This window comes from Catalinimonas alkaloidigena, assembly GCF_029504655.1.
GTDB lineage: Bacteria > Bacteroidota > Bacteroidia > Cytophagales > Cyclobacteriaceae > Catalinimonas > Catalinimonas alkaloidigena.
This window is the reverse complement of the sequence record NZ_JAQFIL010000003.1, coordinates 1-57,671: the sequence shown is the minus strand read 5'-3', so window position 1 is coordinate 57,671 and position 57,671 is coordinate 1. Positions and strand designations below refer to the sequence as shown.

General features: G+C 39.1%; 52 protein-coding genes (1 of these 52 running past the window's edge). 28 read left to right on the top strand and 24 right to left on the bottom strand.

Features of this window, described 5'->3' with window-relative positions; genetic code table 11:
- Positions 1 to 169 carry the start of a c-type cytochrome gene (locus OKW21_RS31940; protein ID WP_277488089.1) on the bottom strand. Its footprint begins 359 nt before the window's first position, so only the first 169 of its 528 coding nucleotides appear in the window; the start codon lies at positions 167 to 169; its stop codon lies beyond the left edge, outside the window.
- Positions 170 to 322: 153 nt separating this feature from the next.
- Between OKW21_RS31940 and OKW21_RS31935 the strand changes: the two genes are divergently transcribed.
- A complete protein-coding gene (locus tag OKW21_RS31935; RefSeq protein ID WP_277488087.1) occupies positions 323 to 934 on the top strand; it encodes a Crp/Fnr family transcriptional regulator in 612 nt (203 codons plus the stop codon).
- A gap of 87 nt (positions 935 to 1,021) precedes the next feature.
- On the opposite strand, the gene OKW21_RS31930 is transcribed toward OKW21_RS31935, so the two are convergent.
- Positions 1,022 to 2,428: an amidohydrolase family protein gene (locus OKW21_RS31930; protein ID WP_277488085.1), complete on the bottom strand. Its 1,407-nt coding sequence runs from the start codon at positions 2,426 to 2,428 to the stop codon at positions 1,022 to 1,024.
- Positions 2,429 to 2,596: 168 nt separating this feature from the next.
- On the opposite strand from OKW21_RS31930, the gene OKW21_RS31925 reads away from it, so the two are divergent.
- Both OKW21_RS31925 and OKW21_RS31920 read left to right on the top strand, forming a co-directional pair.
- Positions 2,597 to 3,082 (top strand): RNA polymerase sigma factor, encoded by a 486-nt coding sequence (locus tag OKW21_RS31925; RefSeq protein WP_277488082.1) that lies wholly within the window; start codon positions 2,597 to 2,599, stop codon positions 3,080 to 3,082.
- Entirely contained in the window at positions 3,054 to 3,614 is a 561-nt protein-coding gene (locus OKW21_RS31920) for a hypothetical protein (protein ID WP_277488080.1), read from the top strand. Before OKW21_RS31925 ends, OKW21_RS31920 begins: the two co-directional genes overlap by 29 nt.
- Before the next feature lie 197 nt (positions 3,615 to 3,811).
- On the opposite strand, the gene OKW21_RS31915 is transcribed toward OKW21_RS31920, so the two are convergent.
- The 4 genes from OKW21_RS31915 to OKW21_RS31900 all read right to left on the bottom strand — a co-directional run bounded on the left by OKW21_RS31915 (position 3,812) and on the right by OKW21_RS31900 (position 7,827).
- The gene (locus tag OKW21_RS31915; protein ID WP_277488076.1) at positions 3,812 to 4,261 is read right to left on the bottom strand and encodes a hypothetical protein; all 450 of its coding nucleotides are present in this window, start codon (positions 4,259 to 4,261) and stop codon (positions 3,812 to 3,814) included.
- Complete coding sequence (locus tag OKW21_RS31910; protein WP_277488075.1) at positions 4,233 to 5,708, bottom strand: type IV secretory system conjugative DNA transfer family protein; 1,476 nt, start codon at positions 5,706 to 5,708, stop codon at positions 4,233 to 4,235. The genes OKW21_RS31915 and OKW21_RS31910 overlap by 29 nt, the downstream gene beginning before the upstream one ends.
- Before the next feature lie 440 nt (positions 5,709 to 6,148).
- Positions 6,149 to 7,420, bottom strand: coding sequence for a DUF5712 family protein (locus OKW21_RS31905; protein ID WP_277488072.1), 1,272 nt, complete (start codon positions 7,418 to 7,420; stop codon positions 6,149 to 6,151).
- An 8-nt stretch (positions 7,421 to 7,428) separates the two neighbouring features.
- Positions 7,429 to 7,827, bottom strand: a complete 399-nt coding sequence (locus OKW21_RS31900; RefSeq protein WP_277488067.1) for a hypothetical protein — start codon at positions 7,825 to 7,827, stop codon at positions 7,429 to 7,431.
- A 745-nt stretch (positions 7,828 to 8,572) separates the two neighbouring features.
- Between OKW21_RS31900 and OKW21_RS31895 the strand changes: the two genes are divergently transcribed.
- Together OKW21_RS31895 and OKW21_RS31890 are read left to right on the top strand one after the other, a co-directional pair.
- A complete protein-coding gene (locus OKW21_RS31895; protein WP_277488065.1) occupies positions 8,573 to 9,241 on the top strand; it encodes a ParA family protein in 669 nt (222 codons plus the stop codon).
- Between the two features lie 4 nt (positions 9,242 to 9,245).
- On the top strand, positions 9,246 to 9,761 hold the full coding sequence (locus OKW21_RS31890; protein ID WP_277488064.1) for a hypothetical protein: 516 nt from the start codon (positions 9,246 to 9,248) through the stop codon (positions 9,759 to 9,761).
- A gap of 144 nt (positions 9,762 to 9,905) precedes the next feature.
- Here OKW21_RS31890 and OKW21_RS31885 read toward each other — a convergent pair whose 3' ends face one another.
- The 5 genes from OKW21_RS31885 to OKW21_RS31865 form a co-directional block, all read right to left on the bottom strand.
- Positions 9,906 to 10,727, bottom strand: a complete 822-nt coding sequence (locus tag OKW21_RS31885; protein ID WP_277488062.1) for a DUF6166 domain-containing protein — start codon at positions 10,725 to 10,727, stop codon at positions 9,906 to 9,908.
- Positions 10,708 to 11,148: a hypothetical protein gene (locus OKW21_RS31880; RefSeq protein ID WP_277488060.1), complete on the bottom strand. Its 441-nt coding sequence runs from the start codon at positions 11,146 to 11,148 to the stop codon at positions 10,708 to 10,710. Before OKW21_RS31880 ends, OKW21_RS31885 begins: the two co-directional genes overlap by 20 nt.
- Before the next feature lie 88 nt (positions 11,149 to 11,236).
- Complete coding sequence (locus tag OKW21_RS31875; RefSeq protein ID WP_277488058.1) at positions 11,237 to 12,097, bottom strand: DUF932 domain-containing protein; 861 nt, start codon at positions 12,095 to 12,097, stop codon at positions 11,237 to 11,239.
- 87 nt (positions 12,098 to 12,184) lie between these two features.
- Positions 12,185 to 12,766, bottom strand: a complete 582-nt coding sequence (locus OKW21_RS31870; RefSeq protein WP_277488056.1) for a hypothetical protein — start codon at positions 12,764 to 12,766, stop codon at positions 12,185 to 12,187.
- Positions 12,767 to 13,506: 740 nt separating this feature from the next.
- Positions 13,507 to 15,228: a toprim domain-containing protein gene (locus OKW21_RS31865; RefSeq protein WP_277488054.1), complete on the bottom strand. Its 1,722-nt coding sequence runs from the start codon at positions 15,226 to 15,228 to the stop codon at positions 13,507 to 13,509.
- Between the two features lie 358 nt (positions 15,229 to 15,586).
- On the opposite strand from OKW21_RS31865, the gene OKW21_RS31860 reads away from it, so the two are divergent.
- The 12 genes from OKW21_RS31860 to OKW21_RS31805 all read left to right on the top strand — a co-directional run bounded on the left by OKW21_RS31860 (position 15,587) and on the right by OKW21_RS31805 (position 26,739).
- A complete protein-coding gene (locus tag OKW21_RS31860) occupies positions 15,587 to 15,961 on the top strand; it encodes a hypothetical protein (RefSeq protein WP_277488052.1) in 375 nt (124 codons plus the stop codon).
- Between the two features lie 8 nt (positions 15,962 to 15,969).
- A complete protein-coding gene (locus OKW21_RS31855) occupies positions 15,970 to 16,302 on the top strand; it encodes a hypothetical protein (protein WP_277488051.1) in 333 nt (110 codons plus the stop codon).
- Entirely contained in the window at positions 16,262 to 18,718 is a 2,457-nt protein-coding gene (locus OKW21_RS31850) for a VirB4 family type IV secretion system protein (protein WP_277488049.1), read from the top strand. Before OKW21_RS31855 ends, OKW21_RS31850 begins: the two co-directional genes overlap by 41 nt.
- A complete protein-coding gene (locus tag OKW21_RS31845) occupies positions 18,718 to 19,965 on the top strand; it encodes a hypothetical protein (RefSeq protein ID WP_277488047.1) in 1,248 nt (415 codons plus the stop codon). Before OKW21_RS31850 ends, OKW21_RS31845 begins: the two co-directional genes overlap by 1 nt.
- 2 nt (positions 19,966 to 19,967) lie before the next feature.
- Entirely contained in the window at positions 19,968 to 20,582 is a 615-nt protein-coding gene (locus OKW21_RS31840) for a hypothetical protein (protein WP_277488045.1), read from the top strand.
- Between the two features lie 91 nt (positions 20,583 to 20,673).
- Positions 20,674 to 21,522, top strand: a complete 849-nt coding sequence (locus tag OKW21_RS31835; RefSeq protein WP_277488043.1) for a DUF4138 domain-containing protein — start codon at positions 20,674 to 20,676, stop codon at positions 21,520 to 21,522.
- A gap of 1 nt (position 21,523) precedes the next feature.
- A complete protein-coding gene (gene traM, locus OKW21_RS31830; protein WP_277488041.1) occupies positions 21,524 to 22,519 on the top strand; it encodes a conjugative transposon protein TraM in 996 nt (331 codons plus the stop codon).
- A 13-nt stretch (positions 22,520 to 22,532) separates the two neighbouring features.
- Entirely contained in the window at positions 22,533 to 23,141 is a 609-nt protein-coding gene (locus tag OKW21_RS31825; RefSeq protein ID WP_277488040.1) for a hypothetical protein, read from the top strand.
- A gap of 12 nt (positions 23,142 to 23,153) precedes the next feature.
- On the top strand, positions 23,154 to 23,987 hold the full coding sequence (locus tag OKW21_RS31820; RefSeq protein WP_277488038.1) for a hypothetical protein: 834 nt from the start codon (positions 23,154 to 23,156) through the stop codon (positions 23,985 to 23,987).
- A gap of 26 nt (positions 23,988 to 24,013) precedes the next feature.
- Entirely contained in the window at positions 24,014 to 25,261 is a 1,248-nt protein-coding gene (locus tag OKW21_RS31815) for a hypothetical protein (protein ID WP_277488036.1), read from the top strand.
- Between the two features lie 97 nt (positions 25,262 to 25,358).
- The gene (locus tag OKW21_RS31810; RefSeq protein WP_277488035.1) at positions 25,359 to 26,114 is read left to right on the top strand and encodes a hypothetical protein; all 756 of its coding nucleotides are present in this window, start codon (positions 25,359 to 25,361) and stop codon (positions 26,112 to 26,114) included.
- 4 nt (positions 26,115 to 26,118) lie between these two features.
- Positions 26,119 to 26,739, top strand: coding sequence for a hypothetical protein (locus OKW21_RS31805; protein WP_277488033.1), 621 nt, complete (start codon positions 26,119 to 26,121; stop codon positions 26,737 to 26,739).
- 55 nt (positions 26,740 to 26,794) lie between these two features.
- Here OKW21_RS31805 and OKW21_RS31800 read toward each other — a convergent pair whose 3' ends face one another.
- A complete protein-coding gene (locus tag OKW21_RS31800) occupies positions 26,795 to 28,126 on the bottom strand; it encodes an ATP-binding protein (RefSeq protein ID WP_277488031.1) in 1,332 nt (443 codons plus the stop codon).
- A gap of 201 nt (positions 28,127 to 28,327) precedes the next feature.
- Between OKW21_RS31800 and OKW21_RS31795 the strand changes: the two genes are divergently transcribed.
- From OKW21_RS31795 to OKW21_RS31780, 4 genes are all read left to right on the top strand, one after another.
- Entirely contained in the window at positions 28,328 to 29,329 is a 1,002-nt protein-coding gene (locus tag OKW21_RS31795; protein WP_277488029.1) for a helicase associated domain-containing protein, read from the top strand.
- A gap of 207 nt (positions 29,330 to 29,536) precedes the next feature.
- A complete protein-coding gene (locus OKW21_RS31790; protein ID WP_277488027.1) occupies positions 29,537 to 30,619 on the top strand; it encodes an amidohydrolase family protein in 1,083 nt (360 codons plus the stop codon).
- A gap of 12 nt (positions 30,620 to 30,631) precedes the next feature.
- A complete protein-coding gene (locus OKW21_RS31785; protein ID WP_277488023.1) occupies positions 30,632 to 31,180 on the top strand; it encodes a carbon-nitrogen hydrolase family protein in 549 nt (182 codons plus the stop codon).
- A 19-nt stretch (positions 31,181 to 31,199) separates the two neighbouring features.
- Positions 31,200 to 31,448, top strand: a complete 249-nt coding sequence (locus tag OKW21_RS31780) for a carbon-nitrogen hydrolase family protein (protein ID WP_277488021.1) — start codon at positions 31,200 to 31,202, stop codon at positions 31,446 to 31,448.
- Positions 31,449 to 31,923: 475 nt separating this feature from the next.
- Here the strand turns inward: OKW21_RS31780 and OKW21_RS31775 are convergent, their stop codons facing one another.
- The 9 genes from OKW21_RS31775 to OKW21_RS31735 form a co-directional block, all read right to left on the bottom strand.
- Positions 31,924 to 32,718, bottom strand: coding sequence for a DUF2971 domain-containing protein (locus tag OKW21_RS31775; protein ID WP_277488019.1), 795 nt, complete (start codon positions 32,716 to 32,718; stop codon positions 31,924 to 31,926).
- Positions 32,719 to 32,774: 56 nt separating this feature from the next.
- Positions 32,775 to 33,692 carry an AbiJ-NTD4 domain-containing protein gene (locus tag OKW21_RS31770; RefSeq protein WP_277488017.1) on the bottom strand — a complete coding sequence of 306 codons (918 nt, stop codon included), beginning with the start codon at positions 33,690 to 33,692 and terminating at the stop codon, positions 32,775 to 32,777.
- A 4-nt stretch (positions 33,693 to 33,696) separates the two neighbouring features.
- Positions 33,697 to 36,744 (bottom strand): type I restriction endonuclease subunit R, encoded by a 3,048-nt coding sequence (locus OKW21_RS31765; protein ID WP_277488015.1) that lies wholly within the window; start codon positions 36,742 to 36,744, stop codon positions 33,697 to 33,699.
- On the bottom strand, positions 36,741 to 38,099 hold the full coding sequence (locus tag OKW21_RS31760; protein ID WP_277488013.1) for a restriction endonuclease subunit S: 1,359 nt from the start codon (positions 38,097 to 38,099) through the stop codon (positions 36,741 to 36,743). The genes OKW21_RS31765 and OKW21_RS31760 overlap by 4 nt, the downstream gene beginning before the upstream one ends.
- Positions 38,096 to 39,220, bottom strand: a complete 1,125-nt coding sequence (locus tag OKW21_RS31755; RefSeq protein ID WP_277488011.1) for a PD-(D/E)XK nuclease family protein — start codon at positions 39,218 to 39,220, stop codon at positions 38,096 to 38,098. Before OKW21_RS31755 ends, OKW21_RS31760 begins: the two co-directional genes overlap by 4 nt.
- Positions 39,221 to 39,228: 8 nt before the next feature.
- Entirely contained in the window at positions 39,229 to 41,427 is a 2,199-nt protein-coding gene (locus OKW21_RS31750) for a type I restriction-modification system subunit M (protein WP_277488009.1), read from the bottom strand.
- Between the two features lie 305 nt (positions 41,428 to 41,732).
- Positions 41,733 to 43,028 carry an ATP-binding protein gene (locus tag OKW21_RS31745; RefSeq protein WP_277488008.1) on the bottom strand — a complete coding sequence of 432 codons (1,296 nt, stop codon included), beginning with the start codon at positions 43,026 to 43,028 and terminating at the stop codon, positions 41,733 to 41,735.
- Between the two features lie 97 nt (positions 43,029 to 43,125).
- Positions 43,126 to 43,428 carry a JAB domain-containing protein gene (locus OKW21_RS31740; RefSeq protein ID WP_277488006.1) on the bottom strand — a complete coding sequence of 101 codons (303 nt, stop codon included), beginning with the start codon at positions 43,426 to 43,428 and terminating at the stop codon, positions 43,126 to 43,128.
- Positions 43,410 to 43,694, bottom strand: coding sequence for a hypothetical protein (locus OKW21_RS31735; protein WP_277488004.1), 285 nt, complete (start codon positions 43,692 to 43,694; stop codon positions 43,410 to 43,412). The genes OKW21_RS31740 and OKW21_RS31735 overlap by 19 nt, the downstream gene beginning before the upstream one ends.
- 301 nt (positions 43,695 to 43,995) lie before the next feature.
- Here OKW21_RS31735 and OKW21_RS31730 point away from each other — a divergent pair, with 301 nt between their 5' ends.
- The 3 genes from OKW21_RS31730 to OKW21_RS31720 all read left to right on the top strand — a co-directional run bounded on the left by OKW21_RS31730 (position 43,996) and on the right by OKW21_RS31720 (position 47,229).
- Complete coding sequence (locus tag OKW21_RS31730) at positions 43,996 to 44,565, top strand: GNAT family N-acetyltransferase (RefSeq protein WP_277488002.1); 570 nt, start codon at positions 43,996 to 43,998, stop codon at positions 44,563 to 44,565.
- 27 nt (positions 44,566 to 44,592) lie between these two features.
- On the top strand, positions 44,593 to 46,812 hold the full coding sequence (locus OKW21_RS31725; protein WP_277488000.1) for an ATP-binding response regulator: 2,220 nt from the start codon (positions 44,593 to 44,595) through the stop codon (positions 46,810 to 46,812).
- Positions 46,813 to 46,950: 138 nt separating this feature from the next.
- Positions 46,951 to 47,229: a hypothetical protein gene (locus OKW21_RS31720; protein ID WP_277487999.1), complete on the top strand. Its 279-nt coding sequence runs from the start codon at positions 46,951 to 46,953 to the stop codon at positions 47,227 to 47,229.
- A 757-nt stretch (positions 47,230 to 47,986) separates the two neighbouring features.
- Here the strand turns inward: OKW21_RS31720 and OKW21_RS31715 are convergent.
- The 3 genes from OKW21_RS31715 to OKW21_RS31705 all read right to left on the bottom strand — a co-directional run bounded on the left by OKW21_RS31715 (position 47,987) and on the right by OKW21_RS31705 (position 50,709).
- Positions 47,987 to 49,087 carry a hypothetical protein gene (locus OKW21_RS31715; RefSeq protein WP_277487996.1) on the bottom strand — a complete coding sequence of 367 codons (1,101 nt, stop codon included), beginning with the start codon at positions 49,085 to 49,087 and terminating at the stop codon, positions 47,987 to 47,989.
- Between the two features lie 38 nt (positions 49,088 to 49,125).
- Positions 49,126 to 49,953 (bottom strand): IS982 family transposase, encoded by an 828-nt coding sequence (locus OKW21_RS31710; protein WP_277476897.1) that lies wholly within the window; start codon positions 49,951 to 49,953, stop codon positions 49,126 to 49,128.
- A gap of 87 nt (positions 49,954 to 50,040) precedes the next feature.
- Positions 50,041 to 50,709 (bottom strand): recombinase family protein, encoded by a 669-nt coding sequence (locus OKW21_RS31705; protein WP_277487994.1) that lies wholly within the window; start codon positions 50,707 to 50,709, stop codon positions 50,041 to 50,043.
- Positions 50,710 to 51,155: 446 nt separating this feature from the next.
- Here OKW21_RS31705 and OKW21_RS31700 point away from each other — a divergent pair, with 446 nt between their 5' ends.
- The 4 genes from OKW21_RS31700 to OKW21_RS31685 form a co-directional block, all read left to right on the top strand.
- Positions 51,156 to 51,770 (top strand): RNA polymerase sigma factor, encoded by a 615-nt coding sequence (locus OKW21_RS31700; protein ID WP_277487993.1) that lies wholly within the window; start codon positions 51,156 to 51,158, stop codon positions 51,768 to 51,770.
- A 105-nt stretch (positions 51,771 to 51,875) separates the two neighbouring features.
- Positions 51,876 to 52,874, top strand: a complete 999-nt coding sequence (locus tag OKW21_RS31695; protein ID WP_277487991.1) for a FecR family protein — start codon at positions 51,876 to 51,878, stop codon at positions 52,872 to 52,874.
- A gap of 189 nt (positions 52,875 to 53,063) precedes the next feature.
- On the top strand, positions 53,064 to 56,420 hold the full coding sequence (locus tag OKW21_RS31690; RefSeq protein ID WP_277487988.1) for a SusC/RagA family TonB-linked outer membrane protein: 3,357 nt from the start codon (positions 53,064 to 53,066) through the stop codon (positions 56,418 to 56,420).
- Between the two features lie 11 nt (positions 56,421 to 56,431).
- The coding region (locus OKW21_RS31685) for a RagB/SusD family nutrient uptake outer membrane protein (protein WP_277487986.1) at positions 56,432 to 57,671 on the top strand (1,240 nt) is incomplete at its 3' end.

Genomic DNA, 57,671 nt, shown 5'->3' with positions numbered 1-57,671 from the left:
TCAACTCTTCTGTATTTTCCTGTGTCTGCTCAGTGTTATCAGATGCAGTAGATGCATTTTCGTTTCCGGCATTACTACCACAGCCAAACATTAGTGCGCTGAATAACAGGCTCAGCACTAGGTTTCCACTGATTTTTAGTACTTTAGGTGTATTGTTGAGGGTTTTCATAATGAATCTTATTTTGTTGTTTCAAAAGTAGGAGGGCCTGGACTGAAGTGTTTATGATTTGAATCATATAGCGTTGTTAACGCTTATTTTTTTTAATTTTATGGGATAGCCTTTAGCCGTTTTAGACTTAATATTTTTTAATGAAGGTGAAGCATGAGCATGATAGAAACCGAAATACTGAAGAAATACGGAGCCAGAGAAAGTAATGTCAGTAAAGATGAAATGCTCTTTATGGAAGGGGAAAGAGCGCTATACTACTGGCAGATTGTACAGGGCAGTGTCAAGATGGTCAACTTTAGTCCTGATGGGCAGGAGTTTACGCAAGGCATCTTTCACGAGGGTGAAAGCTTTGGCGAACCTCCCCTCTTTTCCGACTTTGACTATCCAAGTAATGCCGTTGCCGTGGAAGATTCAGTGCTGCTGAAACTTTCCAAAGAAAATCTTATCCAACTGCTGAAGGAGAATTTTGAGATACATTGGATGATTACCAGTACGCTCAGCAAACGCCTGCAGTACAAAGCCATGATCATGCGGGAAATGTCCAGCCACCCTCCTGAGCACCGTATCCTGACACTGATTGATTACCTAAAACATGAAGAGTCTCAGGAACATGAAGGTGAACAGTACTACGAAGTACCACTTACCCGGCAGCAGATTGCTGATATGACAGGGCTTAGAGTAGAGACTGTCATCCGAAGCATCAAAGCACTGGAGGAAAAAGGTAAAGTAAAAATTATCCGCCGCAAAGTACACAGGAAGCGATAAGCAATCTCACAGCTGTCCAAAGCGTTTTTTCACCTACAAAGACAGTATTATTAGACGCAATTCTTGGGCAGCTGCGATTTTATTATTTTACTTCAACTCAACCTTGACCCCATTGGAAATGATCATGGCAATGTCTTTGACATTCTGAATATCCAGCAATGGATTAGAGCTGAGCAGAACCAAATCAGCCTCTTTTCCTTTCTCAATCGTACCGATACGATCTTCAACCTTTAAGAGTTTTGCACCGTTAAGCGTGGCCATCTTTAAGATTTCAGCATTTGTTAATCCACAACCTGTTAATAACTGTAGTTCCCGATGAAAGCTGCCACCTGGGATAATCCAGGGATTGTTAGTATCTGTTCCGGTAGTGAGCATGATACCCTGATCATGCAGCATTTTGACAAACCTCTGTACTTTGGGCCAAATCTTCTGTGCATCTATAAAGTCCTGTTCTGTCCATCCGAGATTGAAATTGAAGATAGTCTGCCAGTTCTCTATCATTTTATCAGGAAGCTCACTGAGAAGCTCATGGGTTTTATAGGCTGAAGTGTTGCCGAAAAAAGTTGCGTGGAATACAACCAATGTTGGATCAACAGAAGTATTGTTTTTCTTTAGTGTGCTGATCAGTTCTGAGATCTTTTCACTTTCTAGATCCACATATTCAAACCACTTATAAAATGCCTTGCTACCCATGAGCACACTTTGGTGGTAGCTCGCCTTGTGTTCATCCGGAATGTAGATGTCACTTACAGGGATGATATGGACAATGTTATCAATGCCGAGCCTGGATGCTTCAGTCCAGGAGGTATTATGCAGGTGTGCGATTGTTTCCAGCTCAATCTTATGTGCTTCCCGGATACCCGCTTCTAGTAGCTCAGGCGGTAAGGAGGTATAGAACTTGATAAAGTCCACTCCACTTGCTTTCTGTTTTCTTACTTCCTCCACCACTTCACTTTTTGACTTTACCTGAGCTACCAAATTAGTAAACTGGGTGGTATCCAAGATGCTACCCGCTACAAATAGTTCGGGACCCATCATCTTTCCGGAAGCAATGTTTTCTTTTACCTGAACAGTTACTTCGGTGAAGCCACCGGGATCTCTGCTTGTGGTGATACCATGTTTCAAGAGTAAACTTGCAGTAATTTCGGGCAGTTCATCTTCCAAGTTCATTCCTATGGTAGGCTGTCCATCAACTACCGATACTTCTACCTCCCCCATAGCCATATGCACATGGGTGTCAACAAAACCCGGTAGCAAATATTTACCCGAACCATCAATGACTTCTACATTATCTGGTTTCTTCTCTTGTGTCTGATGATCTGAAATTTCAAAGATAAGACCATCCTTGATAAGGATATCCATATTCTCCTTTACCTGGCCATTTTCTACATCAATTACATTTGTGTTTTTGATCCATATATCCTGTCCGTAAGCTCTACAGCACAGGCTAACAGTTACTACCAAAAAGATCAGTATTTTTTCTGTCATCATCATTGTTTAATTTATGTGTTGACAGGATTAGTAATTCACCGCACTGATTCTTTACATGAAGAATAATTTTTTTAAGAAATGTAAACAATAGAGGCTTGCCGGTACTAATAAGCGGCAAAGGCTAATGCACAATATATGAGCTCTCCAAAGAGAAAAGACAGATTCAATACTATGTTAAAGGAACATTACGGCATCATCCGAAAACTATGCCGAGGATATGCTGATTCTACAGAGGACTTTGAAGATAATGTGCAGGAAGTCTGTTATCAGCTTTGGAAGTCCATAGACAAATTTGGGGGAAGGTCTAAATCAGGAACCTGGGTATATAGGTTGACCCTAAATGTATGCCTGTATAATCTGAATAAGAGAAAAAAGAGCGTTGAATATCCTGTTGAAAATGTGCTGATTTCAAAAATAGCCGATCGGCAGGCTCAACCTTATGATTCTGATAGTCCGGTACATATTTTATATCAATCCATAGCTTTATTGAAACCCATTGATCGGGCCATCATCATGCTTTACCTGGAAAAAAAAGAACATGCCGAAATCGCCGAAGTTGTGGGATTAAGCCTTTCAAATATTGGTGTGAAGATCAATAGAATTAAAAAACAATTAAAAAAAATAGTTGATGAAAGATCTGCAAGACTTATGGAGTGAAATCCAGGAGAAGACCTTGGAAGAAGATGAAATCAGCGCTATAGTGAACAGAAAATCTGTCTCAGAATTAGTGCGCTTCAAACGTCTTTTATATGTTGAACTATATAGTTCCTGGGCATTATTGGCTATTCTTTTCTTTTTTCATAAAGCTGTAGGGAATGAAATCACCCTGCTGATCTTTATCACTGTATTGCTTGGCACATTGTTAAACATCATCACTTTAAGAAAACTACAACAGCTACAGTTGTTAGAGGATGTGAAGAGCTTTCTGAAAAAAACCATAAAAGTGTTATGGACATTTGTGATTGGATTCATTGTAAGCATTCAAATGGTGGGAGTTATTGTCATTATTACTGTTAAGATTTTACGACAGAATCTCATGTCCTGGTCTGAATGGTTTTCTTCTGCGGAGGGTACTTCCGTGCTCATTGTACTTTTTGTTATTGAAGTGGTGCTGTTATCCTATGCCTGGATATTTTATGTAAGAAGGATACATTCCTTGAAGAAACTTCTGGAGGAAATGAATCATTAAGGTCTCTGTCTTAGGATAGTAAAACAGAACTTTATAGTCATAGGTGACTTATACCTATTCTTGTTTGATACAAATTGTTAAAGGCGAATAGCCAAATTGAAGCAGATACCAATTAGGTTTAAAAATCACTTATATAAGTTGTCTTTACTAATTGTTCAAAACCATTTTTTTTGCACTTACCTCTATAGGGAAAACTATTATTGAGAAGTTGTTTCTGAATAAAACTCTTCTAGCATTATTTTTTTATGCTGGTCATATAGATGAACAAGGGTATTTTCAGGTATGTTTTCCCCACCAAGGCAGGCATAAGATAAGAAACGAAATCGCTCCGACTTCTCTTCAATTGTTTTAAAATAAGAAAAGTCAAACAAATAAAAATCAGGCTGTGGAAATCCACCAACATTATATGCATACATCACCGGTCCGTCAATTATGATTGCATAGGTATCTCGTTGTTCATTTAGGTCCGTATCAGCCTGTATAAGCCCCTCTAGACGATGTAAATAGACTGAAGCCATCTTTGGATCTTCCCATACAGTTTCAGCTAAATACAAGCCTTTAGAGAAAGGAATATCATTCAGAACAATATTCTTTATAAAATCAGCAGCACCTTTAGGCTTATTCGGATGTGAGTGAAGTGCCTGCATCAGCATATACGTTTTTATAGCTGTTCACTATTGATTTCACTTCTGATTTAATAGTATCTAAATTTTGATTGATGACAATATCTCTGTCTTTCACTTGCTTGTTATCTTTCTGGTGTAAAAATTCCACGAAAGGTTCTAAGGTATACAGTGTGCGGAATCGATGTCTCTTAAATTTAGCAAAGAAATAGTTTTGAGCTTCATCTGTGGATCTACCAACAAATTCTCCCTTTTTCAGCGTTTGTACCTCTTCAGGTTTAACTATTGCTCTTTCCTGTACACTAAATCCGTGGCTTAAATTTCCCTGATCATATTTGTGGTAACTAGTACCTTCATTTTTAGAAATTATTTCTCTTTCCTCTTTACCGATAGTCTCACTTACAATTTTTGCAGTTTGAGGAAGGTTGGTTCTTCCGAAATACATGTTGTTCATATTGGCAATGATGGTTTGTGCTTTTTGCAACCCATATTTTTCAACTAACATGGCTGTATCCTGAGCAATCAAGACCATCGCAATTTTATTTGACCGTGCTACAGCTCCTATATGGTCCAAGTCATCAAGATAAAGGGTAGTAGCTTCGTCCAGCATAAGGAAACTTTTGTGCTTACCTTCTACATTCATCTGTTGTAATGCAACTGTAAAAATACAACTTATCACCGGAGCAAGTGATTTCCTGATTTGAGGACTCATTCCAACAGATAGCAGTTTCGGGTCTTCAGGATTATTAATATCCAGGTCAAAATCGTTGCCGGACAGAATCCAGGCCAATTTAGGTGTGTTCAAACGGGCAATTACATTTTGCAATGACGCCACCTGCCCTCCTAACTGGCGATCTGCTTTGGTGTCCAATGAGGTAACGATGCTGCGGATGTAGTCTCCACTTGTATCTTCGCTCAACAACATGGAAAATACATGCTGGTAATCCTGGTACAAAATGGTATTGAAAACATGAGGTAATGTGCATTGTTCAGGATGCTTAACCTTATAAAACCAGATAATTGCTGTAAACCAGTTGATAGCACTACGGGTAAAAAAGTTTCCGTTGTGTTTGACTGAACTTAGATCCAGGTTATTGTAAATACTGGTGGCAATTTCTTCAGCATAACTTACTTCTTTGATATAATCTGCTCTAATAGGATTTACTCTATGACAGCGACTTACGTTTTCAAAGTCTAACACGTACAATGGTAAGTTTGCCTTTCTTTTATTTTGGATAAGGATGGTATTTAATTCATTTGTCAGTGTTGGAAATTTATAGTCGTACAAGATCCCACAAAATCCCTTTTCAATGAATTGAGACATATAAGGACGAACTACTGATTCTGTTTTTCCTGACCCTGAACCTGCGATGACAATGGTATGCCGAAAAGGTTCTGTGACATTCACCCATCCCCTGCCCTTGGTTTTAAGGTTAATAGAATCTGGGTTGTTGATTTTCTTCCTTTTCACCAAACTTCCAAGTTTTTGTTCTTTAGTAGGAAACAAAAAACCGCATAATGGAAAAAAAATGAATATGCCGACGACAGAAGCGGGATACCCCAATATGAAAGATATTGACATTTTTTCAATATTGAGAAAAGTATAAGCGCAGCCAATTGTGATAAAAAATGCAAACCATTGAATGCTCTTATGTATCATTAACTCTTGATATTTTGGGCCACTATACCGTGGCATTCGTGAGCTGATAGTAACCATCATGAAGTAACTAAATAGTAATAGAATTCTGAGTGGTATAATAAGTTTCTCTAAAATTCCAAGAGGCTTAACCAGCCAATTAGCTAAATCCCCATAAAAATGAACCAATAAGTAATAATCAACGCCTAATAGCAATAAGCTTATCAACAGGAAAAAAAATGCTATCTGGAGCAATTGTCTTGACAAAAACATATTTACGAAATTTCATTTTGATCCTCTCCCCTACCCTTCTCTTTTGATTTTTTCATTTGCTTTCGCTCATCATCCAGTACGAGCGTTTCTTTAATTGCTATGGAACCACCTCGAATACTACCTAAAGCCTTAAGCATCTGCGATGCTGTCATACCCTCACTCCTACCCTTTGAATAAGTAGGTACCCCATGCTCATTTCCTGATGCTAATATAGCTTCCTGATTTTGAGTTTTGGAATCATCAAGTTTACCTAAATATTCTTCCTGCTTCTGATCTCTTCCGTGTTTTACAAAAAAATAAGGATCGTGAGAGAAGTTTCCTTTCGTAAACCTGTATTTGAGCTTTGTCAAATTTATAAAAAATGCCCGGCTATAACTGCATTCATTCCCAATTTCCTTTAACCGACCTACGTCAATTTTCTCCTCACCTAAATGTCGATTGATTTGATCAGTTGTATTTTCAATCTTCTTGTGAAAGTAGTTGTGTTCCTCAGTGCTATATTTTTGATAAAAACCCTTGCTGATGGTTTCATGCTTATAATCAAACATCTGCTGAAAATCTCTTGCGCTCTTTTCCTGAAATTTCTTGATATGGAATGTAGATTGCCTGGACCGCGGATTAAGAACATTCTCCTGTTTTGCATCCAAACGACTAACAATTATATGAGCATGTTTATGGAAGCCCGGCTTTTTATTTCCGGCAATAAATTGTGCCGGCTGATACTTTTTGCTTTCCCTTTCCTCAGCCCTATTTATTATTTTTGAAATCTCTATTTGATCATTAGGATTACTACTCCTTCTCAAAGTATTTACCCTCTGAGCTTCTTTGACCGACAATAATCGTCCACTTTTCAAATCCAAGTTTTTTATTTCTCTGTCTTTATGAATAGCCGCATACCATACCAAATCTCTTGATCTTAAATTGATTCTGTTCTTGAGCTGAAAATTAGCAGCATAATTATTCATGACTTGTCTTACATATTCTTTTAACTTCCCATCTTTATTATCAATATGTAATAACTCTTCCTCCGCCGGACTCACTATTATCGAGTAAAATTTCTCTTCTGATGGCTTTAATTTTTTACTACTTTCATCAATTCTAACCTCAACTTCATGATCATAAATTTTATCATTTTCATGATTAAAAAAAACACTTTCATCTTCTTCTCCCAATACATAATCATTACGGAGATATGCAATTAACTGGTTTACGGATCCACTATTTTGATAAATTTTATTGCCATCTTTATTAGGTTGAATTATCTTGATGTACATGAATTAACTCATTTTTTTATAGATGATTTTAAAGTTTGTTCAACATATTCAGCTATTTCTCTCTGTATTTTTTCTTTCAGTTCAGGCTCTATCAGTTTTTCAATCAAGATATTAATTTGAGCTTCTTGCAACAATCGAGTTCTGATCATCTCTTCAGTTATTTTCATTAGAACATTATCCTCTTGTTCTGCAATTTTATTTAACATATTTTCAGAACTTTGCTTCATTATTTGTACTAAATCAAATTCTTTTCCAGGATCATATGTAGCTGGATTAATCTTCCTTGTTATAAAAAAAACAAGCGCATCCTGGACATAATCTTTTATCTTCATATCTAAACGATTTGCCTCCTCTCCCACTTTTTCTCTCATTGTTTTACTCACAGTTACTACATATCGGTTAGACATAATAATTTAGATTTGTTTACTTAACTATATTGAATATCAGTACTTTATAAAATAAAAGCAACATGTAATAATTAATAAGTACTTGTATTATTGCATAAGACTCTCATAGTCAGAAGATTAAATCTATAATTTTTCAATATTTTATTTTACTTCTAGCTGCTGCTGAGATTTAATACAACTCTTTATCTTTAATTAATTCTTATTTATTAAATAATTATCTAATTAGATAATTATTTAATTTTGATAGTGTTTAATATTATAGTTTTATACCTAAATCGTTTAATGATTAAAAAATTATTTGAGTATTTTATATTATCATTAATTGATTGTTTATTTATGTAATTGTTTTGTTGTGTGATTAGATAATTATGTCATATCTTAGTTATATAGGTTTATAACATAATAGCTAAGTAATTATATAATTTTATAGGTATAAAATTTAGTAAGTATATGTTTATATTATTATATACTCTTATTATTATTTCATATTTTAGTTTTATAACTGTATTATAGGATGATTATTTTATTACTTAACTACATATTTATATATCTTATTAATTGTAAAATTTTATAATTATGTATTTATACAATTATTATGATTTTTAATTAAATGGTGATGTTAGCATATAATTTTATTATTATTTAATTTTTTATTTTTATAATTGTATCATGAAATGAGCATATTATTACTTAATTATATAACTTGTTAATTGGAAAATTTTATAATTATATCAGCAATTCATTTATGGATATATTTTTAATTTCAGCACAAAAGGGAGGGGCAGGAAAATCGACCTTAACAGCTCTAATATCAAACTCCTTAGCAATAGATTTTAGGAAAAAAGTTTTGGTAATTGATGGGGATGAACAAGGCACTATTACAGACTTCAGAGAAGCTGATGAATTAGAGTTAGAAGAATTTCCATATGAAGTCAAGAAGCTTCCCACCAAAGAGGTAGCTGAATATCTGGATAATTTAGAAGACCAATATGACGTCGTTTTTGTAGATCTGCAGGGAAGTACAAGTGATAATGATATATTAGAGATAATGATGCTGGCAAACAGAGTCCTGCTACCCATTATCGCCAGAAAAGCGGATCTATACAGTACACTTAATTATGTTGAGACAATTCGGAAAATAGAAACTTACAAAAAAGAGGAGGAAGAAGATACTGATTTTTTATTGTATGCCATGCTTAATCAGAAGAGAGGGAGAATAGAAGAAAAAGCCATGCGTGATTATTGCAAGGAGGTAGGAGTAAATATTTTTGAAAATGGCCTGCGAGACCTGGTAGCATACGCAAGATGGAATACATATGAAAGTTATATGTCAAGTGATAACTCAGATTTGAATGCTGTAAAAGAAGAGTTTACCGCTTTTATGAATGAATTTGTGGAAAAGTATAAATTGTAACATTATGAATAAGCAAAGTATTATAGCGAATGTAAATCCAAAGAAAAAAAAGACTAATAGAAAAGCTGCTGCTGCCAAGCTTAGGGAAGAGTCTTTTAACCAGGCTTATCAAAAGAATAAAGAAGAAAAAAGCGAAGGCGAGATCGTTCCGGCTGATCAGTCAAATGAAGAAATATCAACTAAAATTCACAAGGATGAGGTGGCTACACCAAACAACAATACTGAAATAGCTCCTGAGAAGACTCAAGAAGAGACTTCTCCTATTTCTGAAACCCTAGAGTCCACTCAACCTAAGAAAAAGGCTAAGAGAGGCCCTAAAAAGAAAAAAAGAGAAGATGGGGAAGGGGAGATAACGTATACAACTATTTCAGTCCCACAGAATGTCTCTAAAGTGGTAAAACTAGCTTCTACATTAATGGAAGCTAATAAGCTAGACTTTACAACTGAAGCTGTAAGATACTATATTAAACATCTAAAAAAATCAGGTAAGCTTCCTGATATGCCAGTTCTTGATCTTTAAGCTCTGAAATTTTTCAGGGCTTTTCCTATTTCACTTATTTTCTCTTTTGAACATTAACTTCATTCAGATGTGATTTACATCTTCTCCGTTCAAAAATTTCCATGTTGGGGAAAATAGTTTGCCATTTTGGTGAAGAAACGAGACTTAGCTCCATTCCTCCTCAAATTTATATGGTTGCTGTCTTTGTAACTGACAAGCGGATGGTTTGCGAACATATCGCTCAATCCAGCGAAGCTTTTGAGATGGAATTTCATGTTCCTGACATACCTGAGTTGTTAGCTGTTCTGCAGAATTGGTAATTGAAGTGCCAGCATCTTTTATCTCTTCATTTATGTCAGTAGTGATAACTGTTACTTTACCATCATCAATATTAGGGTTGATTATCCGTAGGTAACAGCATGATTGGTAATTATGATAACCAATGAAATCATAGCGAAATGCTCCCGGCAATTTGTTGACAGAACGGTATGCATTAGCAAGTTCTTTTTCCCAAAGCTCAATTTCAGCTGTGGGTTCTTCATCAGGATATTCATTTTCTGCTTCTGTTTCTTCGTATGAACTATAAAATGGCAAATCCCAATAAACAATCGGGTCTACCGGTACTTCCAGACGTAAGTTAAACTCCTGATGTGGATTGGGTAGGGCAGCAATAAACTCATCTTTAAAAAATTGATAGACCTGTTCAGCAACTTTATCAGGATATATCCTTAAACAGACCGCCAAGGCCAATTGCGCTGGACATGATCCCCCGTACCCATGATTAAAACCGGAGGGAGAGTGATTACGCACCTTCAAGCTTTCAGCCAAAGAGAGCGGCAATTTATCATCGTTAACATAATAAAGACGGTCATTCTCATAATCATTAAGAGTCTTAGAAAGCTCAATTGAACGGATCTGGCATTGTAATCTAACTGTAATTGTTTTCATCAACTCAACATGAAAAATTTTAGGGTACAGATTTTTCAATCAATCTGCTTATCTCTATTACCATTTTGCGATACTTCTCTATCTCTGTTTTAAGGTATTCATTTTCAGCTTTTAAAGCCTCTGAAGATTGTAGATTGGAATCCCCCTGATCAAAAAGCCACCAATTCAGGTCGAGATTAGGAATCATCTGTTTTACTTTGATTATAGTTTCACAGGAAGGTAGTTGAGACCCATCGCGAATTCTATAAAGAGTTTCCGGTTTCATACCAGTTGTCTTGGCAATCCGGTTGGCACTTAAGTTTCTGGTAGAAAGTTGTTCCTCCAACTTTTGCCCAATCTTACGGACAATCTTCACGCGTTGTTCATCTAATTCCTCCGCTGCTTTCTGATCTTGGTGCATATCCTGGCTCATCTTTTTAGCCACAAGATATGGAATTCTGATTACATACCGGTTCTTCATGCGAAACATGACTTTTTACCCTTTACATGAAAGCCGGAGCCTTAACGGCTCCGAAAATTTTTGTGAAAAGCTTAAACAGTTTGTGAGGTTAATTTAAATGTGCAATTGACCCGCAGTATTGATAAGCCTTACTGTTGATCTCAGCCATACCTCCCAAAGCATTTCCAAAAGTTTTCTCCTTTGCCTTTTTCACATGAGTCGTAAAATGGGTAAAACCATTGAACAGACCCCACAAATTTTTTCCAAGCTCAAAACATTCTCTGTGAATACTAGCTGTAGCTTGTTCGTAAAGATGTCTTTTGCGTGTGCTAACCTTTTCTTTTGCTGAAATATTCATCACTTCTGCAATTGCTTCATCTATGGTGGATAGTTCTATGGGCACATTCACGAAGCGTTCAAACTCTTGATACATCAGTTTATTTTGCTGCAAGTAGGCATCAAAACTGCGCAATAGTTTATCTATTCTTGTTTTACTGTTGGTGGTATGGCTCACGCTAAAATGCTGATTACGTTTAGTAAACTGATTGCTGCAACGAAGCATCATGGTAGTATTTCCAATCCAGAAACCACTGCTGTAATCATGTGAATTGCCAATCAATAAATAATCTTTCAGCTTGTAACCGGCGATTTCATTTTCTTCAGGGTTCTGTAAAAATGCCAGTACCTTTCTTCCTTTCTGGTATGTATCAAATCCGGCAATTTCAAAACCTGTTTCCGAAGCTAATTTTTCTGCACATTCTGCTAACATTTGGTTGGGGGTAGGGGTGTAGGAGCCTTTGCAGATATTTAGACAGGTCATATCGTCATTGCGGCGGATTGACTTCCATTCGGGAATAACGTTACCCTCTCCATCATAAATGGCCTGCTCCTCTACTTCCCAACTGAGTGTAGGATTTAATACAGCTTCTTTGCCTTGTTCGTAATTATATGTTTTTACTATATTTGCCATTGGTAAACTAATTTTGGGCTTATTGCCCAGGTTAAACATAGGGGTAGCTAGCCACTGCGAATGGCAACTACCCCTTTTTAGTTAAATTTAGATTAATGGATAAATTTCATAAATCTTAACAGTAGCACCTTCTTTGCTCTTAACTTTCTCTTCACGTACAAACTGAATTTCTACCGGAGTGCCCAGGGGGACATCTGCACGCTGAAAAGCGTTAATTAATTGTTTGCCAAAGTTGATATACAATCCCTCTGCGCCTATCCAACGAACAGCCTGACGCTTACTAGTCAACACTTCCCCACTTTCTTTGTCAATGCTAGAAACTTCTAGCTCATGTATGCCTTCATAAAAACCTTGTGTTTTAGTATCTTCCAAAGCCATTTCCAGATACTGTTCTCTATCTTTTCCCTTCTTCTTTTCGGCATTTTTCATAACATCCCCCAATGAAGTTTTAAACTCATAATACTTGGGCACGATAGAGACCTTACCTTTCTTATTTTTTAGATCTTCTGCCTCACTTACCAGACGTTGATACTCTTCAAAGTCGTAAGTACTGGCTTGTACCTGCAACTCGCTTTCCTCTTCATGTTTGTTAGCTACTGAAGATTTGGTGTTTGTTTGTACATCTTCATGTACTTCTGCGGTTTGGGTGTTTTCTTCAAATTGATTCATGGTAAACTATTTATTTGGTTAAACATAAATTACTTATTAAAAAAAAAGGAGTTCAGCTTTGCCATTTTTGATTATCCTATGTTTTCATAATTCCTATACTCATCTCCGAATCAATACTTAAATATATGATTATTTAGGATAATAATCAACCCAAAAAGGATGAAAATTAGCTTTTTGTTAAATAGATTATGATGAAAAAGGATAAATAATTTTAACTGAAATAGCCCATCTGGAATACCTTTTGCATATTTATCCCTTTTGTTTTAGCGCCCCCCGGCTTAGGGATGGAGCTATTGTCTGAGCTCGTATTGGCTATGTGCGGCTGGAAGCGAGTAGCGAGAGCCCGACCCTTGGGTAAGCCACATATCATCTGGCTATTTTCATCTCTTGTTGGTTTGTGAGGTTTAACTGCTTATATAGTTGTGTCACGAGCAAAAGAGATAGGCCCCCGAAAAGTATTGGGGAACACTGTACCTCAGTAATAGCACTTGCTATCCAAAGACTTTGTGGTTTTGGTACTGATAACAAGTTTCATCACTATTCTTTTGGCTTATCACTTTTTGCAAGGATGACTATAAAAGATACCTACCGAACAGAAGTAGCTTTTTGGATATTTGTAATTGCAGGTTTGGATTCCTTTCTCATCAGACTATTGACTGTTAGTTACCATTGTATCATAGCAGCCATTGTCAATCCGGTAGATAGGTTAAAAAATTAATGAGACTTTACTTTTCAAATATTTACATCCCGATTTCACGATCTTTTTGCTCTCCAAGGCTTTTAGTATGCCCTTGTTGTTGAGTATTCATTTTGTATTCAATAGAAATATAGGTTTCTACTTCCTGGTCGTTGAGGTGGGGGTAGTTTTTATAATAATGCAGCTTGCGTGACATTTCTTCATGCGCTGGCTTACCAGCGATCTGTTGCTGCAAAGTATCTATCTGATGATTATATCTTTTCTGTGTAGTCATAAAATCATCAATTTTGTCAGAATCTCTGTTTTGCTGTTCAGCAAACTTTTGGGTGTTTGGAGCCTGGTCCTTGATATAATTGTCTGCTTCCTGAATTGCTTGCTGTCCCTTATCATTTTGCTCATGAATTTGATTGATTCTTTTTTTGCTAATTTCTGAGGTATCACCTGATTTTAAGGATTTCTCCTGATTTTTATTCAATACTGCATTATCCTCGACATCCTTTGTTTTTTTCGCTACAAATTCTTTGTCAAACTGTTTGTTACCAACATGATTATCCAATCGCGTTTCCAACTTTTGATCATTGTTGATGAAAGCTACTTCTTTTAAAGAAAATTCTACCTTCTTACCCTCTATGGTTCGCTCAATAAAATAGGAGGGAAGGTGCTGTTTTTGATCTGCACTAAGTTCTTTATATTTTTTATCCTCTAATATTTTTTCAAGTTCCGGACTGGCTTTGGTTTTGTTTTCCAGCCGTACATGACTAGGATTATTAATTGTACGGTCTAAAAGTCGTACTTGATAAAGTGTTGTAGCATAAAGGTCAGCATTCCAGTCCTTGAATTGAGATTTTTCTATTCTAGTGTGTGCATTACCAAATTGCAGCTTCTCCTGATATTTTTCATCATACTGATGTCCGGCTTTATCATTATCGTTGGCCAGTACAATCTCTTTGGGTTGTAGTTCATTTACCTTAGATTGAATTACCTCAAGCTGTTTATGTGATGGATTGCCAGCGGTAGCCAGATATACAGCATTATGGTTTTGGGGTGAACTTCCGTGAAGTTGATGGTAACTCATGGCATCAATTGGATGTTCTGTAATCACCAATTGATCCACATTTTTACCTAGCACTCTGGGATGGGATATCCAAACTCCGCTTTTCTCGCCCAATATTCTTTCTTTACCATTTCCTTTCATAGACAAACCTGTTGGCTTACCATGTTCATTTTCCAAAGGGAATACAATCCATTTGTCTTCAGAAACCTCGTTTAATTTTACTTTACCTTTGAATGCAGGGTGATGAAGAGTAGCAGAAGAGAGCAGCCGCTTCTCCAGGTATTCATCATCCAATCCAGATGGATATTCTTTCGCAATTTTTTCCACCATATACTGCCGGCGTTCTTCTGTGTTCTTTTCCTCATGGACAGGTACAGTTTGTTGTTGTTTCACTGAGGGTACATAACCTTGTTGAAAATCCCTGAGTGTAAGTCTTGCTTCATTCAATGATTTTTGTTCACGGCTCATCACAAAGTCTATCACAGTTCCTTTGTCATCATTGTCAAACTGGTTCACGTAGTAATTGGGTACACCATACTTGCTGTTTCTGGGAATGTATATTTTATCGCCGTTTTCCTGATGAGAATAAGCTCTGTAGCGAGCTGTATCCCTGGTTTTATCCAATGTATAACCTGAGGTTTCCAGATAGTCGCGAATGTCAATATTCTCCTTGTAATAGTTTAGTTCATCGCGAAATGATGAGTATTCCATAGAAGTTACATTTTATAGAGTTCATGCTTGAGGTACCACTCGGTTTAGAAAGGGTGATCAGACAACAACTTTTTTTAATGATTTTTTTGACCCCAATAATTTTTTGATACCTTGCAAATAATTTCAATAGTATTTATTGAAATGTGGAACATATATAAGAAAAAAGTAAGGAATTGCCATAACGTAAAGAGAATTTGTTACCGCTGTTCCGACGAAGATCTGGGGAAACAAAAAATCTCAGTTAAGGACAAGCATAGAAAAGCCTATGCGAAAATCTTTCAGGAAAAAGCGCATTCCAATATGAAAGAACGGCTTAAAACTTTTCATCAATTTCAATCACAACTTAAACAGCAACATCATGAAGAAACTTCTGATTAGTATCTCTGAAAAGAAAAAAATCAAATCTTTCTCACGCGCATTACTGGCATTCAGCTTTTTAATGTTAACCCTTTCAACAGCTGCACATGCGCAGGGCATAGTAGCAGGTGCCAATCGTATTTCTCAAACCATAATACAACTGATCAACATTGCTTTTCCAGTGGCTTGCGGATTGGCTCTAATAGCAGTTATATGGTTTGTTTTTACTAAGAATCCTCAGTGGAAGGATTATACCATTGGCCTCTTCATTGGCTTGCTGCTCTGGGGAGCTTATACCACTTATAAGGATGAGATATTTAGCTACTTTGGTGGTACAGACCAATTTTCAGTTCAAGGCATTAATGGAGGTAATTAATTTCAGATATGAATAGCTATAAGAGACTTGATAAACCGACAGGAATCTTTGGAATCTCTTTTGAAGATTGGGGAGTATTCCTATCGGTTTCCATGGTACTTTTCTTTGTAGTCAACCTGCTACGTAACTGGATAGTATTGCCCAAACTGGTGTATCCAATCATACTGCTGGTTACAGTTGTACTTTTCATTATGCTCAGGAGGTCCAATAAACAGAAAGCCCCCATGTATTTACACAGTCGGGTAGCCTGGCTATTGACTCCTAAAAAACTATATATCATTAGACCAAACCTTTTTCAACATGATCAACCTCATCAACCGACCCAAAAGAAGAAGAGATGAACGAGATCTTAGAGAAGCTATTCCTATTTTTAGCTTTGAAAACGATAAAGTAGTATTTCGTGACGGCCATGTGGCAGTGGGATTTTGTATCCATGCTGCCGAAATGGAAACTTGGTCAGCAGCGGATTATGCTTCTTTTAACAATAGTCTGGCCCAGCAACTTTCCTCTTTTCCTGAAGAAGCAGTTCTTCAAAAAACTGATGTTTACTATTTTGAGGAATACCAGGGTGATGCTGATGCAAGAGAGTATTTTGAGCTGAAAACACAACAACATTTTGCGCACAGTATGGCATTGAATCATAAAGGATATCTGTTCATCAGTTTTCCACCTCAGAAAATAAAACGAAATAGCATACATCCATTCAATACCCTCTTGCTGGCATCAAAAAGTATGTTAGGCAATGTTTTTGGGCAAATTGAGGAAGCTTTAGAGAGCGTGGAATTACAAGCTATTGAATTTATAAATGGTCTACAGGGGGTTCATGGTGTATCATTCAGCAGGATGAGAGAGAAAGAGCTTAAAATCATGTATTCCCAGTATTACACGCTAAATTTTGAAGAGGATAACCACCAAAATTTAGCATGTGCAGTATCTGCAGACCTGGATGGCATACAAGTAGGAGAGAAGAGATTAAATCTGATCTCTATGCGGAGCAGGGGAAATTTTATAGAAGATGCTGTAATGAACGTGCATGGGGTTACCGCACCATATACTTACCTCCTGGGTAACTACATGCAGATACCCCATATTACAACCACTACAATAAAAATAGAAAACACAGAAAAGGAATTAAGCAGACTGGACCAGAACAGATTCTGGAATTCTACCATGGATTGGATGGGAACACAAGACAATGATTTGGCAGGAGGCAATATTGAAGAGTTCACTGCTATGATACGCAATAGCAGTCACAGGTTGGCTTCTGTTTCTGTCAATGTGATGGTATATGACTCAAACTCGGCGATACGTCAGAATTACCTGGAACAGGCTAAGCGGGATATGAGAAGCATTGCCAATTCTGAATGTATTGTAGAAAGCTCTGATACGCTAGCCCTTTATTTTGCTAACACACCGGGTAATGCCTATAATAATTATCGGTGGATGCTGATGAGCGATGAAATGGCCAGCAAATATTTTAATTTTATAGGCAACACCCGCAGTGCGACACAAGGAGATATGCTATGTGACCGTTTTAGAAATCCCGTACGTGTAAATTTCTTTAATACCAGCCTTACCAACCAAAATGCCATTATTGTAGGAGAGACTGGTGGGGGTAAATCCTTTACCAATGGATATTTTATGATTCAGCGCAAGGAACGTGGAGCCCGGCAGGTGATCATAGACGTAGGAGGCACTTACCGAAATACTTTGTTGATGCTTAATGGGGAACAGTTTGAAGATACGTACTTTGAGTATGATCCTCAAAAGCCCATGGCTTTCGCTCCATTTCAGGTGACCCAGGATGAGCATGGAAAGTACATCTATGGTGATGATAAACTGGATTTCCTATTAAGCTTGCTGAGTACGATGTGGAAAGGAGTAGATGCTGTCAATTCTATCAAAAATATTGAGAAGAGTATCTTACTGGAAATTCTGATCAGCTACTATGCGCATATCAGCGAACATAAGCTTCCTGCAAAGTTCAGTACATTTTACGAGTTCTGTCAGGAACTTCGCAAAACCGCTGCTCACAACGAAGATCTTCAGGCAGACTTTCAGTACTTTGACATTGTAGAGTTTCTTCGTGTGTTACGGCCGTTTTACAATGGACCTATGAAAGAGCTGCTCAATGGAGAAAAGCAGAGAGATTTAAGCGAATATCCACTGATTTGCTTTGACCTAGCTCGTATTCAGGAGAAAGAAATGATTTATCCCATTGTTACCCAACTTATCATCCAGTTGGTTCTTGATCAGTTAGACAGATTTCCAGATGATGAGAAGTTTATCTACATAGATGAAGCATGGTCTATGCTGGAAGGCACCTTAGGAGATTTTATGCAGGCGATGTTTCGTACCATCCGTAAATTGAATGGCTCTATTTGGATCATCACCCAGAATATCAACGACATAACAAGTAGTATTCATCATAAGGCTATTCTGGCTAATGCTGCAACCAAAGTAATCTTGCGACATACAGACGCCAAGCTAGCTGAGGAAGCTGCCTCAGCACTAGGTTTTACTAATCATGCAAGGGAGTTGTTGTTTTCTCTTAGGGATGGTGGAGAATTTAGAGACATTCTGGTCAAGACTGGGGAAGACGTTAGGGTATACGCTCTGGAAGCGCCTCCGCAACATGCAGCAGTGCTTTCTTCCAAGCCTAAAGAAAGAAATGAGTTTAGAAGGCTAATGAAAAAATATGGTAGCCAGGCATTGGCTTTAGAGGAATTTGTAGCACAGAAAATATCGGTGGCTTAATGGATGTTTTTGCAGATTGGCAATTAGGTGATATGGTGGCCAGACTAATGGCTCTATCCAATAAGGCTGCACTCAGTTTTGCCTCGGTACTTCTGGCATTGCGTATCTTTGTGGAGATTTTCAAGAGTTATACGTCCTATAGGTTTAGGTTCACAATACCTCAATTTGTCCCCATTTTTTTAATAATCATTGGGCTACTTACCTATAGAGAGATCATTCCCATGATAGGTGATGCTTTTCTTGGTTTGGCAGAATATATCAGAGGAGAAGCTGAACTTTCATTCAGGCTTACCAATATCTGGAAAGCACTAAAAGAAAAACTAGGGGTTGAAGGAGAAGAGCAAAGTATGTGGGAGCTCGTCCAAAACTGGGCAGGCTACATTTCTGATCAAGCTAATCCATTTGACTGGATTCAAAACTGGTGGGGACTTGCTACAGCTCTAAGCTGGCAGGCTTTGAGTGTGTTTATTCGTGCCGGCATGATTGTGTTCAAAAATTTTGTGTATGCATACATGCTCATTGTGGGACCAATTCCACTGGTACTGAGTTTGATTCCCGGCTTTCAGGGCATGGCCGCACATTGGATAAAAAACTTCATAGTTGTATGCTACTGGAATGTGACACTTGCTTTACTGGATGCGATAATGCAGGCCCTAAATGTCCAAATTCTGGCTGATATCGCTTTTGGTGGTGACGAAGAAATGACCATCGGCTTACTAACAGCTCTCTCTGCTATAATGTACTTTTTTGTGCCTTATCTATCTTCCTTGGCCATAGGCCAAACAGTTGTAGCCATGTCCGGCTCCAAAATGGTTATGGCGCCTCTGGCCACAGCGGTAGGGGTAGGACGTTTAGCAGCATCAGGAGGTGCTTCAAAAGCCATAAGTGCTACTGGGGCAGCAAACAGGTCAGCTCACAAACCTATTGCTCCCAGTGGGGGAGGAGGGAACCGCAGTCATTCGGGATTAGTAATGATGGGAACACAACGAAATCCTGATGTCAATAAAAATTATACTGTCAGTCCAGTCCGTACAAGAAATGTAGTATCTGGTAGCAACAGTACTCCTGGCAGAGTCTTTTACGGTTCAAGCCATACTAAGCAGGTTTCGCATAACCCTATGCTGGATGGCAAGCAAGCTGACAGAATTCAGTCACCGTCAGTGAACGAAAAGCTAAAGGCACCACGGACTTTACCACCCAGCGAAAGAAAGCCTAAATACTTGATAGGACCAAAAACAAAAAAATAGAAATGGAAAAAATTAAAGATTACAACCGGGCATTTAGGACCATGAAAGCTGTAACCCTTGTTTCAATCCTGGGGTTTATCTCGGCGACAGTCATTTATTATTTCCAGTACAAACAACTGGTGGATACCAAAAATGACCAGGTGTATGTGGTGACTGATAACGGCACACTATCAGCTTACCTTACTGAGGAAAGAGATGTAACCCCATTTGAATCTAAATACCTCTCTGAAATATTCATCAAAAGTATGTTTGCCCATGATGCCGAAACATACGACCGACATTTAGATGATGCCCTGCACCTTGTGGATGAACCCAGTGGATTGATGGTGGTAGAGCAATTTGACAAGGGAAAGGTTAAAGACAATTATATCCGTTGGGGCTCAAGAACTGAAGTTTTTATAGATTCAGTGAAAATTTTGAGTAACGGACTACCAGCTCAGGCCAGAGCATACTTTAAGCAACGTCATTACATTGGCTCTGAACTGAAAACAGAACTCGCCATTGCATTAAAATATAATATCGTTAAAACGTACCGTAATGAACAGAATCCTTTTGGCTTACAAATCGCTGACCTGGATTTTGTACCCTACAATCAGTATAAATCCGAAAATGAATAGGTGGTAAAACGAGCCATGAGCAACTTTCTCACACAGAGTCATGATTACCCAGGATCGTTCCATGTGACCGCTGAAAATAAATTATAAACACATGAAAAGAATTTATTACTACACTCTGTTTCTTTTATTCAATACTTTTTTAGCAAATGCCAGCGATACTATTTACGTCAACAACCAGCAAAACACCTATTTGGTATTTGATGAAAACGTAAGCTTGCTGGATCTTGGAGGCCAAAGAGAATTCGCCGATCATTTACCCGAAGAGAATGTGGTTTTGGTCAAAGATTTTGGAGCCAAAGCAGAAAAGAACACAGTGTACATCAAAGCACGATCACCTGAAGCTGCCGAAACAACTATCTTTATTTCAGCAGGTTCAAAAGTTTTTGCTGGTATAGTGTGCTTTAAATCCAGGCATGAGAAAATTTTGTATGATTTCAGAGACAAAACCCTGAACAAAGCGGCTTCCTATAATCGGGAAAATTATGTACCGGAAGTGGATATCAGCCAAATAGAAGATCGTCTGTATTCTTTGGATGATGACAAGCGGAAAGTTTTTGATATTGGTGTTTCCAATAACAAGGTGAGTTGGTCACTAATGAATCTTAAAGTGGACAATTCCGCCATTTATCTAAAACTACGTCTGGAGAACAATTCTGCCCTTGTTTATCGAATGGAAAGCCTCAGCGTGGAAAACGCTGAATTTTATCGGAAGCGACTGTTGAGCCGAAAGAAAGTCAATAAGGTAACGGTAGTACCTCTGATAGAAGGAAATATTGCTGATGTTAAGCCTTACGGCTGGCACGATTACTATATCGCTATTCCTGTGTATGCGGTAGGAGATCAAGGAGCAGTGATGGTGACTATACGTGAAACATCAGGAATCCGCTCCTTGCAACTGGAAATTCCACCTCGTTTAATGAATACTGCTGACCTGTTTTAAGATGGAACGCATTGAAAATCCGGAGAAATACCAGGCAAAAGAACCTTTCAAAATAAGGGCAAAGAAACTTTTGCTCAGATATATCCTTTGGTTGCCCATAGTCTGTTTGTTTATTGGCCTGATTGCACTGCTTTTGCTTTATCAGCATCAGATACAAAACAAGATAAAACTGGGTGTTAATTACGGAGAAACAGTAACCCGCGAAGATTACAAAGGTCAAAAGTCCAAAAGCAGGCTGAAGCAATTCCAGGATAAGATTTTTGAAAAAGACCAGGTAAAACGAATGGGAAGATATGAGCATATTGTCAGTGGAAAGGATGTGGTGTCGGTAGATTTTGGGCAAGCTACATATTCAGATGAAGAGAAACAGCCTGCAAAAGAGCCCCGGAAAAAGGATAACATACAAAATTCAAAGTCTAGAAAATCTACTTATGAAAAACCGGTAAGAAGAAAAAAAGTTATTGCTACAAAAAAAGTAGCACATAAATCAGACACTGTACAAACTGATTCAATACCAGAAGTAAAACAGAATCCTTTTGCTTCCATCAGCTTGGCTGGTCATGCTGAACTAAAATATACTTTAGCCTATATCTATGGCGATCAGGAGGTAGAGCCAGGTTCATTTATCAAGCTTCGTTTGGGAGAACCCTTACAACTACAGGAATTTGCTATTCCTGAAGGAACTGTATTTACCGGAAAAATCAGCATGAGTTCAAATGCCATAAAAGTTAAAATCGATCGTATTAAACGTCATGATGTAAACTATGAGGTATATGACACGGATTATTCTCATGGTATTATCCTTGATAAATCTAAAAATCAGGACATGGAACAGGCTTCCAATAATACTGTATATCGTTCCGCCGGACGCTCTGTTATGGCCCTGCCTTATGAAATTTTACAGGATGTCACTCAATCCATCATCCGCAACAAACGCAAGAGGCAGAGAACGGTCAAACTCAATGATGGTTATAAAGTCTATTTAGCCAAAGGATAAATATTTGTCAGATATGAACAAACTGTTTTTAAGATACTCCTATCTCATTTACTTCTGTATTATGCTTGCCTGCCAGGGTGAAGAAGCCCCAAAACCAGATACAAGAGACCAACTAGATAGTCCAGAGGAGAGAAAAGCCTTTTTTTCGGCTCAAAATGAGCGATGGAAGCTTAATCAGCTGACCTTTGCTGAGCCCACTGTCGTTGCTGAGCTTTCTGAAGATCCGTACAACTTAGATTCTGCTCAGATCACAGACCTGTATGCTGAACTGCCCCCTTGCCGACTGGATGATGTTTACTCATTTGGATTTGAATATGGCAATGTCCCAATTGAATTTTTGGGACAAGAGGGACGCTGTGATCCTCAAGAACCCTCACATATAGAAAAAGGGATTTACCTGGAGTTTAATGATTCACTTACAGTGGCACAGGCTGATTTCCGAAATAATCAGGCATTACAGCAGTTTTTGGGTTTCAAAGTTAACCTATCAGGATCTGGATATTTAGGATATTCCATGGAGTGGAAGGTTAAAAGCTTATCTCCTGATTCCATCAATATTAAAGGTTCTTTTACAAAACGTGAACTTCCTGATTTGTCCATTCAATTTATTCCTGCAAAGTAAATTATTAAGAACATGAAGAAACTCATTTGTACACTATTTTCCCTGGGCTGCTTTACATTGGCTGAAGCTCAGTTGATAGTTGTTGATCCCGGAGATATCGCCGCTACCATTGCCAACGGAGGCATTCTAGCTAAAACAAATAGTGTTATTAAAGATGCCAATGAAATTGCTTCAGACATTAAGAATACAGTACAGAACATACGTGAACTGCAGCAAACCATAGATGATGCTTTATGGGAGGTGAAAGCTTTAATCAAAAGCGATAAACTAGGCATTAGCAACATCCAATTTGAAATGGATGCCACCGCCCAGGTTTCTACTGATCTAAATCATTATGTTAGCAGCATTCTCCCCGGCGATCACCCTATGATACAAGGCTATGGGAATGCCAGCACTTCTTTAGGTTCGGAAGTACTTCATCAGGTTTTTGGCTTTGATTTTGACGAAAAACTTCCTGATGATTTGCCTCCCTTGCAAAACGTAATTGGTAATAAGCTGGCCAACCGGGAAATATTCGCTTATGCTTCTGCCAGAAAAAGTATCCAGATTGCCCTCACCTATAACCAGGTAGCTGAAGTGATGTTAACTAAAGCAGAACAGCTAAATGAATTGCTTCACAAGAGTAGGTCTACCGATGGAGAAAACTCTACACTTAAGATGAATGAAGCGGATAGAATACAGCTTTTGGAAACTACCGCTTCTTATGTTAGAAAGGCTTTGGAGCTACGACTAATGTGCGATCAGCTGATAGAAAAAGAAATAAGCCGTGAAGCACCAGTACAACAAGAGACATTGCATATGTACCAACAGTATACCGCTATGGATAAGTTTTTTGGAGGTGAGTAGAGCAGATGTCAAACTAAAGAGTAGCCATGCATAAACTAATCTTGGTTATCCATTTCCTGATGATTCCTATATGCTTAACAGCTCAGGAAAATCAATCTAATCCATTTAACTGGCTGCCTGAGGATGGAAAAGACACTCTAAACCTAAGTGATTCTCTTTTGGAAGATTTTGACTGGAGTGACTGGCAAGGGAAAGATTGGGAAAAAGCTTTCAAGGATGAATACAAACATTACTATAGCAAAGAAGGTGTGGATGATATGATGAATCAAGCTTACCAATATGCTAATGAACAGGATATCACTATGCCGCAGCATCAGGGAGGTATTACTTTCGATAAGGAAGAAGAAGAATTATTATTCGAATCCGAATCAGACTATTATGACCGTCTAAATGCTTGGACAGAAAATCTGAATGATGAGCTGACACAGACAGGTGTTGATGCAGCCTTGAATATATTGTATACCGAGTTAGAGCCTATGTTGAAAGCCTTGAAGGAAAAGAATTCAGCTTTGTTAGATAAGGTTATACCTCAAGGAAGAGGGATACCAGTTCTGGATCCTCTTGAAAAAAGGGCTAAAAAGAAACAGGAAGGGAAAAAGAATTTCAAATACTGGGTAAAGTTGGCTGCCGAGAATGTCATGCAAACCCTCTTTAAGAAGAATGCTGAGGGTAAATATGAGCTTCAGCGCGAAAAAATAGAGCTGCTAAAGCAGGTAGGCATCATCCGATTTCTCAAAATGTCGGCTATGGATTGGGAGATAATGCAAAGCCTCGCCTTAGAAGTCCCTGATGAAATGCTAAGCTATGCCCATGCTCTTCAGGAGATTTACCAATCTGGAAAAGCCACTTTCCATGCAGGAAAAGACCTTTATCGGCAAATTAATTTGCTGGACACTGAACTTAATATACCAGTACAGTATGATCAATTCCAAACGCTATCTACGAATATGGCTACCAACCGCCTAACCCTTGTTGAAATGGCTAATAAACGAAAGAAAATGCTGGCACTTGCCTATCGTGAGCTTGCCCAACGCTACCGCCGGTATGGGGAGGATCTTAACCAAAAGTTAAAAGACAAAGATAAACTAAGAATGGATGATGCTGAAAGAATCAACACAGCTGAAATTGCCAATGCATATTTCCACGAGAGTTTACAACTACAGTCAAAAGCTGAACGCCTGCTTTCTGATAGCTTCATAAATTCTGTTGCCCTAATGAAAGACAATTATGTAAAGCAAAAAGCACTGTTCAGAAGACTGGAAGATTATTTTTAGTTAATCGTTTAATTACCTAATTATCTAATTAGATATTTTTTTTATGAAAGTCATCCATGTTAAGCTTCTCGGGTACTGCATGATTACCATTTTGCTTATGAGCAATCAATGTGTAGTGATAGTTAAGGACAAGAAAAACCGTAAAGAAGAGATCAACAACACCGCACAAAGCCTGGGCGAACTTGTGCTTTGGAAGAAAATAGAGAAGACCAAAGATGTCATTGACGAAACCTATGATAAAATATACGCTCTTCAGGACAGTATTGACCAGGCAAAATACATGGCACAAAGTGTCATCGGAATGAAGATGGCCTCAATTGAGAATGAATTGATTGAGATTAATAATATCAAGCATGATGTAGATGCATATGTAGCTGAGCCACTTGATCAGGAATATGGTGAAAGGTTGAACAACCTTTATAAGCATCCAGATGTGGCTGAAGCTGCCCGGGAGCTCGCTGATAAAATGTACTTTGCAGCGCCTCTGCCTGGAACATCCAATGTACTGGAACAACGTATCGCAGACAATCGTAACTTTCGGCTTTACTTGCAGGAATTTGTCGGTAAACGTGCTACTCAGGCTGCACATACCTACCGGAAATGGGCTGATCTATACCGGGAGAAAGGAATGGAGCTTTCTCAGAAAGTGCATCAAGATAAAGCTTTTGCCATGAGTGATTACGAGCGTATCCGAAATCAGCGCATTGCACAACGCTACATTACAATGAGTTATGAATTTATTGAAAAAAGTGACAGCATTCTTCTGGCAGAAAGCGAAGCAAAGCACACTATAAAAAGACTTCATAAAAACCGGATAGGTCAATATCTATTTACCAAAAAGTTAATGGAGTAAACCCATGATAAAGACACACGCTATTCTTAGTTTTTTAATTTGTTTAATCAGTTTCACCACAGCACATGCTCAGTTTCATTTCAAGGGATTGAAGGGGATAAGCGTAGAATATGGCGTTCAGCCCAACCTGGATGAGCTATATTCAATAGGTTATCAGACCTTTTTGAGCAAAAGATTCCAGATAGAAATTAGTGGCGGGTATGAGCGGGGTAACTATTCATGTCTTACTACTTATGCAGCCTATCGGGTGACTTCAGAATACGGGATAAATACTTTCATGCTCCACGAAACTATTGATTACAGCTTTTTAAAGTTATTCAGGCATGTATATTTCAGTATTGGGGCTGGACTCACCCAGACGTATCAGGAACCTGATTTATCTTCTATTCGCTATAAGATAGATTCTAGTCTGTTAGATACATCGGAAGAAGTACCGGAATTTGACCAAGAGGAAACAACATTGAACGAAGGTTTCACCCTGGGTGGTCACGCCAATATTTTGACTGAAGTTTACTTATGTCGTTACTTAACCCTCTTAGCCCGTTACCGCTATACCTATTTTCTAAAGAATCATTATGACCAGCAGGTGCAGCAGGCTATGCTAGGAATCCGGTTTAATTTTTAACATGAGCAAAGCTCGATTGTGCAATTTGTGCAATTATTGTGCAATTGAATTTCGCTTAGCGGAGCACATAATAAGATCCCGCCCCTTTGCGCCCAGCCTGCATGATGATCTTGAGCGAAACCAACTCTTTCAGGTCATTACTCGCTGTATTTCGGGAGCAATTGGTCAACTCCTGGTAATCCTTGTTGCTGATGCGGCTGTACTCCTTAAGGTACTGAATGGCCTGGCGCTGCCGGTTATTGATAGGTAGCTTGGCGAGTTGCTCTTCGGTGAGGGTGTTTTTGAAGAAGGTCACCTCTAGTCCACCAAAAGCTTCCCGAAAAGCCGGTTCAGGTAAGCCTGCCCGAAGACAATCCTGAGTGATGGCAATAGTACCCCGTCCCCAGGACTCAATATAACCAGCCTTATAGAAGACATCCGATAGCGACCTGTTGCGGGGCCGGGATGGATGTTTATGTTTCAGATCTTCTATAGTAAGGGTAGCGGGAAGCCCACCCTCATTCCACAATATCATTTTATCATCGTAAACACTGATCTGCAAGGGTGGCCCTGTATAATCACGGTGCACTAATGCATTGATGATGGCCTCACGAAGGGCAGACTCAGGATACTCGGCTTTTTCCTTTCTGACAATACCTTCATAATACACCTTGGGGACCAGGTATTTCAGCTTTAATACCTCCATGCCTTGCTCCACCTGGTTGAAAAGGTTGCCTTTGATATGGTCGTCGGAAAGTAGCTCAGCATCAGAAGCGAACATACCAATCTTCAAATATGCATCCCTGTAGTAGCGTTGGGGTTCTTTTCCAAATAGTAGTATAGCGGCCCGGCTCAGCATACCTCCTTCGGCTAGATTGAGCTTTTGTAAAAAACTGAGTAAGTCTTTATCTGTTTTTAAAGGCTCCTGGCGAATGGAAGGTACACGCTCGGCAGCAAACCTTTGGAATCGCTCTAAGGTGTTGATGTCTAAATCTTTGAGGGTAGCCTGAGGTTCCGGCAGTTCGTCCCAGCCATTACCACTCTTTTCCATCAGAAACTGGCTCAGCACCGGTCCTTTCAGTTCTTGGTTGGTACTACCAATACGCTTGTAATATTTACCGTTCAGTCCGACGGGTAGGGGAGAGGCTTCTATGCGAATGACAATAAAGGCTTGCTCTTCTTCCTGCACTAAATCCAGCCGTGGATAGATGCCCAGCTTCTGGATAATTTTTCCCGGCAGACTTTCCAATAGCTTTTTAGGTTGTTCAAGGTGAGTGATTTTTCCTTGATCATCTTTTCCCAGTTGTATCTCTCCGCCCTCTGAGTTTGCAAAGGCACAGAGGGTTTTGAGGTGTTCGTCCTGCCAGCTTTGTTTATAGTCCAGATGCTGCGATTCAAGGTCTGCCATAGGGGCGATATTCAATTGATACGCTCAAAAGTACGGCAACTTAGGGAGCAAAAAAAATGAGGGGTTTTGTAGATACAAAACAGGAAACTAGAAAAGGCAGATCCACACCTAGTGCGAAAAATTTGTAATTTGCATCGGAAAAGCTGAAATCAAGTAAAATTCATTTTGATTTCGGCAAAAATTGAATTGACCTGAACTACATTGGATGCTGATCAGATAGAGCAGATTTGTACACTGCTGAAAACTTTTTACCTAAAATACCGGCATAGCTATGTTCCTCCCTATGATGAGTATAAAAAGCTCTATCAGCTCACCCAACTTGCCCGCAAACACAGAACTTCTTTGTCCAAAGAAACAATAAAGTGTCTGGAACAGCTTGAGTTTGACTGGAATATCGGGAATCGTGATATCCGCTGGTTTTACAATTACTATCTGTTAAAAGACTTTTACGAAACACACGGACATACTGACCTGCTGTTTCATCATCCGGAAAATCCGCGTCTGGGGGCATGGGTTCACCGGCAGAGAAAGCAAAAACACAAGCTTTCATCCAAACAAGTGCATCTGCTAAACCAGCTACGGTTTAACTGGGCTGCTGGAGACAGGAGTCTGGAAGATCGCTGGGAGAAGATGTTCCAAAAATTAAAAGAATACCTCCGGCAGCATCACCATACCATGGTGCCCAGTACCTATGAAGATAAACCCTTGGCCAAGTGGGTGGTCTACCAGCGCAAAAACCGACACCGTCTGTCTACCGGGCAAAAAGATCGTTTGGAAAGCCTGGGCTTTGTATTTGACATGCAGCAGCAAAAATCTATGTCCTGGGAGTATCGCTACCAGCAACTTCTCTTGTTCAAGAAAGAACATGGGCATACCAACGTTCCCCGGCATTACAAAAACAAGCAGCTTTACGACTGGGTAAGGGCACAAAGAATGACAAAAGATAAACTATCTAAAGATAAGATCAAGAAACTGGAGGGGATAGAATTTGAATTTAGCAACACTAAACAGTCCGAGCGGGATCGGCAGTGGATGGAAAGCTACCGTAAGGTGGAAGAATTCTACAAAAAAAATGGCCATTTGCAGCTACCTGACCGAAAGCTTTACCAGTGGCTCTACAAACAACGGCTCCGCTGGCCCAGTGATGTACATAGACAAAAGTTGTTGAGGAAAATTGGGCTAGGGGAGGGGAGCAGCAATTAAGTAACCTGTGAAATGTAATTGAAGTGATGATCCTTCTATACGTGTACAGCTGATCAAGTCCTTATACTAAACATGCCATTACACTATTTACATTTTTAATGTATCTTCATGCCATGTGCAGGTTATGACAGTAAAGAAGAAATGTCTGTCATACTCCAAATAGCGACCATCAAAAGAAATATTCAGTAAAATTTTAATCAATAAAGGATGAAGCTTTTATATTTTCTCTTTACTCTCTACCTGCTTGCAGCCTGCGGACAAAACAATGAAAATGAGGCTTACTATAGTCTCGATGATTTTGATCAAGTGGAGAAGGTGGATGTGCACGTGCATATCCGCACAGAAAGAGATGCTTTTGTAGAACAAGCACGGAAGGATAATTTTAAATTGCTTACCGTTGTTGTTGATCATTCTGCAGGTATGCAGGATGTGAGAGAACAGTTCAGGTATGGCATGCTCCAGGCCAATGCACATCCGGATGATATTGCCTGCGTTACTGCATTCTCTATGAAAGAATGGGATGACCCCCACTGGACACAACAAACGCTGGCATGGCTGGACAGTTGTTTTGAAGCCGGAGCAATAGGCTTGAAAGTGTGGAAAAATATCGGGATGGTACAAAGGGATAAAGACGGGGCCCTGGTGATGATTGATGACCCGAAACTGGATACCATTTTTAATGTACAGACTCAGCGGAATATTCCTGTGATGGGACATTTGGGAGAGCCAAAAAACTGCTGGCTGCCGGTAGAGCAGATGAGCACTAACAATGACAAAAGATATTTCACCAACAATCCGCAGTACCATATGTACAAGCATCCGGAGATGCCATCCTATGAGGAGCAGATTGCTGCCCGTGACCGGATGCTGGAAAAAAATCCTGAGCTCACTTTCATAGGAGCACATATGGGTAGCCTGGAATGGAGTGTGGATGAATTGTCAAAACGGCTGGACCAGTTTCCTAACATGTCGGTAGATATGGCTGCCCGCATGGGCCAGCTGTTTTACCAAACCCATGAAGACAGAGAGAAAGTAAGAGATTTTTTTATCAAATATCAGGACCGTTTATTATATGCCACTGATATGGGCGATGAGGGTGAGGAAAGCAAAGAAGAACTGCAGCAGAGCATGCACAACACCTGGCTACGCGACTGGCAGTATTTTACCACAGAGGATTCCTTGAGCAGTGATCTGATAGAAGGAAAATTCCAGGGACTTCGCTTACCACGGGAGGTGATTGATAAGATCTATAGCAAGAATGCCCGGACATGGTTTAGCGTATTTCAATAAATCCAAAAGACTATGGAGAAAAAATTAGCCATTTTACAAATCGATTCTGTGTTGGGAGATATCAATGCCAACCTTCAGAAAATATCTTCTATGATAGATTCCATTGAAGATAAAGAAGTCAGGATGGCTATATTCTGTGAATACGGTACAACGGGCTATTCCCTGGATTTGAACGCCGTAGCAGAAGAAATACCTGGCAAAACTACTGCTTTTCTGGAGGAATTAGCTCTCAGAAAAAACATCTGGATCAGCGGGGGAATGATAGAAAAGGGGGATAACAACAAACCCTATAATAGCTCTATCATGATTTCACCGACCCAGGGACTGAGGGCCAAATATCGTAAGGTACATCCTTTTAGCTTTGAGAAAGACCAGATTAACTACGGTGATAGCGAAGTCATTGTTGATACAGAGCTTGGCAAGGTAGCCATGACCATTTGTTATGACTTTATATTTCCGGAGTATATCAGAAGTCTGGCTTTGAAGGGCGCTCAGATTGTACTTAATTCTACTTTTTGGTTCGCTGATGAAATCAGTGGGCCGGCAGGTTGGGAGTCCTGAACAATCCAGGGCCTTGGCCATGACGCGAGCCTTGGAAAACAACGTGTTTGTGGCCATGGCCTGCCGAACAGGAACAGAAAAAAATTTATGGGGCTTTGGGCATTCTGTCATTGTAGGGCCACAGGGTAAAATCTTGACTGAAGCCGATAGAAAAGAAAGAATAATTACAGCTCCCATTGATTTAGAGATGATTCACACTTGGCGTAAGTATGCCACTTATATGCGTGATCGACGCACCGACTTGTATGCACGTTTACTTGATTTCTAAAGCTTAATATTTCCCTGATCAGGTAATGGTAAAACTCAATACTCCACATTGTGCCGAAAAAGAAGGAGAAACTTCATATTAACATTAAATGTGAACCCGCTGGGTTCCGCAACGGGCCCTGATTTTCAGGGAGTTATTAAGAAACTAAAACTTGAGGAAGACCTGTCTGTAATATGGTACTCATGTCTATCCTCTCCTTTTACTATAGGTTGAAATTATCGAATATAATATACGTAAACCTTGAAGATATTTTAGAAAGTTGTAGGGTAGTTGTCTTGCTGAATTGCTGTTTTTCCTGCTAAAAAAATCATGCCTAAATCCGAAAAGAAAAAGAAAACCAACTTTTCTCTTCATCAAAATTCATAGTATTGATAGGCACTAACAACCATGTTGTCCTATTTTACGAGTTGTCCGTTTTTTCTTGATAATGAAAATTTTCAGATAGTATGGGTAGTTATTGAGGAGGAGTTATATGCTATCTAATTTGACTTTTTATCAATTCAAATTCTGAATTATGAAGTTGGGTTTCATAAATTCTTGCTTCTGGATATTGCTTTTCAATCAGTTTTAATAATTCAAACTTAAGCTTCTGGTCCATTTTATATCCAAAGATTATTTCTTCTATTACATTAGACTGAAGACTCACAACCTTTCGCGAGAAGCCATTCTTTAATACCCTGTATTCATCTTCATATTCCCAGATATCAGACTTACTAAATGTTTGTTTAATAAAATTTTCATTATTGTCATCGAAAAGAGAGAATTGTGGAAAATTAGTATCATACATAATAGGACCAAAGGTGGCAGATCCGACTGTATCGTATAGTAACTCACTGTTGATACCAATACAAAACCCTGAATGAGAGCTGGCATAATGAGACCACATTAAAAAATTATTGCTTTTGGAGGTAAGACTCAGTATTCCCCACTCATTTGAAAATTTTTTGAAGAAGTGCTCATTTACCTTTTTGTTATGTTCAGGGTCATGAATTAAACCTCTTTGATGTGCTTGATAAGCAAAATTGTGAAGCTCGGTTTCATCCATATTTGGATGCATTATTTTTCCAAGGCTGATATACTTTAAAAAAAGATTCTCTTCTGTTAATTCATCTGGATTATATTTAAAAGGAATAGAGCAGTCAAATGGATCGTTAAACTGATCAGCGGATGCAAAATATATCTCACCATCAGTTAGAAGTCTTTTTTGATATTTATCAGACCAGTCACGGTACTTGTATAATACTTTAGGTAATATTTCATTAAATTCCATGCGGGTAATATCTACTTTATAGGATTACTCTAGCTTTGGATATATTTTTTTTAATATTATTCACCTCCTAATATCCCCTCTTTTCTAGCTTTTTCAATAAGGTAATTTGTGAAGGCTGAGCATGATATGAGCATATACCTGGCATCTTCCATAAAAATTTCCTTCTCTTCCATCATAGCATGCCGGATGCCTTCTTTTGAATTGGTGTAAGCATAAATCTTAGTAAAACCTTCTTTTAACTGTGGGTTAATGTGCATATGATCCTCCAACTTTTTTAGCGCCTGACCCAAGGTATTTTCTTTCGGATTAATTAACCGAACCACTGCCTCTACCATGCTAATGCTTTCTTTGATTGAATTACGATAATCCGGATTATCCTTATCGGATAGCATATGTAAAGCAACCTCAAAATGGCTTTTGACATTATTTAACTCAAGGTCAAGTGTACTTTGCTGCATCCTTTTTAGCTCATTAACTTCCTCGGGATTGGTTATAGGAATGAATTGACCCTTATAAAACCTGTAGCCGGAATTGTTTCTCACTAAGATATTCTCTAATTCTTGGAAGAAACCATCATCGATTAAATCTTTAAATTTATACTGGGTACTCCAATATATTAAATCTTCAAAGAATTGATAAACACGGTACCAAGGTGTCTGTAAAGAGTGTATAGTATCCTTAACATTTTTTAAATAATCATATTCGTATCTAGGCATTTCGTCAAGCGCAATACCATAGTAATGTTCCCACATTCTTTCATGAATTGAAGTTAATAATTCATAAGCATTTCTATTTTCTGGTAAATACTTTTCTGGCGAGCTTAGCAGTTCCCAAGGTTTAAAAACATATTTGTAATAAAAATTGTATAGATCTCCTCTAAGTCTTTGGCTTAGATTGTCTACTAAAATTTTATTGTTTATTGGCTCAAACCCCATCCTTTGTCCGAAGGTGAGTTTTCTACCTTTGTTTTCCATAGTTCTACTTGTTATTAATATCCTCGTACACTCGCTTTACCAGGTGGCTAGCGGCGAGGTGACGAAATTGATTATCATTCATGAGTTTGCTGAATATTTCCTCATTGCCTTCCATACGATCTATGAAGAGGGTTTCCAGCATCTTATCAAAAACGTAACTGAAGTTTTCCAAAGTATTGGCTTTGGCTGCTTCCTGTAGCTTCTCATTGGCAGTGGCAGTTTCTACCACCTGGTCAAAGAAGAGTTCATCGGCTTTAGTAAAGTCAGTACCGAAGCGCTCATTGAGTTTGTCTACCAACATGGAAAGTATCACCCGCTCATCTTTGGCAGTACCACTACCTACTTCAGTAGGGCCTTGCAGAGGATCAGCTTCACCTTCTTCCAGTAAAATGGAACCTTCACTGATTTTCTCTAGTCTATAGTACTTCAATGCCACTTCACCATCCAGTTTATACTGCTCACCCTTACGCTTTGGCAGTTTGCTGAGCAAAAACCGTAAATAGGTGTACTGCTTTTCAAGGTCAGAATCCTGGTAGGGAATAATCTGGGATAAGAAAGCATACAAATTACGGAAGCTGGTAAGTTGCTTCTTGAACAAATCCTGGTCTTCGTCTTTCAGATCGTTAAAACGTTCTACTGCTTTGTCCAGGATAGCGTTCATACGCTTATGATCACCAGCGGTAGGGTCCTTTCTTTTACTATACCATACGTTGACGAACTCGTTAACCTCCTCAGCCGTGAATACTCTCCATTCTTCAATGCGATGCTGTAGTTCATAGAGTAGGTGAGGGTCAGTGGGTTCACTTATTCTCGTATCCTCATAATAAGGTTTGAATGCCTCAAAGATCTCTCCGGGGGAGTTGACAAAATCCAGCACGAAAGTGTCATCTTTTCCTGCTGCTGTACGGTTGAGGCGAGACAAGGTCTGAACAGCCTGTATACCGGAAAGACGTTTATCTACATACATCGTATGCAGTAGAGGCTGGTCAAAGCCGGTTTGATATTTCTCAGCTACCAACAGCACCTGAAATTCATCACTGGCAAAACGTTCGGGTAATTCAGACTCCTTTATACCATTGTTCATCCCTACTTCGGTATAGGTTTTGTCAGGTATTTCATCATCAGTAACGGTGCCTGAGAAAGCGACCAAGGTTTTTACATCATCGTACTGCTTTTCTCTAATGTATTTGTCAAATGCCAGTTTATATTTTACGGCATGTAGACGGGAAGCGGTTACTACCATTGCTTTGGCACGCCCACCAATCTTATGCTTGGTATGGGTGCGGAAATGCTCAACGATCACCTCTACCTTTTGAGCAATATTATGCGGATGAGTACTCATAAACCTGGCTAGTGCTTTGGCAGCTTTCTTTTTTGGCACCTCCGGATCATCTGCTATGGATTTGATCAAACCATAGTAGGTTTTGTAAGTGGTATAATTGGCCAGTACATCCTTGATGAAACCCTCCTGAATGGCCTGTTTCATGCTGTAAAGATGGAAGGGAGATTTACCATCTTCCCCGGCTTCGTTAAAGAATAACTTAGTCTTGAACTTGGGTGTAGCCGTAAAGGCAAAGAAGCTGATATTAGGCTGGCTAGGACGCTTAAGCATCTCTTCATACATCTGCTTTCGGGCATCTTCGCTCAGGTCTTCATCCTCATTGAGCAGCAACTGTTCTGCAATGGCCTTCTCTATCCCTTCTTTGTTCAAGACTTTGCGTAGTTCCATAGCGGTTTCTCCACTCTGAGAACTATGTGCTTCATCCACTATTACAGCAAATTTTCTTCCCGCAGTGTCAATGTCTACTTTTTCTCCTTTTTTCTCCAGGGTACTGAGGGCCTGGGTGATAAAAGGAAATTTCTGTATGGTAGAAATGACTACCGGTACTCCGCTTGAAAGTGCCTTGGCTAGCTGCTGGGTATTCTCATCAATCTTTTGGACTACGCCTTCTTTATGTTCAAACTGATAAATGGTATCCTGTAGCTGCTGGTCCAGCACTCTGCGGTCGGTGATAACGACTACGGTATCAAAGATTTTCTGATCATCCGCATCATGCAGGCCGGAGAGACGGTGGGCCAGCCAGGCAATAGAGTTGGACTTACCCGAACCTGCTGAATGCTGTACCAGATAATTATGGCCTGATCCTTTCTCTTTGGCATCTCCGATCAGTTTGCGAACCACATTCAACTGATGATAGCGGGGAAAAATCATGGTTTCCCTGGTGTGTCTTTTGATCCCCCGCTGGGTGGCGACTTCTGTTACTTTGGTTTCCAGATGAAGGAATTTTGCCAAAATGTCCATCAGGCTATCTTTTTGTAACACCTCCTCCCATAGGTAAGCAGTGCGGTAATTATCATGGGAAGGATCAGGAGGGTTACCTGCACCATGATTTTTACCTTTATTGAAGGGCAGGAAGTAGGTGCTTTTTTCAGCAAGCTTGGTAGTCATTTCTACAGTTTCTGTATCTACCGCAAAATGAACTAAAGCTCTTTCCTTGAAACGAAAGATAGGTTCACGGGGATCGCGATCAGTACGGTACTGATGCTTAGCATGCTCAACGGTCTGGCCGCTCATTGGATTTTTAAGCTCCACTGTGACTACTGGTAGACCGTTGACTGACAATACCACATCCAGGGAAAGGCGGGTGTTCTTCTCACTGAAGTGTAACTGACGGGTGATGGTAAGCTGGTTTTGATCATATGCTGACCATGCATCTGGATTAAGGCTGGTGTTGGGGGCGAAGTATGCCAGGCGATAGGTTTTACCAAAGCATTTGAAGCCGTGGCGCAGTACATGCAAGGCACCTTTGGATGCAAGTTCTTTACAAAGATCATCCAGCAGGATTTGCTCTGAGCGCTCTTTATTAATGGCATAAAGTTTTCCCCAGAGTTGCGGCTGGCTGCGCTGAATGAAATTGATAACTTCCTGTGGGAAAAGAGCTCGGCTGATATCGTAATCTTTGGGATTGCCTTGCTGAGCCCCCCCTTCTTTAGAAAGTAGATAATCTTCTATGGCATCTTCAAAGTATTTTTCCTGATGCTTGTTAATCATACGGCTACATTTTGGTGGGCAGGTTCTCTTACATCTATTTTACCGGTAACGGCATGGGTGATGAGAGATGAACGGTACTCTTGGAGTTTAGTAATAGAATCCTCTATGTCTTTCTCTAATATCTTAATATCAGAAATATCTTTTTGTAGATGGCTTACAATTGCTTCTTGTTCTTCTTTCGGTGGAAGTGATACAACAAATTCCTTTATCTTATCTAAATGTAGGTTAGTAACTGTGCTTGACTTAGAACCGAAGCTAATCTGATTCTCGGTAAGTTTACTTTGCAATGAATAACTAAGGAAATGAGGGTTGATTCTATCCAACTTTAATTTCAAAAGACAAAGACTAACAAAAATGCTAAAATCAAAATCCCAATCAATTACACGTGGCACACCTATAGTACCATTCTTAGAATAAAGCAGATCGTATTTTTCAGGTTTACATCTCCGAGTTAAGTCTTTATGCTCATCTTCAGAAATATAGTTTACATTATCTAAGTTTATTTGACCACCTTTCGCTTTAACAATATCAGTTACTCTTAAAAAAGGTATTCCATCATCTATGTAGTTTGGAGTTGCATGAGTTCCATCAATAATTTTTGTAGTAAGAAACTTTAAGCGAGTATCTACCCAATGAGCAGGGATTTCACCTAGCCAGGGGATGCCGGAGTCTTTCATAGGGGCATCTGGATTCAGCCCTTTGGTTACTGCCCGAGTGATGAGGGCAGTACGCTTCTCGGCCAGCAGTTTAAGCAGTTCTTCCTTCTTGGCAATCAGTGCATCTATCTTTTCCGTCTTCTCATCCAGAAAACGAGCAATTGCCCGCTGCTCAGGGAGAGGTGGAATGATAACTGGAAGGTTTTTAAGCAAATCTTGGCTTAATGAAACACGAGTTACCAGGTTCATTTCTCCCGAAAAGAATGCTCTGAGTAGTTTATTTCTAAAATAGAATTTAGAGAAGTTTTTATCTAATAAGTTTTTAAACTGACGAAAACGAATTAGAAAACCTGAAAAAGTCGCTTGTTCTATAGATTTCAAACAAGTAGAAGCAAATCCTATCTCTTCAATGGTCTCAGAAGTACGGGTAAAAAAAACATCGCCTTCTTGTACAGAATACCTAGCTTGCTCAACTTTGTTTGAATTTGCAAGTTCAGTAACTTCAAATGGAAGAGCCATATTCTTATAAGCATCTCCATAACTAACAAAAGGGTAACCTATACCAAAGTAGTCTCCACTGTTGCTGATACCATTCTGAAATGAACCTAAATATCTTATCTTTTTTATTTCCCAATGTTCAGGAATCTGCCCAAGCCAATCTATGCCGGAGTCTTTGTAGTAGGGGTAATGTTTCATCATTTGGCCTGGGTTAGGATGGTGAGTAGTTCTTCTTTAAGTGGCTCAAAGTCACGCTGAGTGATTTCAAAAAGAAAGTCTGCTAGGTTGAGCAGGTTATCTTCAGTTAATTCATAGTTCTGCGAGGCAAAGTAGGTATAGTCATCTTCCTCAGGTGGGGTTACTTCAAAATTAAGATAGCGGTAGCTGGCTTTAAGATTTGGTAGTTTCTTTAAAACCTTTTGGAAATAGCTACTTTCAGTATCATTAAAACTTAATGCAATGTAAATGGAGGGCGGGGTATGATCCTTTTCCTTAAATATTAAAGTATAGAAGAACTCATCATTCAAAGGGTCCTTACGGTCCAGTACTTCCCAATAATTGTAATATACTTCTTCGTAAGGTTCATTACTGAATTTGTATTCGTATCGCTGAGCAGCTTTCTCTATTTCTTCATTGACATGATGGAGAACATCTTTATGAAGCTTACTAAGATCATTAATCTTTTGGTGATACTGGTGGTAGAATCTTAACTTATCCTGCATTTTATGTGAGGGGTAATTAAGGTTAATGTTTTGGATATAATCTTTGACCAGCAAGAGGTACTTATCAGGTGCATTTAAATAATAAAAGCCAATCCTGTTCTGCAATTCTTGGATGAACTCACGATGGGTAATGCTGATAAATTTATGATGACCGGTGTTAAGTGGTTCTAAACCCAGTACTATTCCAAGAATATCGGCTTCCGGAAATTCCTTTTTAACCGAATCATAATAAGCATTCAGATCATTATTCAGGCTATGGTAGATTTTGTTCTCAATGATGAGAATGGATTCTTCTAGCTTATCTTTTAATAATATGTCTATTCTACCTTTCTTTTTTACCCCATACTCTCTTTGCGCAGTGCAGGTATGCATTTGAAAGCTTGCCCCTTTGTTGTTCAGCAGGTTGATCAGGCAAGAAATAAAGAGGTCTTTCAGTCCATGCTCTTCACCGGTGTCAAAGAAGAAAGCTAGAATATTACTGATTACATTTTCATAATGAGGCTGTTGAGCGATTTCCAAAAAGGTCTTTGGCTGCTTATCTTCCTCCACATAATCATATGTCAGTACCTCATGGTAGTTCTCATAAGTCAAATCAGTCATAGCTAATATCATTCTGCTTTTTCACTTTTACTGCCGTACACAATCTCTTTGAGGCTATGCTGCATTTCTTCTTCCAGTTTTAGCATTTCAGTTTCTATCTCTGTGAGGTCGCGAGGCGGCTCATAGACATAAAAGTGGCGGTTGATAGGAATTTCATATCCAACCTTGGTCTTGCTGTAATCAATCCAGGCATCGGGTACATGAGGCAGCACCTCTTGCTCCATATATGCTTCACAATGTGCTTTGACCAGACTTACCAAAGCAGTGTTATCAGCCTTGCTGTCGTAATCTAATGGTAAGGGTAGAGGAATGTCACCCGGTAAAGGTATAAGTTCGGTGTCACGTAAATCCGTATCAGGTTCAGCATTTCCTTTGCTGTCAGTACAAATCTTAGCCTCCGGGTCCCGTTCGGATAAAGCGGATAGTATTGCCTTTTTGATAGGAGATGAGATTTTAACACCAGCAGTTCGGAATGCTTTTGTAAGTAGTTTATCAAACACCTCTCGGTCTTGGTACAGTGTCTCATTCTTTATTCCCTGCAACACCTGCATGATATTTGCCTGATATTCTTCACCTGCTTTGATTTCTGCCGCTTTGGTGGCAGGGTCTTTTTTCTTACTTTCAGCAAGTTTTTTAAAGGCAGTTTCTTCTTCCAGTCGTCTGATCCTTTCCTGGCTAAGCTGGAAGTTTAGTCTCAGAGGTCGTTCTACAGTGACCTTGAGATAACCAAACTCGCGATTATCAAAGATTTTGCTGCATACTTTGTCTTTCTCCTCATTATCAACTTTTACTTTAGAAGTATCTTCATGCTTAAAATCTCCATATAGGCGGGTGATTTCGTTAATGTGGTCAGTGGAGAGTTCATTACGTTTATTGCCCAGGCTCTTGCGCATCTTCTGGTAGTGCCGGGTAGCATCTATTAATTGTACTTTACCTTTTCTCTCAGCAGGCTTGCGATTATTTACCAGCCAGATGTAGGTATAGATGCCGGTATTGTAAAACAACTGATCTGGTAGAGCCACTATACTATCCAGCCAGTCATTTTCTATGATCCAGCGACGGGTGTTACTCTCTCCAGAACCTGCATCTCCTGTGAAGAGCGGAGACCCATTGAACACTATAGCAATTTTTGAGCCTTCTCCACCATTCTCAGGTGAAGAATTCATCTTGGATATCATGTGTAATAAAAAAAGAAGGGCTCCATCATTGATGCGCGGTGTACCTGGCCCAAACCTTCCTTTAAATCCATGAGTTTCATGCTCCTTGACCACAATATTCTGTTGGTTTTTCCACTCAACACCAAAGGGAGGGTTGGCAAGCATGTAGTGAAACTTTTCAAAAGGATGACCGTCACCGGTGCGGCCATCACCGAGGGTGTCACCAAATACAATTCTTTCTACTGGTTCATCTTTGATAAGCAGATCAGAACAACATATGGCGTAAGACTCTGCATTGTATTCCTGACCGAAAAGAATCAGGTTAGCATCCTGGTTATGTTCACGAATATATTCTTCCGAAACAGATAGCATACCGCCGGTTCCACAGGTAGGATCATATATTTTACGAGCAATACCAGGTTGATAGACGTCCTCATCAGAAGTATAGATCAGGTGTGCCATCAGGCGAATCACTTCACGAGGGGTGAAGTGGTCTCCAGCTTCTTCGTTAGCCTGTTCGTTGAACTTCCTGACAAGTTCTTCAAAGACATACCCCATCTGTAGATTGGATACCCTGTCTGGATGCAGGTTTACATTAGGGTCTGTAAATCCTTTGACTACCAGGAAGAGACGGTTATTCTGTTCAAGAACTTCAATCTCCTTTTCAAAATCAAATTTTTCAAAAATCTCTCTTGCTTTGGGAGAAAACCCTTTTATATATGCTACCAGGTTAGATGATAGATTGTCAGGGTCCGCCAGCAGCTTTCTAAAAGTAAAAGGACTGGTATTGTAAAGTGGTTGTACTCGTTTACCGGTAGCCTTGTTACCCAGAATCTTATCTATTACCTCTTGAGAGTATCCCTGGGCAATTAATTTTTCATATTCTTTAAGAACTTCTTCTTTGGTGTCTTCCAATACCAAATCCATACGCCTCAGCACAATCATAGGAAGCATTACTCGGCGATATTGGGGAGGGCGGTAGGGGCCACGCAGCAGATCCGCTATTTTCCAGATAAACCCTACAAGTTCTGAATGGTTAGTTTGAGTCATAAATGCTTTTATACTTTATTGTTAGACTACAGTTTTAGAATTCTTTTAAAGCTTAATTTTTTCCTCTGCTGCATAGGTCCTTATAATCTTCAACTTCAACAAGAGTGAGAAATAAACTTTTTTAATTGTTCAGTATTAAATTCTTCAATGTGTCTATTTGGCTAAAGAGTTAAAGAAACGAAGGTTAACTTTACCACTTAGCGTAAGTACAATCACTCTCCATATTTCTTTATTTTGCTTCCAATATAATAAAGAAAATGTGTAAAAAAATCTAAGTAAAGTTAATTTGCACAACTCAGATTTACTTATTCCTCAATTTGTCTTTCTTTCATCCAATCCAAATACCCTTTAAGCTGGGATACCAGATAGTAAGGCAAGTTAAGGAGTTTATAGGTTTTACCATCCGGTGTATTAGCCATACTGATTCTGATTTTTCCTGCATAGAAGCGTACAGCTGTATTATGAGGAGCCATATCCATAAATAAATGTAAAGAGCGTAGCTTCCCTTCAGCCCCGGATTTTACCTCTACCGGAATGAGTTGCTGCTCATAGGGGTACAGGAAATCTACTTCTGCCTGTGAGGTTTTCTTCTCCCGTACCCAGAAGTGCAATCCACTTAATACATTACTTTGGCTGGCCAGTATTTCTTGTCCTACCAGGTGTTCTATCAAAGTACCCTGGTATATCTGGTCCAAGTCATCGGTTTTGATAATTTCTTTTTGAATGCCTAGAGAGAAATTCACAAGTCCGGAATCCAATACCTGTAGCCGGGGCGATTTACGATGATCGGGTAGCAGAGGTAATGTGGCATTGGTCTGAGGAAAAACCAGATGTATAAGCAGTGCTTTTTCTATGGTTCGCAGTGCTTCGCCCATCTCTCTGGAACCGTATTCAGATCGGCCAAAGCCCTGAAACTTAATGCGGTGTCCTGCCTCCTTAAAGACCGAGCGTATGGCATGTCGGATATACTGAATTTGTGAGGCGTTATTAGCATACTTTTCTACATCATCTAAATAAGTAGCTATCAATGATTCATAAATGGGCGCTAATGCTGTCAGGTCTCTGTACTGGGCATAATGCTGTATCACTTCCGGCATACCGCCCAATAGCGCATATGTATGAAATAGTCGTAGTAACTTTTCATGAGCAAAGTCATTTATCGGCACTTGCTGGAGTTGATCCAGAGCGGCTTCTTCTCCCGTTGCCTTCAAAAACTCAGGAAAGCTAACTGGTCTGATAACTCTGTACTCTACACGACCAACTGGAAAAGTTGCTTTCGGATTAAAAAGTATTTCTAATAATGAACCCGCTGCGATAACGGCTAACTCAGGCACCTGCTCATAAAAATAACGCAGAATGTTCATCGCCTCCGGCATTTCCTGAATTTCATCTATAAATAGGAGGGTCTGGTCCAGTTTGTCCAGCTTTTTACTCCTCAGGAAGAATAATCCTTGTAAAAGTGTATCTATATCCCGAAACCCCTGGAAAACCTCTTTATCTTCAGCAAGTTCAAGGTTAAAGTATAGGTACTGATCAAACTCTTTGGCAAAAGCATGTATAGCAGTTGTTTTTCCTACCTGGCGAGCTCCTCTTATCACCATAGGCTTACGAGTTTTACTATTTCGCCATTGAATTAAGTCTTGATGAATACTCCTTTGAAACATGTCATAAAGTTAGGGCATTTTTATACAAATTATGCTATAAAGTTAGGGTTAATTTTACATGTATATGAATTGAAGTTGGGGCAAATAGAAAAAAAGGGCTAAAGAAACCCCTCGTCCTTTCCAAGGTGGCAGCAAAGCTATAGTAGCTCTCTTTGCTTAAAATCAGATGATCTAAAATTGGAAGATCCAGAAATTGCTCTTCTTGCTTGAGTTTGCGCGTCAGGTCTATATCTGCTTTTGATGGAACGTGGTTCCCGGAAGGGTGATTGTGAGCAACCGAAACGGCCGAGCTGTTAACCTTGAGAGCGGCTGCAAAGATTACCTTAGGATCAGCCAAACAGCCGGCAACTCCACCCAGGGAGATATTGATGGCACGCCGTTGGCACGGTTGAGGAGCATCGCTTTAAATTCTTCAACATAGCCAATGCGAGACTTTTTCCATCGGGCACGGAAAATCTCATGAGCATCCTGTGAGCTGGTGACCTTAGGACGGTCTGTATCAGATATTTTGGAGAAGTAAGAGACTCGGATTTCGGCGATGCTCGATGGGAAGATGATCTGACGTTGCTTGTTGGGCTGATTGTTTTGTGTTAATGACTTCATGATAAAATGATTAAAAGTGACGGTCACCGCGTGAAACATTTAAGGCTGGTATGTTTTGTGCGTAGGCCTGTAGGTCCGGGTGTGGCCGGTTTCTGGTGTACACTAAAATGATTGTAAGAAGGGAGGGGTATACAATTGACCTTACCACATATACTGAAACCTTTAGTAAAGTCCTTTATTGAACATTTGTACTATTCTAATGTACACCTTTGTAATAATATGAAAATAGCGGTCTTAGTTGAATTAATAAGCTTCTCTGGCTTTATTGCATACTTTTCACAAAAAACCTATATAACTTTCCATGAAAGTAGCAAATAGCACTCATAAGTCACGTATAGTAGAAATACTTAGCAAAGCTTTTGCAGATAATAAAAGCACCAATTATGTAATCAAAAACGATAACAAACGGCTGGACAGGATTAAAGGGTTGGTTGATTATTCCTATAATATCTGTAACGCTTTTGGCGAGACCTGGATATCAGATGATCTCAATGCCTGTGCTCTGATCTTATTGCCTGAAAAAAAGAAAACTACTTTCAAATCAGTATTATGGGATGCTAAACTGGCCACTGGCTGTATTGGACTTAATAGGGTAGGAAAGGTGCTAAAAAGAGAAGCCTTAGTACATCAAAACCATCCGAAAGAGCCATACTACTATTTGTGGTATATAGGAGTAGATCCCAAACAGCAAAATCAGGGAATCGGAAGTGCATTTATGCAGGAAGTATTAGATAGGTGCGATCAAAAAGCACGACCTATTTATCTGGAGACTTCAACGCTGAGGAATTTGCCCTGGTACAAAAAGTATGACTTTGAGATATTCAATGAGCTAGATTTTTCCTTTCCACTCTACCAGCTGAGAAGAAATTAAGAAACAAGCTTACTTAACCTATAGCCTATGTATGTGCCTGGTACCGAAATGCACATGATTACTTTCTCAATTATAATGCTTGAGTTGGTAATCTTATTCTTTCAACTAATCTATTTTTTAGAAAGGCCAAGCGAAAAAAGCCGTCTGTGGTATCTTATCTTATTGTATTTATTGATACAGTACAATGTGATGGGTGGGTTGTTTCCGGCAGATAACATTCCCATACCCATTATTGCGCAAAATATTATGGCTTATACTTCTGCTATTATCATGTCCATGTATTTTGCCTTTTACTTTTATAAAGCTTTTAACCTGGAGCATTTCAGATGGTTTGCTATATACGGAACGTTTAACTTTGTGTTCCTGCCCTTTATTGCCACTTTTATAGTGCCATATCTGCTGACTGATAATTTGACACTAAGCAGAAAGCTATTTGTAGTGGTTCCTTTCATCTACTGCCTGGTATTCATTTTTAATATCACCAAGGCGGTAAGAAAAAAGTACAGAAACTCACCTGAGGGTGAGTATGGCAGTCTGTTTAAGGAAAGAATTATATCGGTCTACCTTGCATTAGCCTTCTGGATTTCCTTGCCCATCATTACCTATTTTAATGGTAGCCAGGTGTTAGAGGTATGCATGACCAATGCGGGGTTCCTGGTGATGACAATTACGTACATCCGTTCTTCTGTGTATAACGCTAAATTTGAACACCGTAGGCTCAAAATATCCGAACAGAAACTACAAAAATTGAACAAAGAACTTCAGAAGAAGGTGGAAGACAGAACGAAAAAGCTGGTGGATATCAATGAGCAAAAAACCAATACGCTTATCAATCTAACGCATGAAACCAAAACACCTCTTACACTGATCAATAACTATTTAGATGAGTACATTAATAAATACGGGATCAACGAAGAGTTGGCTGTAGTCAAGTTCAACACGGAAAAGCTGACTAAAGATATCACCAACCTCTTTGACCTGGAGCGTTTTGAAAAAGGAATAGAGATATATGATTACTCTGAAAGTGTTGACTTCAGTTTGAGCTTGAAGAATAGTCTGGTGTTATTCAAATCACTGGCACAACATAAAAATATCCGAATTCATGAAAATATAGAGGATAATATTTTGATTCAGGCTTCTTCAGAGGCAATAGGTAGAGTAGTTAATAATCTTATTGAAAATGCTATAAAGTATACTGAAAAGAAAGGGGAGATTAAAGTAAAACTATATGAGAAGAATGGTGATATTATTTTTTCCATTGCTGATAATGGTATAGGAATACCTTCCGATATGCAAAACAAAATATTTGAGCCATATTTCCAGATCAATAAGCAGAAAAAAAATGCACAGGGCTTGGGAATGGGGCTCTCAATTGTCAAAAAGATAATAGATGGTCTAGAGGGTTCTATCGCTGTTCAAAGTAAAACAGCCAATGAAAGTGATACTCCAGGATCAACGGTTACTATTATTTTACCTAGATCTCAAGCTAATGTAGCGGAAGCAACCAAAAGCATAAGTGATAGTGGAAATATACGGGTGCAGATGAGTAGTCCAATTCCCGAGGACAGTATTTATGACAGTGAACTACTTTCCATACTTGTTGTTGAGGATAATCTATCCATGCTTAATTACTTATCTGTCAAGCTCAAAAAGCATTATAATGTATACATTGCTAAAAGTGGTACAGAAGCTTTGCGAAAGCTGGATAACCTCAAGGATCTGGACCTAATAGTATCCGACGTAATGATGGACTCTATAGATGGATTTAAATTTTATCAGATTGTATCAGAAAGAAAAGAGTTTGGCCATGTACCCTTCATTTTTCTGACTGCAAGAACCGGTAAAAAGGATAAGCTGAAAGGTTTGTCATTAGGAGCAGTGGATTATCTGGAGAAACCATTCTCAATAAACGAATTGATATATAAAATTGATTCGGTCCTGAATAATCAAATAAAACAAAAAAATGCTATAGTCTCCCAGGTTTTTAAAGCTATTCAAAATCAGGGGGTTGTCGATCACAGTAGTTTAGAAAAAAATAGTTTTGAAGAAAATTGCCAAAAGTATAATCTCACGTTAAGAGAGGTTGAAATAGTGAAGCTAATTGCTCAGGGTCTAACTTACCATACCATTGCAGAGCAGCTTCATATATCGAGTGGAACTGTATCAAAGCATGTCCAAAATATTTTCAACAAAGTAGAAGTAAACAGTAAAATAGATCTGATGAATCGTATCAAAGTCGCTATCTGATAAATTCCATTTCAAACTAATCGTGAGTGCCTGTTGGCAAAAATACATAAATACAAGTACTATAATACCAGTAATTGCTGATTGAACTTATTAGTCAGTATAGACAAATTACCCTCTATGAAGTAAATACCAATTTTTATGAGGGTAATAATAGTGTATCAAAATCAATTTATAGGGAGTGTTAGTTTTGCAAACTGGGATAAGTTTGAAAGCTATATGCTGAAATGGATAACAAAACCGGTTCAGGTCTATATCAAATTTGACATTCTTAGCGTACAAATCAGATGGTACGAAGATGTAATGGCATTGATTCAGTGTGTTCAGCAAACGCAACACAGTAAGAATGTAGAATGCTGGAAGGTAAACGTTTGCCGTTTTGACCAATTGGAGGATATAGCTATTTCACAAGTAGCTTAATATCTAGCTCTAACTAACAAATGTTATTGTTAGGGTTATTGCTTTATGAGGTTTGTTTTTTTGAGTTGCAAAATGTACTTTAGCATTGCCGCGTGAAACGGATCAAGCTCTGCTGAGGAGCAACTTGCTAGGGATAGCGTCGGCCAGATATGCAGATTCGGCAGTTTATTTTCGCGCATATAGTTCCTATATCCGCACCGTTAGGCCGCAACATTTTTTCTTTTTTACAATTTCTAACACTTCCCCAAATTTAGTCCGTGCAATATAGGTTATATAATAAAGATTATGTTAAGTAAACAAATTGCTATTCTGTATATGCCTTTAAAACCTGTTGTTGTGTTACGTAATTGACCACCTATTATATTATATATAGGTATTTAAGAGAATATATAAAAGGGTGGTTAATTAGGTAACGCTTATATAGCTCTTCTTGCTTTAAATTGAATTTCGGGGCATTTATTGGTGGTTAATTAGGTAACGGTATAGTAGAGAGTGGTCAATTACGTAACGGGGTGTGGTCGATTAGGTAACGGTTGGTGGTTAGTTGGGTAACGGAGAGTGGTCAGTTAGGTAACAGGTGCAGTAATCGTGTTTTGCAAGTAGTTTTTACCTTGAACAGTGGCCGGTTAGGTAACGGTTTATATTTGAAAAGCTGTATCTAGGACACTTAAGGGGGAGCAAAATATCCGTTGAAAGTAGTATACCTCAAAGAATGCTAGAAAAGAACTAAGGGTGGTCAGTTAGGTAACACATTAATTTAAGCTAATACTTCTAACTGATCTAAAGACCGGAATACTGACCATACCTGATTATCATAAGCATCAATTGTCTTTCCATAGTGTTGAAGAAATGCGTTGCATATAGCAGAACGTTTGACATCAGAATCTTTATCTGGTTTTGCAAGCCATTGATAAAAAATGACTCTGTCTTCAATATCCTGTGCCTGGGCTTGGCTATGAAATTTACAAAATTCCTGATAGAGCAAACGCACAAGGATTCGCATAAAGAACAGATTATGCTGTTGTCGGTCCAGCATCTTGTCACTGTCTTGATACTCAAACCAGATCACTAATTTGTAATTGAAACGACCATTCTTCTCCCAGTCCCATTGTAACCCGAGTTCAGGGGCTTTTTTTTGAATTGTCCCTAGCTTTTGATTCACTTTCTTCTTCCGCTGCTTGGCTTCTTTGTCACCTATACCAGCTTGTTTGCAAATCAAATCAAACCCAGGAGTACCCAATTCTTTTTTGAGTTTCAAGGTTTCTCTTAGATTACAAAGATAAAGGTATAAGGGTTGAAGACGGTTCTCCCTTAATGCAGTAAAGGATTTTAGGTTAAGCGTTAAAAAATATCGTGACAGATTACTTAAAAATTCGCTACTAGCTTTAAACTTATAGTAGCGTTTCTGTGGATTCTTCTCATCAAAGTAAACATTCACAGAGGTAAGGATTAGCATGGTCTTAATTCCGTAGAAATTCTCACCAGATGCCGCTCTCCCTCCAAAGCTAAGTGATAAGGGTTGATGAGCCATTTTATATAGGGCATTATCCAACAAATCATCCCATATATATTCATTCGTGTCTTCTCTAATTTCCTTTATCTCCCCGGCGCTAAGATTTTCAAGCTGGGCGGGGCTGCTAACTTTTTTATAGAGACTTCTATGATCTTTATAGCCCATATGTTTGGCAAACTTCACCGGATCTAGCGTACCGTATCCCCACAAATCTTCCTGATAACTAAAAGCCAGGTATACTACTAGATTTCGGATTAGAGTGGCATCTTCCTTATATTTATTGAAATCATAAGTATTATGGGCAAGATTTTTATCAAAACGAGTGGTTAGTTCCTGTCTGCTCATAGTAAAAATTTTTTCAATATAAATTTATTATTTATAATTTAAGTTGTGGATAATGTTTTGTTAAAAGTAAAAGCAAATAGGAACAGAACGACCTTGAGCAAGAACCCCTGTGGGGTAACTGCATGGATTTTTCCGGGAAAGCGAGCAGTAACTTGGCTGAAGCAGGTTTCAATACGCTTTCTGTAATGCTTTTTTAAAAAACGCATAGCTGCGTTATCCTGCCTTTTTGAGTTAGATTTTCGCTCTACCAATAGGCGCACCTGATCGCATTCTTCATAAAGGTCTTCCAACTCATAATGCGTATAAGCACTGTCAGCATAAAGTTCACTACCTTGAGGTAAGTATAGGGACATAGCTTGTAAAGCTGTATTGTCGTGAATAGAACCAGCCGTGATCAAATAATCCACTGGTATACCATCGGCGGTGGTAACTACCTGTACCTTAAAACCATAGAAATACTGTCGTTTGGAGGCATTGTATCCCCGATAAGATTCATGTTTTAGTAGCTTGCACCTCCCAATACGAATGTTTTTACAAACAGCTACTGGGAACGAATCTATTAAGTAGCGACTTGCAGTGTTGAGTTGCTTGAGACTCTCCCCCAATGCTAAAAAGATCCTGATTAAAGTATTTGATAGGCGATGCAGATGGCGATTAAAGTTAGACTTGTCTATTTTGGCCATCCCATGATGTTGCTGCATGTATTGACAAGTAGTGTGCTGGTTGCCATAAAAGTACTGGGCTGAGAGCAGGGCAGTAGTTAATATCTCCGCATCACTTACTTTGCGACGAATGTCTATGTGGGGTTGGCTGATTTTTAAATAATCGTCCATAAAACAATATATTGCAATAGTATAGTCTGTCATGTAATTGTTAGGTAAAGTGTGGTAACTTCACTTTAACAATCTTTTGGCAGACTATGCTTCATTTAACCTTTTAATTCGCAACTTGAGTTATTTATAGGATACATCATATCGTTCAATAAGCCGCTTTACCTGCACATGTGTAAATGAGCAATTGCGGCGTGTTGTAAAGCCATGCTCATTCAGCTGACGAGCAATCTCTGTATAATTCAACTTTTGCTTATATAAAGAAATGGCAAAAGCACCTGCCCTTCTATTATTTGGGTGAAAATATGCATTCTTCACTCTAACGTTCTCCCCAATTATTCTTGCTTTTTCATTAAGGTTTTCAGGAGTTCCCAACTGTTTACCCCTTGCTATCAGAGCTTGTAAGGCAGCTTGAGTACGCTCACTAATCATCTGCCTTTCATGATCAGCAAGCACTGCCATAATACCCACTGTTAAGTTATTGGCATCCGGCATGTCGGCGGCCACAAATGGAACATGGGTATCACGTAGTGTAAAAATAAAACGTGCATTTCGGCTCAGTCTGTCCAACTTGGCAATCAATAGCTTGCCTTCAATCTGTTGTACATGCTGAATGGCTTTTTCCAGTTCAGGACGGTCATTCCGTTTACCTGACTCTACCTCTACATATTCTTTCACAATGCAATCCGTTTCTTTGAGGTAACGATGCACAGCTTTCTTCTGCCCTTCCAATCCTAGACCTGACCGCCCCTGTGCTTTTGTAGAAACTCTATAGTATGCGATAAAATTCATGTTGACAGCAAGCTAAAACCATTTTGAACATTTTACAAACGGACGTTTGTAAAATGTTCGGATATGAAATATTAAGCTTTTTGATGGAAAACTAACACCTGGCTTATCAGGTCCATCATATGATCAACACTTCGCACGAAGGTTTTGAAAAAGTAAAAATAATCAAACGAGAGTCTATTTACTATGACATATGACTGTACGGACAACTTTCATTATGTTATATGTGATTTGAATTAATCTGATCTTTTTGCTAAAGCAAAATTTATATTAGCAATTGTAAGTATCCTCGTTGACAATCTAATGCAGTTAACTTAATTATCTGAAAATTCAATGGTTTGCATTATTTTCTAATTAAACCTCATATTTATGAAGTATACATATTCTGTATAAGTTTTTATGTGTTACATTTAGTATTTTCATAATACTAACAACCTAATTCACTGAGTATGAAGCTATTTTTATCCCGGGGCCGGAAACCGGAAGATTTCACCTTGGTAAAATCTTTACGTTCAGGCTCTGAACGGTCTTACCGTTTATTATTTGACAAATACCATCAAAAGATTCTTAGGGTGAGCCTGTCTATGGGGTTGGTTAAAGAAGATGCGGAAGAAATAGTACAGGATGTGTTTTTGCTGGTCTGGGAGCAAAGACAAAAATTGGATGAAAATCTCTCTTTGAATGCCTTTCTACTCACACTCACTAAGCGTTTTGTCATCAAAAAAATTCGCCGGAGCATCATTTCTAATTCTCATCAGGGCAATCTGATCTGCCTAAAACCAGCTTATCATATAGAAACCGAGAATAAAATCATTTTTAACGACCTTGAAAACTATACACAGTGTTGTATCCAGGCACTTCCTCCTGTCCGTAAAGAAATCTTGCTGCTCAGAAAAGACGAAGGTTTGAGCAATGATGAAATAGCTCTGAAACTGGGGATATCCAAAAGAACTGTAGAAAACCACATATACAGAGCCATCAAATACATTAAACAACATTTGGAAAAAGAGTCTGTTATTTCATCAGTGGTTATCAGTATAGCCATAGCCTTTATGATTTATTAAAAATCATCTGTTTTTCTTTTTACCTGTTCTTCTTCTATTTTTTTCTTTTGCGAGTGAGTAAATGCCAGTGCTCAAGCTAATATATTATAAACAGGGTACTCGCGTATGGCAGAACTTCGCACTTTACTCATCAGGTATTTTCAGGGAAAATGCAATCCTGAAGAAATAGTCCTCTTAAAGAAGTGGATTCGTTCAGAAGAGGGTGAGCGTATACTGGAAGAATTCATTGATGCCCAATGGAAACTGCCTGATGATTATACCACGGTGGAAAGCAATCTGTTGTTTGAAAAAATTCAGCAAAACATCAGCAAAAAAACACCTGTTTGGAATGAGCGATTTGTTCCTTACTCGCATATTGGCAAATATGCCGCATCTTTACTCTTCTTCATCCTTTCAACCCTGTTTCTTTTTCATTATCTCAATAGGCAAGAACCCCAGGTTCGTGAGGTATCAATGTTCACTAAAGAAACACAAAAAGGTCAAAAAAGAACTTTGAATCTGACTGACGGAACACGCATTGTACTAAATGCTGAAAGCAAGCTTACTTTTCCTGAACATTTTTCCGATACACTCAGATTAGTTTGCCTCACTGGAGAAGCTTTTTTTGAGGTAGCAGAAGATAAAAATCGCCCTTTCATTGTCCATACTTCTAGTATAGACATTCAGGTTTTAGGCACATCTTTCAACCTACATGCTTATGAGGAGGACAGTTTCGCTCAGGTAGCATTGCTGCAAGGCAAAGTAAGCGTTCAATCTACTCAAAAGAAATATGGAGAGTTGGTTATGGAATTAACACCTGGTGAAATGGCATCTTATAACAAATCTGACCAAAGCTTTACCAAAAATGCTTTTGATATTAAGTCCACGAGTGGTTGGAAAGACGGTATTTTATATTTCAAGAATGCTGGCTATGATGAAATTATAAAAAGGCTGGAACACTGGTATGGGGTAAGGTTTACCCACGAAGGTAATGATAAGCCCTTGTGGATGTACAATGGCGAGTTCGAGAACAAAAGCCTGGAATATGTGCTGGAAAGTATAAGCTATGCCTGTAAATTCTCCTATACGCTTAAGGATACACAGGTGATAATTAATACCCTCTAAAACTATAATAATATGCAAAACACTTTTACCTAGAAAGAAGAGCCGGTTAAGTTTCTCAATACCGGCTCCAAACAAATGCTGAAGCAGAAATTGGTCCCTTCAGGCTTCAGCAAGCAAGTTTTATCAAACGCAATGTTTAACAAAAACTCAATTCAAATTATGAAAAGGAAAGCTATACTCCTAATTAAGATGTTATCAAAATTCACTTTATACGGCTTGATCACTCATTGTATTTTAAGCGGAGTGCTACTGGCCAATGATACTGAAGCTCAGCCTGAGTCTCGTACCAGCGCCAATGAGATCAAGGTGGATTTGCAACTGCATGAAGTAAGGCTGGAAACAGCTTTTCAACTGATAGAACAACAAACCAATTTGCGGTTTTTCTATGATAGAAACCAAATTGATATGGATGCCTTAGTGTCCTCAGAAAAGAAAATACAGTCGCTCGCCGAATTGCTGATTGACATTTCCAGGCAAACACAACTTAAATTTAAAAGAGTCAATCAGGATATCAATGTGAGTAAAATGGACAGGCGTACTGAAGAAAAAGAACGCTTCGTGTTGGTGGCCATCACGGTGAGTGGACAGGTAAATGATCTCGATGGTGAGGCCTTACCAGGTGTTAACGTATTAATTAAAGGTTCTAGTACCGGTACCGTAACAGATATTGATGGAATGTATTCACTCAGTGTGCCTAACGAAGATGATGTGCTTGTCTTTTCTTCTATAGGTTATACAACACAGGAGGTGCCCGTCAACGGAAGGTCGGTCATTGACATTAGGATGCAGGAAGATATACAAAGCTTAAGTGAAATTGTAGTGGTGGGTTACGGTGAACAGAAAAAAGTCAACCTAACCGGTTCAGTGGCCACTGTGGATGGCGAAAAGCTAACCCGCAGACCTGTTACCAATACAACTTCAATGTTGCAAGGCCAGGTTCCAGGTTTGAGGATTGTACAGAATTCTGGTGAACCTGGAAACGAGGGACTAAATATTAGAATCAGAGGCCAGGGAACGTTCAGTGGTGCCGGATCTAACCCTCTGGTATTAATAGATGGAGTGGAAGGAAACTTGGCTGACCTTGATCCTAACAATATTGAAAATGTATCGGTGCTCAAAGATGCCGCTTCTGCTTCCATTTACGGTTCAAGAGCAGCAAACGGGGTTATTCTGGTGACCACAAAAAAAGGCCAAGAAGGGCGCTTTAATGTGGAATACAATGGTAATTATGCTGTTCATACACCAACCAAATTATTCGATTTGATCACTAATTCTGCGGAGTATATGGAGCTTTGGAATGAAGCTAAACTCAATAGTGGCATAAGTAATGGTTTGTATACTCAGGAAGAGATAGACTTATACAGAAATGCTACGGATAGGACGCTTTATCCCAATGCCGACTGGCTGGATATTGTGTTTAACCCTGCGCCTACGCAAACCCATCACCTCAGCTTTAATGGTGGTAAGGAAGGAACTACCTATAACTTAGCACTAGGTATAGTGGATCAGCAAGGGGTGATGAAAGGCTTTGATTACAAACGCTATAATGCGCGTCTGAACATTACCTCTCGTATCAACGATAATGTGAAATTTGGTGCTAATCTGGCGCTGAAAAAGGGAGATAGAAAAGGGCCAAGGCAGGGCTCTACCGACCTCTTTCTGGCCACCATGTCGCAGGCTCCTACTTATCTACCTCAGTTACCTGATGGACGTTATACCTATAAAGCTTATGATTTTGAGTATAATAATAAAAATCCAGTAGCTATTGTAGAGAATGATGTATTGAGAAAAACAGTAGATTATACCATCAACGCACAGGGGTGGGCAGATATCAATTTTACCGAATCACTCAACTGGTATACCAAAGCCGCTATTGTAGGAAATTTTGATAAATGGAAAGACTGGAGACCCTCCGTGCCTCTTTATAATTACAGAACAGGAGAATTTGCTACTGACTTGGATGTAGGTGGTAGAGGATTGATCACACAGGATGAACAAAACATTTATACCAATATTTTTTCCTATCTGCAATATCAGAAACAGTTCGGTATTCATACACTGAATGCCCAGCTAGGTTATAGCCAGGAGTTCAACGAGTATCAGTATCTCTATGGATTCAGAAGAGATTTTACCGGAAATTTGCTAAGAGAATTGGATGCGGGAAGTCCTGCAGTACAAAACGCCAGCGGTACAACTAATGAATGGGCAATCCGCTCTTTCTTCGGAAGGTTGGGCTATAATTATGACGAGCGTTATCTTCTTGAATTTAACTTGCGTTATGATGGCAGCTCCCGTCTGTATAAAGATTCCCGCTGGGGGGCTTTCCCTTCCGTATCTGCTGGTTGGCGTGTCAGTGAAGAAGATTTTATCCAGAATGCTGGAATTAACTGGTTGAATGATCTCAAACTCAGGGCTTCATACGGAGAATTGGGTAACCAGAATATCGGATTATATCCTTACCAAAGCTTATTGTCCCTCACCGGTAACTATCCATTTGACAATGCCAACTTGTCTTCAGGAGCCGCTCAGGTAGCGCTTGCTAACCAAAACATTCAGTGGGAAACCACACAGATTACGGATTTTGGCTTAGATCTCACTGTCTTCAAAGGTTTGTCGTTGACTTTTGACTGGTACAAAAAACGGACTACTGATATTTTGAGAAGTTCTCAGGTGACCGGAGTTGTAGGACTAACACCTCCTACAGTGAACAATGGGACGATGGAAAATACTGGTATTGAGCTAAACCTCAATTACCGAAATAGTGTACAGGATGGTACATTTAGCGGACTTTCTTATGACGTCAATTTCTTTATTGACAGATTCAAAAATGAGCTCACCCAATTTGGAGAAAGAGAGATCAGTGGCAATGTAATTAAAGAAGAAGGTAGGCCCTGGGATACTTTTTACATGCTGGAATGGATCGGTATTTTCCAGGATGAGGCTGAAGTAGATTCGGCACCACCTCAATATAATGACAATACTGAACCTGGAGATTTAATATTTAAAGATCAGAATGGAGATGGTGTTGTGAACGATGATGACCGCATTCCTATAGACGGACAATATCCTAATTTTGAATATGCACTGAACTTCAATTCTTCCTGGAAAGGATTAGATTTTTCATTCTTTTTTCAGGGAGTTGAAGGCAGAAAAATTTATGTAAATAATTGGGGAACGATTCCTTTTGTGCAGGGCTCTCCTCCTACTACCGAATGGAGAAGTCGCTGGACGGAAGAAAATCCTTCTACTACCATGCCCAAAATTTACTGGGGCTTCAATGCTCCTGCCAAAATCAGAAGAACATCTAGTTACTTCCTCCAGGATGCATCCTACCTGAGGCTTAAAAATCTAACGATTGGGTATTCTCTACCTTCTACCATCACTGAAAGAATCAGCTTGCAGAAGCTAAGAGTTTATGTGTCAGGTGATAATTTATTCACCTTCACAAACTATCCTGGCCTGGACCCTGAAAGAGGTGGAAGTGGATCGTTCGTGAATTATCCACAAAATAAAATCTATTCTGTTGGGCTGAATGTACAATTCTAACTGTTCACATCATGAAAAAATTTATCATCTATATACTATTCGCAAGCACTACATTGTTCTTTAGTGCTTGCCAGGAAGATTTTCTGGATAGAAATCCCCAAGACCAGATTTCATCTACTAATTTTTGGCAAAGTAAAGCAGATTTTGACATGGCCCTTACCTCAATTTATGGGAGCCTACAAGGCGGTGGGGGAATTTACTCTTACGGTATGCCAAATTGGGATGCCCTAACAGATAATGGATACGGACAGCATAACTACTGGGGAAGTCAAGCTATTGTGCTGGGAAATATTTCTCCTTCTACAGGAGGATATATTACGGATGTATATAACAACAGCTATGATGGTATTGCCCGTACTAATATCTTCTTAGCACAGCTTACTACTTATGAAAGTTCTGATATTGATGCAAATACCAAAGTACAATATGAAGCGGAGGCCAAGTTCATCAGAGCATACTATTATTTTCAACTCTATTTTAGTTACGGTGCAGTTCCAATTGTTATCGAACCACTGACATTGGAAAACCAGATCCAACCTAAATCTACAGAAACAGAAGTCCTGGATCAAATTATCACAGACCTGGACTTTGCCATTGCCAATCTTCCGGATGAAACTTTTGCGCAAAATACCGGGCATGCCGTAGCATCATCTGCACGAGCCTTGAAGGCAAGAGTTTTAATGTATGCTTCCTATGATGAAAATGGGAATCCAGATCCTGAATTACTTACTCAAGCCAGAGATTTGACCCTGGAAGTCATGAGTGCAGGTTATGAGCTGAACCCGGTTTTTGAAAATGTATTCAGAGACGGTACCCAGGAAGGAAATGAAGAAATCATTTTTTCCATCAAATTCCTGGCTCCTGACAATGCAACTCCAATGGATCAGTGGTTTGGTGACTGGCTTGTAGTGAGTCCGCTGCAAAACCTGGTGGATGCCTATGAATATGAAGATGGCCTGCCCTATGGCGAATCTCCACTTACCAATCCTGATGATCCAATAGTAAACCGTGATCCCAGGTTAGAAAAAACCATTTTTGTGGATGAAGTCAATATCAATGGCAATGTCCATAATCCTTCAAATAACCTGCCTACAGGCTATGGTGTTAAGAAGTTTTTAAGTCCGGGCCTGATGCCCTACGGCTACTCTACCCAAAGCCAGCAGGATTGGGTGATGCTCAGGTATGCGGATGTTTTACTAATGTATGCTGAAGCACAAAACGAATTGAACGGGCCTGATGAGACTGTATATG

Bases quoted from the DNA above. Each gene is read 5' to 3' on its own strand.
- OKW21_RS31935 (WP_277488087.1), top strand. From the start codon at position 323: ATGAGCATGATAGAAACCGAAATACTGAAGAAATACGGAGCCAGAGAA.
- OKW21_RS31930 (WP_277488085.1), bottom strand. From the start codon at position 2,428: ATGATGATGACAGAAAAAATACTGATCTTTTTGGTAGTAACTGTTAGC.
- OKW21_RS31925 (WP_277488082.1), top strand. From the start codon at position 2,597: ATGTTAAAGGAACATTACGGCATCATCCGAAAACTATGCCGAGGATAT.
- OKW21_RS31920 (WP_277488080.1), top strand. From the start codon at position 3,054: ATGAAAGATCTGCAAGACTTATGGAGTGAAATCCAGGAGAAGACCTTG.
- OKW21_RS31915 (WP_277488076.1), bottom strand. From the start codon at position 4,261: ATGCAGGCACTTCACTCACATCCGAATAAGCCTAAAGGTGCTGCTGAT.
- OKW21_RS31905 (WP_277488072.1), bottom strand. From the start codon at position 7,420: ATGTACATCAAGATAATTCAACCTAATAAAGATGGCAATAAAATTTAT.
- OKW21_RS31900 (WP_277488067.1), bottom strand. From the start codon at position 7,827: ATGTCTAACCGATATGTAGTAACTGTGAGTAAAACAATGAGAGAAAAA.
- OKW21_RS31895 (WP_277488065.1), top strand. From the start codon at position 8,573: ATGGATATATTTTTAATTTCAGCACAAAAGGGAGGGGCAGGAAAATCG.
- OKW21_RS31890 (WP_277488064.1), top strand. From the start codon at position 9,246: ATGAATAAGCAAAGTATTATAGCGAATGTAAATCCAAAGAAAAAAAAG.
- OKW21_RS31880 (WP_277488060.1), bottom strand. From the start codon at position 11,148: ATGAAGAACCGGTATGTAATCAGAATTCCATATCTTGTGGCTAAAAAG.
- OKW21_RS31875 (WP_277488058.1), bottom strand. From the start codon at position 12,097: ATGGCAAATATAGTAAAAACATATAATTACGAACAAGGCAAAGAAGCT.
- OKW21_RS31870 (WP_277488056.1), bottom strand. From the start codon at position 12,766: ATGAATCAATTTGAAGAAAACACCCAAACCGCAGAAGTACATGAAGAT.
- OKW21_RS31865 (WP_277488054.1), bottom strand. From the start codon at position 15,228: ATGGAATACTCATCATTTCGCGATGAACTAAACTATTACAAGGAGAAT.
- OKW21_RS31860 (WP_277488052.1), top strand. From the start codon at position 15,587: ATGAAGAAACTTCTGATTAGTATCTCTGAAAAGAAAAAAATCAAATCT.
- OKW21_RS31855 (WP_277488051.1), top strand. From the start codon at position 15,970: ATGAATAGCTATAAGAGACTTGATAAACCGACAGGAATCTTTGGAATC.
- OKW21_RS31850 (WP_277488049.1), top strand. From the start codon at position 16,262: ATGATCAACCTCATCAACCGACCCAAAAGAAGAAGAGATGAACGAGAT.
- OKW21_RS31845 (WP_277488047.1), top strand. From the start codon at position 18,718: ATGGATGTTTTTGCAGATTGGCAATTAGGTGATATGGTGGCCAGACTA.
- OKW21_RS31840 (WP_277488045.1), top strand. From the start codon at position 19,968: ATGGAAAAAATTAAAGATTACAACCGGGCATTTAGGACCATGAAAGCT.
- OKW21_RS31835 (WP_277488043.1), top strand. From the start codon at position 20,674: ATGAAAAGAATTTATTACTACACTCTGTTTCTTTTATTCAATACTTTT.
- traM (WP_277488041.1), top strand. From the start codon at position 21,524: ATGGAACGCATTGAAAATCCGGAGAAATACCAGGCAAAAGAACCTTTC.
- OKW21_RS31825 (WP_277488040.1), top strand. From the start codon at position 22,533: ATGAACAAACTGTTTTTAAGATACTCCTATCTCATTTACTTCTGTATT.
- OKW21_RS31820 (WP_277488038.1), top strand. From the start codon at position 23,154: ATGAAGAAACTCATTTGTACACTATTTTCCCTGGGCTGCTTTACATTG.
- OKW21_RS31815 (WP_277488036.1), top strand. From the start codon at position 24,014: ATGCATAAACTAATCTTGGTTATCCATTTCCTGATGATTCCTATATGC.
- OKW21_RS31810 (WP_277488035.1), top strand. From the start codon at position 25,359: ATGAGCAATCAATGTGTAGTGATAGTTAAGGACAAGAAAAACCGTAAA.
- OKW21_RS31805 (WP_277488033.1), top strand. From the start codon at position 26,119: ATGATAAAGACACACGCTATTCTTAGTTTTTTAATTTGTTTAATCAGT.
- OKW21_RS31800 (WP_277488031.1), bottom strand. From the start codon at position 28,126: ATGGCAGACCTTGAATCGCAGCATCTGGACTATAAACAAAGCTGGCAG.
- OKW21_RS31790 (WP_277488027.1), top strand. From the start codon at position 29,537: ATGAAGCTTTTATATTTTCTCTTTACTCTCTACCTGCTTGCAGCCTGC.
- OKW21_RS31785 (WP_277488023.1), top strand. From the start codon at position 30,632: ATGGAGAAAAAATTAGCCATTTTACAAATCGATTCTGTGTTGGGAGAT.
- OKW21_RS31780 (WP_277488021.1), top strand. From the start codon at position 31,200: ATGACGCGAGCCTTGGAAAACAACGTGTTTGTGGCCATGGCCTGCCGA.
- OKW21_RS31775 (WP_277488019.1), bottom strand. From the start codon at position 32,718: ATGGAATTTAATGAAATATTACCTAAAGTATTATACAAGTACCGTGAC.
- OKW21_RS31770 (WP_277488017.1), bottom strand. From the start codon at position 33,692: ATGGAAAACAAAGGTAGAAAACTCACCTTCGGACAAAGGATGGGGTTT.
- OKW21_RS31765 (WP_277488015.1), bottom strand. From the start codon at position 36,744: ATGATTAACAAGCATCAGGAAAAATACTTTGAAGATGCCATAGAAGAT.
- OKW21_RS31760 (WP_277488013.1), bottom strand. From the start codon at position 38,099: ATGATGAAACATTACCCCTACTACAAAGACTCCGGCATAGATTGGCTT.
- OKW21_RS31755 (WP_277488011.1), bottom strand. From the start codon at position 39,220: ATGACTGATTTGACTTATGAGAACTACCATGAGGTACTGACATATGAT.
- OKW21_RS31750 (WP_277488009.1), bottom strand. From the start codon at position 41,427: ATGACTCAAACTAACCATTCAGAACTTGTAGGGTTTATCTGGAAAATA.
- OKW21_RS31745 (WP_277488008.1), bottom strand. From the start codon at position 43,028: ATGGTGATAAGAGGAGCTCGCCAGGTAGGAAAAACAACTGCTATACAT.
- OKW21_RS31735 (WP_277488004.1), bottom strand. From the start codon at position 43,694: ATGAAGTCATTAACACAAAACAATCAGCCCAACAAGCAACGTCAGATC.
- OKW21_RS31730 (WP_277488002.1), top strand. From the start codon at position 43,996: ATGAAAGTAGCAAATAGCACTCATAAGTCACGTATAGTAGAAATACTT.
- OKW21_RS31725 (WP_277488000.1), top strand. From the start codon at position 44,593: ATGTATGTGCCTGGTACCGAAATGCACATGATTACTTTCTCAATTATA.
- OKW21_RS31720 (WP_277487999.1), top strand. From the start codon at position 46,951: ATGAGGGTAATAATAGTGTATCAAAATCAATTTATAGGGAGTGTTAGT.
- OKW21_RS31715 (WP_277487996.1), bottom strand. From the start codon at position 49,087: ATGAGCAGACAGGAACTAACCACTCGTTTTGATAAAAATCTTGCCCAT.
- OKW21_RS31710 (WP_277476897.1), bottom strand. From the start codon at position 49,953: ATGACAGACTATACTATTGCAATATATTGTTTTATGGACGATTATTTA.
- OKW21_RS31705 (WP_277487994.1), bottom strand. From the start codon at position 50,709: ATGAATTTTATCGCATACTATAGAGTTTCTACAAAAGCACAGGGGCGG.
- OKW21_RS31700 (WP_277487993.1), top strand. From the start codon at position 51,156: ATGAAGCTATTTTTATCCCGGGGCCGGAAACCGGAAGATTTCACCTTG.
- OKW21_RS31695 (WP_277487991.1), top strand. From the start codon at position 51,876: ATGGCAGAACTTCGCACTTTACTCATCAGGTATTTTCAGGGAAAATGC.
- OKW21_RS31690 (WP_277487988.1), top strand. From the start codon at position 53,064: ATGTTATCAAAATTCACTTTATACGGCTTGATCACTCATTGTATTTTA.